This is a genomic window from Sphingorhabdus sp. (genome assembly GCF_046154385.1).
Lineage (GTDB): Bacteria > Pseudomonadota > Alphaproteobacteria > Sphingomonadales > Sphingomonadaceae > Sphingorhabdus_B.
Genome location: NZ_JBJXFW010000048.1, coordinates 1 through 57671, shown reverse-complemented (window position 1 = coordinate 57671; position 57671 = coordinate 1). Strand labels below are relative to the sequence as shown.

The window sequence follows — 57671 nt, the reverse complement described above, 5'->3', positions numbered from 1 at the left end:
CAGCGCATCGGCACCATATTGGTCAATCAAGCCCAGCGGATCGACGGTATTACCCTTCGACTTCGACATCTTGCTGCCGTCGGCGGCGCGGACGAGGCCGTGGAGATAGAGCGTCTTCCAAGGCACTGATTCTTCCAGTGGTCGGCGTCCGCCTTCGCCCATGAAGTGGATGCCCTGCATCGCCATCCGCGCATCCCAGAAAAACAGGATGTCAAAGCCGGAGACGAGAACGTCATTGGGGTAATGGCGCGACAACAAATCCTCCCCGGTACGGGGAGGGGGACCAGCCGCAGGCTGGTGGAGGGGGTTTTCCGCATCGAGCGACGCCTTTGGTTGCGCCCCCCCTCCGTCAGCCGTTCCGGCTGCCACCTCCCCGTTTCGGGGAGGATTTTCCTCAGGCCAGCCCAAGGTGCCGAACGGCCAGAGCGCGGAGGAGAACCATGTGTCGAGCACGTCGGGGTCGCGGGTCAGGGCCACGCCTTCACCCGCAAGCGCCTGTGCCCCTGCTTCATCTTCGGCGACATAGCATTTGCCGTCGCCGTCAAACCATGCCGGTATCTGATGCCCCCACCAAAGCTGGCGCGAGACGCACCATGGCTGGATATTCTCCATCCAGTTGAAATAGGTTTTTTCCCATGATTTGGGGACGATATCGATGGCCCCGCTGCGCACCGCCTCGATGGCGGGCTTGGCGAGTGTTTCGGCGTCGACATACCATTGATCGGTCAGCCAGGGTTCTATTACCTGCGCGCTGCGGTCGCCAAAGGGGGTCTGGATGATGCGGTCTTCGATCCGTTCGAGCAGGCCAGCCGCCTCGATCGCTTCGACCACTTTCTTGCGGGCGTCGAACCGGTCCATGCCGAGATAATCGGCGGGGATCAGTCCGTCGGCGGTCTGCACAACCTTTGCTTCCGCATCGAGCATGTTGAGCATTTCGCTCGCCTTGAATCCGGCGCGCTTGCCAACTTCGAAATCGTTGAAATCATGTCCCGGGGTAATCTTCACCGCGCCGGAACCCAGTTCAGGGTCGGCATGTTCATCGGTGACAATCGGGATCAGGCGGCCGGTAATGGGCAGCCTTACATTCTTGCCGACCAGATGCGCGTAGCGTTCATCTGACGGGTTCACGGCGACCGCCATATCGGCCAGCATTGTTTCGGGGCGCGTGGTGGCGACCGAGATAAAGCCGCTGCCGTCCTCGAGCGGATATTTGAAGTGCCAGAATTTGCCGTTGATCTCGCGCGTCTCGACCTCAAGGTCGGAGATCGCCGTTTTTAGACCGGGGTCCCAGTTGACCAGCCGCTTGTCGCGGTAGAGCAGGCCCTGATTATAGAGGTCGACAAACACCTTGATGACGGCCTTGCTGAAGCCTTCGTCCATGGTGAAGCGTTCATTTTCCCAGTCCATCGAACAGCCGAGGCGGCGCAGCTGGCCGGTTATCTCGCCGCCGCTTTCCTCTTTCCATTCCCAGACCTTGGCGACAAATTCGTCGCGGGTGAAATCGGTGCGTTTTTGCTGCTTTTGCGCCATCTGGCGTTCAACCACCATCTGGGTGGCGATGCCGGCATGGTCGGTGCCCACGACCCACAAGGCATCCTTGCCCTGCAGACGGGCGTGGCGGATCAAGATATCCTGCAAGGTGTTGTCGAGCGCATGGCCGATATGCAGGCTGCCCGTCACATTGGGTGGCGGGTTGACGATCGTATAGGGTTCCGCATTCGGGCGTTCAGGGCGGAACGCGCCGGTCGATTCCCAATGGGCATACCATTTCGCCTCAATCGCGGCGGGGTCAAATGTCTTGTCGATAGTCATGCCGCTGCCTTTGCCAGCGCAGGCGCGATTGGGCAAGGTTTTCAAACAGGCGGCGTGACAGTCCCGAGCCCGGGCTTATTTGCTACCCTTCAGATGCTTATCCACCCATTTGAAAACGGTCTGGTGCCACTGGATCGAATTTTTGGGTTTCAATATCCAGTGGTTCTCGTCCGGGAAGACGAGCAGTTTCGATTCCACGCCCTGCTGCTGCAAGGCGGTGAAGGCGGCGAGGCTTTGCGAATAGGGGATGCGGTAATCCTTTTCGCCATGGATCACGAGCGTCGGGGTTTTCCATTTGGCGACATGGTTGACCGGATTCCACTTCTCGGCATCGGTCCGCGTCGTCCAAGGTCCGCCATTGTCCCACTGGTCGAACCATAGTTCTTCGGTTTCATAGGCCATGGCGCGCAAGTCGAAAATACCGGCATGGTTGACGAGGCATTTGAACCGGTCGGGCCAGTTGCCCGCAATCCAGTTCATCATATAGCCGCCATAGGATCCGCCGAGCGCGCAGGCATTGGCGGTATCAAGCTGGCTGTCGATCTTGCCGACGGCGGCCATGCCCTTCTGCAGATCCTCCAGCGGCCAGCCGCCCCAATTCTTGTTGATGCTGTCCGTGAATTTCTGGCCGTATCCGGTGCTCCCGTGGAAATCGATCGTGACCACGGCATAGCCCTGTGACGCCATGACGGCGGGGTTCCAGCGGTAGGACCAATTATTGTTGAACGTCCCTTGCGGCCCGCCATGCACGAGCAGCAGCACGGGCAGCTTACCGGCCGCATTTTGCGGTTTGACGATCTGGCCGAACACCTGCTCGCCATTGGCACCGGCGAAATCGAACTTCTGGTAATTGACCGGATCAACGGCCGAAAGCGTGTCGGCATTGACATTGGTCAGCCGTGTGGTCTTGCCCTTGGCGTCCATGAGGACAAGGTCGGATGGTCCGGCGATGCTGTTGATCGCATAGACCACGCCGCCATTTTTCAACGGCACAACCTCGGCGATATTGCCGCGTTCGGTCAGGCGAGTGACCTTGCCCTTCAGGTCGACGCGGTAAAGCGGGGTTTCGAGCGTGTCCTGCGCGGTGACAAGCAGGCTCTTGCTGTCGGCGGCCCATGCGAGCGAGCCGACGGAACGGTCCCATGCGTCGGTCAGCGCGGTGACCTTACCGCTTTTCAGATCCATCAGCTTGACGACCAGCCGGTCGGCTTCATAGGTGGCGCGGGCCATTGACGTCCATGCCAGCCATTTGCCGTCGGGCGATGCGGCGGGGGTGGTGTCGGTTCCGGCATTGTCGGCGGTCAGGTTGACCACTTCCTTTGATTTCAGCGACGCGCCGTAAATATCGAGATTGGTGGATTTGGCCTCATTGGCGTCGGCCTTGCGCAACGCGAAGGCAATGCCGTTGCTGTCGGCGGCCCAACTGACCTCTTCTGCTCCGCCAAAAGGTTTGGACGGGGCATCGCCGACCAGACTGCCGTCCATGGCCTCGCCCAATGTCCCAAGCTTGCCGTCGGCACCCAGCACCACGGTGAAGATGCGGCTGTAATTGCCCGGCGTTTCCCATGCGTCCCAGTGGCGGACCATCAGCTGGTCATATTCGCGGCCCGTGCCGGGGCCTGGCTTCGACGTGTCGCCATCCTTTTCGCAGCCAAATTCCATGCAGTCCCGTGCGATATCGCCCCAGACCGCGAATTTCTTGCCATCGGGCGAAATCTTGAAACCGCTGACGTCGGTTTTGAAATTGCTCGCTTGGGCGGATGTGCCGCTGGCGAGGTCATAGCGCCAGATCTGGTCCGACCCGCCCTCGTTGCTGATGTAGAATATGCTCTTGCCGTCGGGGGCAAAGGCGGGGTCATGCTCGTTCTTGTCGGGCTTGGAAGCGAACAGCACGGGCTGCGCATTGGGGGTGCCGAGCTTGATCAGATACAGATCGGTCCTGCCCTTGTTCGCGTCCAGATCCGTTTCGCGCACCTGATAGGCAACCATATTGCCATCGGGCGACGCAGTGGCCCCTGAAAGCCGCTTCATCGTGGCGAGATCGGTCTCCGTCATCGGACGGGCGAAGGCGGGGGCGGAAAGGGCGGTGGCGCCAATGAGGGCGGCGATCAGAAGGGGTTTTTTCATGGACGCCAAGCTAGTCAACACGATGGGCGCGCGCAAGAAAATTACCTTACCCATAGCGATGCTATGTTTACATAAATGCAACTACTTTGTCTACTATATCAATTGAGTTTTAACCATTTCTCCCTATTTGGGCGGCATAACAAAAAATATAGGATGCCTTCGATTGGACGACCCGGCCAAATTCTTGGCTGTGCGGCACAGAAGAAGGAATGATACATGCAGAAACTCGCCAGCTTTATCGGCGCAATTGCGCTGAGCAGCCTGCTTTTCTCCGTCACTATGGTGTAACGGGAATATGGTTTTGAAAACAGACAGACGGGCGGGGGCTTTCCCCGCCCTTTTGTTTATGGGCAGCAGGGGAGCGCGGCGGTCGGCCTATTTGACCTGCACCCCGTCCTTTACAACATGCGCCACATTTTCAAGTACGCGGATGTCGGTCAGCGCATCGCCCTTTACGGCGACCAGATCGGCGGTGTAGCCGGGGGTGATGCTGCCCAGATGATCCTCCTTGCCCAGCAATTCCGCGGCGCGGATTGTGGCGGACTGGATGGCCTGCATCGGGGTCATGCCATAACGGACCATATAGGCGAACTGCCGTCCGTTCAGGCCGTGGGGATAAACACCGCTGTCGGTGCCATAGGCGATCTTGACGCCCATCTTCACCGCCTTGGTAAAGCCTTCGCGCTGGACATCCGTCGTCTCGCGATTCTTGCGGAGATATTCCTCGGGCCAGCGTTCTTTGGTGCCGATATCGTTGATATAGTCGCCATTATAGATATCCATGACCAGCCAGGTCCCCGCCTTCTTCGCCATGGCCAGCGCCTCGTCATCTAACAGGCTGGCATGCTCGATAGAGCGGACACCGGCGCGGATCGCGTTCTTGATGCCTATGGCACCATGCGCGTGGGCGGTGACGAAAATGTCGGTGGGCAGCACCGGCACGATCAGCATGTCGGCAGGCGCATTGCGCATCGGCCGCGCCGGTCCCTTGCCCTTGCCCGCCTCAACCACGGCGCGCAGTTGCGCTTCGGTCATTTCCGGTTCGCCGGGCTCAGTCCCCATGGCCAGCACCGCGCCGGTGGCGATGGTCTTGATAAAGTCCGCACCGTTCGCGATCAGAAATTCGGTCTTCGCCTTGGCTTCCTCCGGCGTGCTCGCCACGCCCAGCCGCATGTCGGCGGGAAGCTGTTCATTAGGAATAACGCCGTTCAACTCCCCCCCGCCCTTGGGAATGGTGATATAGGCCCCGGCAACGAACATGCGTGGCCCCGGCACAAGTCCCTTATTAATTGCGTTGCGCAAGACAACATCGGTCAGACCGCGATAAGTCCCGACATCGCGCACCGTCGTAAAGCCAGCCTCCAGCGTCAGCCGCGCATTATGCGCCCCAATCAGCGCGGTTTCCTCGCGCGATGTGTTGAGCGGCAGGGCAAGGTCGGCATTCTGCCCCGCATCGGCCAGATGCGTGTGCAGGTCCATCAGGCCGGGAAGGACCGTCAGGCCGGACCAGTCGATCCGGCGGGCATCCTTGGGCGTTGTACCGCACGGGGCGACGGATTCGATCCAGTGACGCACAATATGGATGCACTGGCCTGTACGGACAGTTCCGGCGGTCACATCGATTAGCCGTCCGGCTTCGATATAAAGTTGTTCGGCAAGGACCGGCGCAGGGCTAAGCGCCAGTGAAAGCGCCAGAAGCCGTGCGCCGCGCATCAGCCCTTTTTGGTGATGCGGTTAATCTCGCGCTCGACCATCGCTTCGACAATCGGGGGCAGGTTGGTGTCGAGCCAATCTTTCAGCATCGGCCGCAGCAGGTCACGGGTCAGGCCCTCAAGCGAGGTTTCGCCCGAGCGCACGATCTGCGGCGCAACGCCGGGTTCGGAAAGTGTTTGCAGCGCGGAGAAGCTGTGGCGCAGGCTGCGTGCCTTGCTGTCATCGAGCAGGACTTCTTCCGATTCGGCGGCCGCGTCGATTTCCGAATCCGCTGCCGTTTCGGTCAGTTCAAGAATTTCATTTTCATCGACCGTTTGCGCGTCCTTGGGCGTGCGCTTCGCCGACAGGGGGCGCGCGCGGTCATCATCTGCAATTATGCGTTTTATCGACGACAAAATCTCATCCATTGATGGCTCATTCCGGCCTTCGGCCATAGTTAAAGCTCCCCATAGCTTTGTTTTTTACTTCCTCATTTGGGTCGGAAGCGGCTCTATTTCTGCTTTTTGTGCTGGCGTGTCAACGGTGCGCGTTGATTTTGTCGTCGGGTCGGGCCGCGTGGACAGGTCGTTCCACGCATTGTCGACTTTTTCATATTCGGCAACGGGATCATACAGGACGCCACCTTCAAGGCCCAGATCGCGTGCTTCCGCACGGCCCATTGCGGCCAAAAGGGTAAAGCCGGCGACATAGGCATTGCGCCGCGCCGTCACCAATTGCACCTTGCTGTTCAGCAATTCCTGTTCGGCGTTCAAAATGTCCAATATCGTGCGGTTGCCGACGCTGTTTTCCGCTCGTGTGCCTTCCAGCGACAGTTCGTTGGCCGACACCGCCCGTTCGGACGCGACAATAACGTCATTGGCCGCTTTCCAGCTGGCATAAGACGCGCGGGTCTGGGCAATCGCTTCACGTTCGGCGGCGATTTCCAGTTCCTGTGCCTGCCCCAAACGGGCCTGTGCCTGCCGGATTTGCGCCGCAGGTTGCCCGCCCTGATACAATGGGATCGTCGCCCGCACCCCGGCCTGCGCCGTGAAAGATTTGTTGTCCGCCTGAAATCCCGGGATTCGCGAAGAAATAGAATTCAATGCGTTGCTATAGGCTGGCGATGTAAACACGCTGACGGTGGGCAGACGCGACGCATTGGCGGCCAGCCGGTCATAACCCGCGGCCTCGCGCGCCTCGCGCGCCGAAATCAGATCCGGATTATTATCCAGCGCCACGTCCACCGCATTATCGGGCGTCTCGGGCAAATTGGGCAATGGCGGCGGCGCGGCCAATTGGCCCGGTTCGCGCCCGACCAATTGGATATAGATCTCTTTGGACCGGATCAGGTTCGCCCGCGCCGATTCAAGATTGCCCGTCGCCAGCGCCAGACGGGCTTCGGATTGGGCCACATCGGTGCGGGTCAGGTCGCCGATTTCGAACCGGTCGCGAGTCGCCTCCAGATTGACGGAAAGCACGCCGACCTGCGCCCGATTGAGATCGACAATCGATTCGTCGCGGATCACGTCCATATATGCGCCAACCACGGCCGAAAAAATGGCGCTTTCGGTACCGCGCAGCCCGGCAAAGCCCGCCTCGACCCGGTTTTCGGCCGCACGCACGGCGTTGCGGATGCCGCCACCTGCATAAAGCGGTGCGGATATGGTCCCATTCACATTAAGCCCGCGCGCCTGCGTGACTGAAGAACCGCTGTCCTGCATGATATTTTCGAAATAGGTCGACTGGGCGCTGATATCGGGGCGGCCATTGGCTTTGGCAAGCGGCACGCCTTCGTTCGTGGCCTTTTGCCCTTCACGCGCGGCGGTCAGGCTGGGGTTGGTTTCATAGGCCGAAATCAACGCATCGCGCAACGTATCGGCCGATGCGGAAACGCTGAAAAACGCAGAACCAAGCAGGGATGCGATCAAAAAACGGCGAGAGGTCAAAATGTAAATTCCGGTTTGCGGGCAAAAGCGGCCAGTGGCGCGATTTCGCTGTCGATAAAGGGTTTCAGGGAAGTCCGCCCGTCATGGACGAAGCCTTTGGCCAGCCGCGTCACCGGACCTTCGGCCACACCGGTGACCAATGTCGCCCCTTCCGCCGCCAGGGCCAGCACCGCATCGGGCAGAATTTCGACCGCACCATCAATGATGATAACGTCAAACGGCGCTGCGTCCGCGGCGCTGTGTACCGCGTCAGGATCCACTAAGGTCACCGCGGCGACGTGTTGGCGCACCACGGCGGCAACATATCCGTCCTGCGCGCTGATCAGCAGAACGCGGGCGTCGGGCGCGATATCGGCCGATTGCAATAACAACGCGGTGGCCAATGGCGGGTTCAGGACGGCTCCGTCGCCCGTCGCAATGGCACGGTCATTGTAGCAAATATTGCGGTGGGACGCAGGGACATGGTCCTCGCGCGCGACGGCACCCATTGCGGCAAGGACCCACGCCTGCGTCACACCGTTGGTGCGAAGTTGCGATTCAACCATGGCACGTCGCATTTCTTCAAAACTCACAGATTCCATCGGGATTTTTCCATTACTTTCTGGGTCATGTGGCACAGCTGTGTTGCAAACACAATACAGCATAGGAATCCGTATCTAGCCAGCCAGACCGAAATCGCCAAGCGGGATTCAGACAAACGCGCGACAAGTCGATGCAAATGGCATTTTTTCCGTGTTTTGTGGCGGACAGGGCACAGATTGCCGGTTGATTTGATCCGCCCAAGCCGCTAGGGGCGCTCCTCCACCACATACAGCATCGCTGTATAAAGCATATGCTTTCCAGAGGCCCGATGGCGGAGTGGTGACGCAGAGGACTGCAAATCCTTGCACGCCGGTTCGATTCCGGCTCGGGCCTCCAATTTCCTACTATCGTTACACTGGAGCTGAAATCTCCATCACACCTGCCAACTAAAAAATCTCCGCGGGCTCTGCTAACTCCGCGCACTCTGCGTGAACCAAAAACGCGGCGCTAGAGGGTTCACGCAGAGTACGCGGAGTTCGCGGAGAAGGTGGCCATCACGTTGAGTTCTACTCCCCCGTCACACTGAACTTGTTTCAGGGTCCATCGCGCCGCACACCCTGTGCACGAATGCACACCGAACCGCACGTGGCCACTTGGCGTGCCACGATAAGGCAGGAAAGGTCTGATAAATGGACCCTGAACCAAGTTGTGCTCTGCACGCCTCGGGCTCCAGGGTGACGGCTATATTTAAAGCAGGGCTGAATCCCCCTCCCGCCTGCGGGAGGGGTTAGGGGAGGGTGCTTGTTGAAACTTTGCTTTGTGTTCCCAAAGAAACAGAATATTTCACGCAAAGACGCGAAGGTTTTTAAGAGGGCAGTCGAAAAAATCAAAGTCACTCAACCCAAATCGCGCGTGACATATTTTAGGGGCATCCGTCCTCTTGAAAATCTTTGCGCCTTTGCGTGAAACTATCCCCGGATAAGACCAAGACCAACGCCTCCATCACCCTCCCCCGGCCCCTCCCGCATGCGGGAGAGGGGATCGACCCAACAACACGCCGCCCACCTCAAAAACACCCCAAAATCATACATCCCGCGTTCAGGAATACTATAAATAGCATCACAATGTATATTGACATAGCGCCACAATGTTTGGCAACACCCTGTGGATAAATCGGAATTCCCGAATCTGTTCGCGGGATTCCGGCTTTCGCAAATGGCCCTTTGGATGGGGGCCTTGGGCAAGACAGGGAGTATTACCGATGGGCACGACCAAACATACGCTGTTGTTACGGGCATCAACGACGGCTTTGGCCTTGGGGGGAATAACCCTGTTAGCACCGCCGGTTTGGGCGGATGCGACGCCGGAGTGTAATGCCAGTACCACAGTCGGTGCGAATGGTGCGTTAGAATGTGGCGCGGGTTCGCTTGCAACTGCGCCGCTAGCTACAGTGGTAGGTGCCAATTCCCAAGCCACTGCAAATAATGCAACCGTGGTCGGGTCACAATCTGCGGCATTCGGAACAGATTCGGTCGCCATCGGTAATAGTGTCGAAGCCGCCGATGATCATACAACAGCGGTAGGTAGCGATTCTTCTGCGGCCGGCGACGATTCCACTGCAATTGGTTATCAAGCAGCCACCACCGGCGCAAATGCCTTGGCGGTTGGTGCGCAGGCCAAGACATTTGCCACCGGCGCAATTGCCATTGGCGTCGGCGCTGAGGCTGGCAAGGATGCAGACGCATTTAGTAACGACGCACTCGCCTTAAATGCTGTGGCCTTGGGCTTTGGCGCAAAAGCGCGCGCTACGGCTTCTTTGGCCTTGGGTGCCAATGCAGAAACCCTCATCACCGTAACAAATGCCGTTGCATTGGGTTCGGGCTCAATCGCGGAGGAGAATGATGTTGTTTCGGTAGGTAACGCCACTTTTAAACGCCGCATTGTTAATGTGCTGGCGGGAACGCTCGACAATGACGCGGTCAATTTCAAACAGTTGACGGATCTGGAATCTAGAGTCGACCTAGCCATTCTTAATACGAACCCGCTTCTAAAAATTAGCGGTTTGGCGACGGCAACCAATAAACCTATTGCATCAGGTGATAGTACCATCGCGCTTGGGATTTTTAGCGAAGCAAATGGCGGAGGCAATGTCGCGATTGGCGGCGTCGCAACAGCTATCTCCGGTGACGATGGTCCGATAATAAATCCTGGCGTGGCGTTGGGTGCATCTGCAACATCGCGCGGCGGCGGATCGATTAGTATCGGTGGGTTCTCCAATGCTGGCGATCCATTAGCTACTGTTGTGTCTAGCCTCATCGGTGCCACCGCAATTGGCTTTGACGCCGATGCGCTAGCCGCCGATTCCACTGCACTCGGCAAACTCGCCAAGGCCCCGACGCTGGACAGCACCGCCTTGGGCGCAGATGCTGTTGCCGGGATTGTCGTAAAAGATGCCGGTGGAAACGTGGTCCGTTCCACAACAGGCGCAACGGCGATTGGCGCGAGCGCCAATGCAGAGGGTACGGCGTCAGTTGCGCTGGGCATTTCGTCCAATACGATTGGCGATGAATCCATCGCAATTGGCGCAAATTCGCGCGCCGGTCGAGACGTTGTCGACTTATCGGGTAATCCTCTATTTGATCGCGCAACTGCCGTCGGTTTTAGCGCCGCCGCCGACGGTAAAAACTCGATTGCTCTTGGCGCATCGGCAAATGCGAGTGCAGATGAAACCATTGCCATCGGCTTGGACGCGTTTGTAGAAGGGCAAAGCGGCATTGGCATTGGTGCCGGAACCGTCGCCGAAGGGCAGGAATCGGTCGCCATCGGTAAATCGGCCAGCGCGTCGGGTGTATCCGGCACCGCCGTCGGCGAAGGCAGCGACGCCGATTTTGACGGTGCATCGGCTTTTGGCGCGGATGCAAGCGCAGGCGGTAAAAACGCCACCGCGATTGGTGTGAATGCAAATATTGCGAGTGAAAACGGAACCGCGTTGGGCGCCAATGCCAAGATCGGGCTCAGCTCTGTCGATGCAATTGCAATCGGTAATGGTGCCGAAGTTGCCAAGGGCACCGCTGCCACCGCCGTCGCCACCAACGGCGTCGCCATTGGCAAAGGCGCAAAGGTTTTTAAAGAATCCGGCGTGGCGTTGGGCGATGGCGCGACTGTTTCGGAAACAGCGACCAACGGCCTTGCCTTGGGCAAAAGCGCCAATGTCACGGGTGCGGACGCCATCGCGCTGCGCGGGTCCGCGACCGGGGGGAACGCAGTGGCCGTTGGGGTTGGCTCTAGCGCTGCGGGCGCAGATGCCCTGGCCCTTCGCGGCAATGCGGCAGCAGCCGACTCGGTTGCGATTGGCCGCCTGTCAACCACAGGCTCGGCCGCGACCAGAGGCGTTGCCGTCGGTCAAGGCGCAAATGCGGGCGGTGTGGACTCGATTGCCCTGCGCGGGAATGCGGCCGGCGGGAATAGCGTAGCGGTGGGTGTCGGGTCCAGCTCGGCAGGAAACAACTCCGTCGCGCTTGGCGATGGCGCGCAGGCGAACGAACGCAACAGTGTGGCCTTGGGCTCCGGTTCAATCGCAGACGCGCAAGACACCGTGTCGATTGGCGCGGTCGGCGCGGAACGCAAGCTGGTCAATGTGGCCGACGGTATCGTCGCCTTGGGCAGCACCGATGCCGTTACCGGTAACCAATTGTTCAGCGAAATCGATACGCTGCGGACCGACCTTACCAACCCCTTCCTTGTCGTAAACAGTCAATTCGTGTTGGCAGGTGACGAGGCCGTGGCGGGCGGCGCTGATGCCATTGCGCTCGGTAAATCGGCGAATGCCTCGGGCAACAACAGCGTCGCTTTGGGCGCTGGCTCTGTCGCTTCTGAAAAAGATACCGTTTCCGTCGGCGATGTCGGCAACGAACGCAAGATCGTAAATGTTGCCAGAGGCACTGCCGATACCGATGCGGTCAACGTTGGCCAGTTAAATGAGGTGGAAATCGCGCTGGACGACCGGATCCAAGTCACCGAAAACGAACTGCAATATCTCGCGGTGAACAGCACCGAAGATCCTGCTTCGGCAAGTAGTGAAGATGCCATCGCTGTGGGAGAAGAAACAGCCGCCAGTGGTCTTCGTGCGATTGCCATCGGTAAAACCGCGAACGCCGAAGCTGCTGCCGAAGGCGGCATCGCAATCGGCTCCGACTCTCGGGTGACCGCAACAAATGCGGTTGCTTTGGGTGCGAATTCGATTGCGGATGTCGCAAACACGGTATCGGTCGGTACCACCTTACCGGGTGGGCAACGCAAGATCGTGAATGTTGCCGCCGGTACTTTGGCCGATGGCAGCACGGATGCGGTGAACGCGGACCAGTTGGTTGATCAGATTGCGGGCGTGAACAATAGCATCACGAACATCACGGCGGATATTCGACCTTCTCCACAACCGACATCACCAATTTGCAGAAATCGGTGGCGGATTTGACCAGCGAATTTAACAATATCAACACGCAGGTTGACGGGTTGAACCGCAAGGCACGCCAAGCAGATGGCGGTATCGCCGCGGCAATGGCGCTGGGCGGTACATTGTTGATACCTGACAAAGCGGTGTCCGTTACGTTCAACCTTGCGACCTACCGCGGTGAACAAGGCTTCTCCGGCGCGTTGGTTGCGCAGGTGAAGGAAAATATCTGGATCACCGGTGGTGTTGCCGGGTCCACCGTGAAACGTTCAACCGGTGGCCGCGTAGGAATCAGCTTCGGCTGGTAACATCAAGGCGGGATAGATTTTGGAAATCAGAAGGGAGCATGGCGGCAAAAACCGTCATGCTCCCTTATCATTGAACCAATGTGCTATGCGTTCTCGAGTATCAGCCACTAAAGAAATACGGCGTGCGACATGGCAAAACTTTACCTAATTCTATCTTATTCCCATTTTTCCTTTTGACGAAAAACCGGCGTAATCCATTGGGGGTCAGCCACGGTCTTGTGCGACCATTGATCTTTTATTCTGAACTTAAATCGCAATTCCGCAATTGGGTGCCGGCACGCTTCCTGTTCCGGTTCCAACGCGATTGATAAGTCGACCCGAACTATCTTGATCGCCCGCGAGTTCGTTCAGGAACTCCTCCAAATTGGTGTAGCCATCGCCGTCGGCGTCCGCATTGGCGTTGGTGATATTGTTGCGCTGTTCCCAATTGTCATCCATGCCATCGCGATCATTATCGATGTACGCGGCGCTGGATTGAAGGACAGGCCATCCGCCAACTTCGCTCGGGCTGTTAATAATCCGTCCGCTACATCCAAGAAACGTCTGTAGCACCCGACGGTCAGACGCATCGCGAGGCAAAGCCCCAGCGAACGCAGCGACATCCCTTACCGCTTGTTCAGGAGAGCTGAACAATTGAACGCTCAGATCGCCGATGGGTTGGGTCTTCACATATTTCCAGTCCAACGGGTCCATGAACATCCGGTTGTCGACATTGTGCGAACGACGGCGACCGTCGATATTCTGGTATAAATAGAATTCGGCTTGGCCCGGATTAGTGGAATATTGTTCGTCATAATTGCCGCCGAAAATTGCGGCACCCCGAATCGAACTTGGGCCCATCGAAACCCAATTTCCAACGATGTTGGCTTGACGCATCAGGCCGCTTGTGCTCAGCGCCCCTTTTTGCTTCATCGAGAAATATTGATGGGCTTTTTCCCGCATATTGTAAGAAATCAAGTTCACAAAGTCGGCACGTGTTCCAACACCGGCATTGGGCATACGATCGGTCGCGTGCGCCATAAACACATGGTGTGCGGTTATATTGCTACCTTCAAGAAACATTCCCTTTGAATGCTCGCCCGCTTGGTGCGTAGATTTGCTCAAACCCTCATAAACCATCGACCATTGGATGGTGATATTTGATGCAGTTTTGGTCGTGTTAAACGGCTCGTCCGTCGCCCATGACAATGAAACATGGTCAAGAATCGTATATGGTGCCCGGCTATCGACGGTAATGCCATCGGTGGTGTCTTGTTTGGTGCCATTGGTCGGGCCAGGACGCACGCGGATGTGACGGATAATGTTATGCGGTGCGCTAAAGAACAATGGCGATCCGGTCAGGTTATTGGGGTGGTTTTTGATGGCAATTCCGTCACCCGGTGCAGTTTGCCCCGCAACGGTGAGATAGCCGGATGTTGGCTTGATCTGGGTCATCAATTCTATGGTGCCGCTCACGCGGAAAACGCACGTTCGCGGGCCTGTATCCATCATGCAGGCGCGTAACGAGCCGGTACCTGAATCGGCCAGAGTTGTTACCTGAATAACGCGTCCTCCGCGGCCGCCCAACGACGCTGCACCGAATCCTTCGGCTGTCGGAAAAGATCTTTGCTGCCCGGCGGGCAATTTTGATGGATTATAGATTGAGGAATAATTTGCATGATTAGCCGAAGGCAAAAAAGCGAGTGAACCTGTTGCCAACAATGCTCCAAGAATTTTCTTCATCAAAACCTCCGCTGTATTTCCAAATCAAAACACAAAAATTGTGTGAAATGCGAAATGAACGGAGCAGGTAAAAATTTCACAGAGCAAACGCGGTTAAGTCAAAAATCGGTTTAATATTCGGATAGTGGGGTGTTCTGTCGGTGATTCAGCGGTTTATATAGTTAAAATAGGCTTTCCCATATTTGCCGGTATCAGAAGAAAATCTGATTATTTGATAATATTTTCGGTGCATTTAGGTCGGGGCCTTTTAAAATCACATGCGAGGTCAGAGGCAATTTTGACGCTTCGCAACTGATTTTTATAGGTCCTGACCCTAGCTGGCGCAGATCTTTTGATATAATGCGAGGTGATTGGCGCAGGTCGTTTCGATAGAAAAAGACTTGGATCGCATGATCGCTGACGCCGAACATTGGCCGTAAAATTCGGTATCGCCGAGCAGCTTCGAGATTGCTTCCGCCAGGCTTTCGGGATCGTCCAACGGGCAGAGAAGACCATTTTCCAAATGCCCTACCAGCTCGGTATTACCGGCAACTTTCGTGGCTATGATGGGAAGACCGCTCGCCATAGCTTCGAGTAACGCGACCGGCATACCTTCATAACGCGAGGTGTTGAGGTAGAGATCGGATGACTGCATCAATTGCGCGATATCGGACCGCTCGCCAAGAAAATGCACATGATCCGCAACACCGCGTTCCTGCGCCAACGTCCGCATATTTTCCAGATCGACACCGTTACCGGCGATCTGGAATTTAGGCATGGCATTGCCGCCCGCTTTGTTTTTCAGCGCCACCGCCACTTCGACCAGAAGATCATAATGCTTCTGTGCCGATATTGCTCCGACACTCAGAATCTGTGGGCTGGCACCCACGACGGCCCGGGGGGCCGAAGCCGAAAAACTCTTGCTTGCGGCATTGGGGATATATGCGATGGGACGCTTCACATGTTGCGCAAAAAGGGTTTCGGTTTCTTTACTGATGGCAACATAGGCTGATGCAATTTGGTCGAAAAGCCGGAACATGGCGACCGGGAAGCTCAGCTTGCTATTGTGATGGGTCAACACCACCGGTGCTTTGCCTGGATGGGCCAACATCATCAACAGGGCGCGTGCGGTATGCGCGTGAATGACGTCGGGTTTCAAATCACGAACGAGGTGCCGCATCTTGCGCCAACCATTTAAAGGGTTTCGCGAGGTGCCCAGTTGGAGCGAGATATGCTCCCCGCCCTCGTCGATGATCCTTTGTCGCAGGACGGCCTCCATCTCCGGTGAATTGCCGACACTATGTGCATCGACCAGGCTGACGACCGTGCTGCGATGGCCGTTCGCAACATATTCCTTGCTGAGGTTGACGACGAGCATTTCGGCGCCGCCGGACGTCAGGCTGGTCAGGATCGATACGATATGCATAGGGGAGCCGCCGGATTTCAGTCGAGTGCAATGCCGCTGCGTTGCATCAGGCTTTTGGCTTCCGCGACCATTGTCTCGCGGCATATCTGGATGATCCGTTCGGCCTCGCTGTCGCTTAAAGTATCGGAAAAGCCGCCGACTTTGCCTTTTCGGACGCGGAGGCTGTCCTCATCTGACCGGTCATAGTCATGGCCGGGAATTCCGGTTTTCTTTTCGGTCTTTTGCATTTTGCTGAACCGCGCCTGTTCGATGGCCTTGGCCAGCGCCACCTCATCAACCGGTTGGCCCAGAAATTCCAGAATGGACCGAACAGTTGCGTCTGTATTGCTGCTCATGTCTTCGTAGCTGATAACCAGCGAGCGTCCGTCTGCCATACCGGCTGCCCAGCCATTATGATATCGCACGATGGCCGGAACGCCATAAGTCTCGTCTTCAATAAATTCGGCGATGCTGCCTTCGAAACGGTGCTTGTGCTTGGTTTCGTGGAAATAAGCCGAAACGCACAAGTCGCGCGGATCGCGAACCAAAATGATCACGGGACGACCGGAAAACAGCTGGCCGGTAAACTGGCGATGGCTGACCGCGATCAAGGGGAGGGGTATGTCTTTTGTGCGCCCGACAAACACTGGCAGGCCGCGCTCGGCATCGCGGTCAAAATTGGGGAGCACGCGAAAGGTCGAGTGCAGATCAGGCTCGAAACCCAAATTGGCGACTTGCGCGAAATAGCTGGACAATAAGTAACGTAACCATGTCCGTCCGCTTTTGGGGTAGGATACCAGAAAGGCATCGACCGATGGTGCTGCCCGTTCGAGCAGCATCAGGTTACGTATCCTCCGGACACGGCGATATACATTCTTCACAAATTCCGGGGCCATCTGCATTTCTCCTGAACCCTTTACTGGCGCTGTGCGGTTGCAAGAGCGCCGCGAATTGTATTTTCCCACAGATCGCCGATCGCTTCGGGTGCAAAACGATCTGCGGCCGATTCTGCTTGTGACCCAAGACGTTGGCGCAAGGCATCGTCGCCCATCAATTGCGACAAGGCGGCGGCCATAGCGTCAACATTGGCTTCCTCGATCAAAAGCCCGTCAAGGTCGTGGGTGATCATATCGGCGGGACCAAAGGGGCAATCGAACGATACACAGGGCAATCCCGCCGCCATCGCCTCTCCCAGCACGAGCCCCCAGCCTTCGAAACGGGAACTGAGGACAAAGGCGTCAGCTTCTTCGATCCACTGTCCGGGCGCCGAGCTGACGCCGGGCATCTGCACGCTATCGCCAACACCATTTTGGGCAATCAGTTCTTCCAGCATTTTGCGGTCGGGACCTTCACCCCAGATACGCAGGCACCAGCCATCATGTTGGCCCGCAATTTTGGCCCACGCCTGTATAAGCAAATCAAACCCTTTCTGGTCGACCAGACGGCCAACGGCGGTCATCACCTTGCGTTCGTTGGTGAATTTCGGTTTGAAATCCTGATAATCGGCCATGTTAGGGATGACCCAACTGCGTGGCCGCATTATTGGGGGAAAGCATTCCAGTGCGCCGCGTGTCATTGTAATCAAGCCAAAGGCGCGGGCATATGCGTACCGGCGCAAAATCTGCCAGACGATGCCCGGCTTTTGGCGAAGCGGGTTATTGCGCTCTGAAACGATGACGGGAATATTGAGGCCAGTGGCCGCCAATACCGCAATGACATTGGACCGTGTGAGCAAGCTGACCACCAAATCGGGGCGCTGTTCCTTGAATATGGCGCGCAGCCGGTTCACCCGTCGCACAATGTCCGAAAGAACGCCCAAAGGTCCGCGTTTGCCGATCGGAACATCGAGATAATCGATGCGGATCCGTTCGTCCGTTTTGTAATATGGTGTGCTGCCGCTCATTTCGAACGACATAATGCTGACATCAAAACCGGACTGCGCCAAACGGTTGGCAACAAAGCTGACCACATGTTCGGAACCGCCTGCTGTAAGGCCGGGCAGAATGAATTTGATCCGTGCCGGACGGGGCGTGGTGATCGTCATTCTTTCGTCGCTTTCGCGGTCTGTCCAATTTGGCGCCACATTGCGATATCCATGGCAATGGCGGTCAAAGCGGCAAAGGCAATATGGGCAAAGTTGGCGCCCAGCGCGCCATAGGTCGGCATTGTTATCCATGCAGTGACGAAGAATAATATCGTCGATGCAATCGCTACCCACAGCACAAAACCCGGCCGGTTCATCGACAGCAACGCCGACCGCGAAGGGGCGGCGTGCATGATCAGGACAACCGCGAGCAATTGTGCGACCAGCAAAGGATAAGCTTGCGCGAATTCCGGACCGAATACGAACTTCATCATCCAGTCACCCACGAGCCAGAACGCCCCCAGAAATGCGACGCCTACCGCGCCCAGAACGAGCTGAACCCGTTTGATGGTCGAACTAAAGGCGGCAACATCCTTTTGCGCCCACATGCGCGCCATGTCGGGATAGACGACGGCTTGCATCATAGCGCCGACTTGTTGCGCCACTTTGGCAATCCGTTTGGCGATGTGGTAAAAACCCGCCCAAGCCGTGCCGGCAAAGGCGCTTACCAACAGCGTGTCGGCTTCTTGCGTCAATGTCCGCAAGGTTCCAGAAATATTGGTAGACCATGCAAAGGACATGAAGCCCGGGAACTTTTGTTTCAAACCAAATGGATTGGCGCGAAAGGGGCTCGGGATGCCTTGTTTGCGGATAACGCGCAAACCCAACCACAGAAACAGGAGGGAATCCAGCGCCTGACACACTGTCCAGACAATCACAAATTCGAGTAATGAAAAGCCGAGAACCAATCCCACCCCGGCCATAGCCAGTCGCAGCACAGACGACAGCATCTGAACATAAGCGAGCGTCCGGAACTGCCCATCGAACCTCAATGCCGCTGTTGGAACGCCGCGGATATTCATGGCTATTGCAACGGCATAGATAGCCAAAAGCGGCATATGTTCGGGTTCGAGGCCAATTACCGTCATTAACGCATAGCCGACTATCATTGTCAGGACAGCCGCCAACAATGCCGTTCCGATGTCCAGGAACAGACCATATAGGTAAAGTTCGGACATTTTCTTCTTGTCGGCGGCAATGTCTTCGGATGCGGCAAAGCGGATCAGCGGCTGCCACGATTCAAAGCGCAAGAGTCGCTCGCTTAACCGGCCGACTGTCAACACAAGTGCTAATACACCATATGCCGCGGGACCAAGAGTCCGCGCCGCAATCATGGTGCTAATCAGCATCAGGATCGCATTGCCCGCACTGCCCGAAACAAGATGAAGGATGCTTTTCAGCCAGCCCTTTTCAAAACCTTTTTTGCGCCATGCCGGGGTGACTTCGGCTGTAACGCCGTCTGCGGCGGATTTCGGAACGGTCATGCCTGCGGCCCCCTTAATGCAAGGGCAGTTGGTGTTCCATCGACTTCGAATATGTCGTCATATTCCCCGGAAGTTTCCGGCATGAAATATATCTGCACATTGCGCGCAAAGCTTGCCGCCAGTGCCAACATCATCGGTGTAATCCAAAGGCGGTTGTACATATGCGGAATCGATGTCGAAAAAATTAGCAAGATAACCAAAATGGCAAGCGCCATCGCGCCGTCTTCGCGGTGGATATTAAACGCGCGAATCCCCATCATGCCCAGTATCCCGAACATGAGAACAAGTCCGGTAAAGGATATGATCCCGCCTTCGGTCAACAACAGCATCCAGAATTGGTGAACCGGCATGCCGTGAATGCTTTCCACCCTGAAACGGTCTACACCCAGGCCGACGAACAACGTATCCTTGCTCATTTCCCACGCTTCCACAATCAGGGCGGAGCGATGGGTAAAGGTGCCGGCCTGTGATAAATCACCGGTCAGAACAGCGCCTAATACGCGTTCGCTGAACGCTTCGGGCAGGGGCAAGCCAAGGGCAATATAGGCGACTGCGCATATCATCAACGGGATGCCGACTTTCATAAAGCGGCCAAGGTTGGACGACACGAAATAAATGCAAGTTGCAATCCCCGTCGACGCAAACGCGGTAAAGCTGGCGGTTGTGAGCAAGGCCCACAACAAAACAGCGCCGACGCAAATCGCAAAAAAGTTGCGGATCAGTCCGTGGTGTTGGGCATTAAATAGCGCGATAATCGAAAATGCAATAACCGCGCCGTTCAGATTTGCATCGGACACAAGGCCACCTAAACGACCATTTCCCGCGACGACACTTGGCCCAAGCATCTCGTTCGACTGATCAAAGCTGAAAAAGCTAGCCAGCGACAGCGCGACAATTTGCGAGGCGGCAACACCCAGAACGAAATAGAGCAGGCATTTACGAATCCAGACGCGATCCTCGCTCATGAACACCATCGGCAAAAGCAGGAAACCGAAAATATACTGACCCGCGATATTTGCCCAGCGAAGCGGGTCGCCGTTGAAGACCGATCCGATCAACAAACCACCGAGCATCATGGCAAGTGCCGCGCACCAATGCGCGGTCATGACGTTCAACGCCATCATGTTCAGGCTTTGCCGGACCAGAAACAGCCCGAAGCAGACAAGGAACAGAAAATCCGATGCGGTGAAATTGAAATCACCGACCCTTAAGACATGCCATGAAAGCAGAAAACAGGCGGCACCAAGACATAACTGCCGTAAACGTTCAATCCGTTCCAGCGGTGGTGCAAATCCCATAACATTCTGGCCATGAGGATTTGCTTGGCTTGCGTCCTGCGTCATGGTCGTTGCTCGGGCGAAATGGGGTCGGGTCGGGACATCATCTGTCGATCTGCCGGATCAACATAAACGCTTCGGCGGCTTTCAGGTACATAGAAGCGCCGCGCATAGTCGCGAGCGCCCGGATCGCTTCGATTGACCGTTCGTCCGGGAATATCTTTACCTGGCTTTCAAAGCATCGAAATGCGTCAAGTTTCAAATCGAGCGTATCGGAGATGTCGATGAACACATTTGGCATGAATGCCGGTGTAATGCCTGGCGCATACCAATTGGTTTCGGACAATGTTTCATAGGCATAAATCCGCTTTGGCGCATATTCATCGCGCGGACGCGCGGCGACCATTGCCGCAAGAAACGTCAATTGATGATCGGTATGGATGTCGCCGACGAAGGGAACAAATAATGTGTCGGGGCGAACGTCCTGAACGAGCTTGGCCAAAGTGCCATTGAGTTGCGTCGCTGGAACCGTATCAAGCGCAGCGGCAGGCAGATTTAGGTAGATCGTCTCTGCAACACCAATCATAGCATGCGAAGCCTTCGCCTCGGCAAAGACATTTTCCACAAATTCTTCCGAAAATTGCGGAGCCACACCACGCGTTACGATGGCGACAACGACCTCTGCCCCCGACTTTATCAGCCGAGCCATCGTGCCGCCGCAGCCCAAAATCTCGTCATCGGGATGCGGCGCGATTACAAGCACCTTCCCCATGTAATTCAGGTCACCCATGTTTGCCTCCCCAGATGCCGTGCATAGCAGGGCGCCCTTCGCCTTCCCATGACCAATTGGTAATTCGTATCTGACCCGCACCGGTTTGCACAAGCAGACCCTCGGCATCATCGGCCAGCAACTGTCCGGGGGACGCGTGAAACGCCAGCGCTGGTTCGACCGGATGCGCTTCCCAGATCGTCAGGCGCGCATCTTTGACGGTTGTAAATGCGCCGGGATAAGGCTTGCCAGAGGCGCGAATGAGGCGGTCAACTTGCCGGGCCGATTGGCGCCAGTCGATCAGGCCATCAGCCGGTGTCCGGCGGACCGCATATGTGGCACAGCTTTCGTCCTGAACCCGAAATTCGGGGTTGCCCTGCGCGAGCCGCTCAAGAGCATTTTTGACCATCTTATCCAGTGCAACCATATGCTTGTCATATAAGGTCTGCGCCGTTTCACGTGGCGCGATATGGAAATAGCTTTGTTCGAGCAACGGGCCGTCGTCGACACCGTCCGCCATTTTGAACAGCGATCCGGCGCTGATTTTTTCATCCAGCACTATAGTCCAGGCAATCGCGGCCCGGCCGCGCAGGCGGGGTAAAGCCGCCGGGTGATAACCAATAATCTTTTCAGGTGTAATCGCCAGAAACTCGGGCCCGCAAATTTGGGACCAGCCTATCACAAAAATATAATCGGGCTGTGCCGCACGAACCGCCGCGATTGTATCGGGGTGGTTGGTTTGGGTCGTATGGAACAGGCCCGCCCCGATTTTTTCGGCATCGGCTTGCAAATCGACATAATCCGAATGCCGTGCGGATTTCTCTGGCGGCAAAGTTACAACCAGTGACAAATCCCACCCCGATCCGGCAAAGGCCCGAATGGCAACGGCGGTGCTTTCAACGGCACCAACAATGACTGCGCGCAACGTCATGCTTGCTTGGCCACAAAAGGCGCGGCTGACGTAGCATGGGTATTCGAACTGTGTTGCAGGCCCATATGGCCTGTCAGAATATCGTTGACCTTGGCAACGTCATACACCGCTTCAGCGATCGCACGCGATTTCGCGCCCATTTCTTCGGCCTGTCCGGGGTTTTGGATGAATGATCGCATCGCATTTGCCAGAGCTATCGAATCTTGTCGCGGAATAATGAGTCCGTTTACACCCGCTTCGATCGGATCACGGCAACCCGGCATATCGGTGGTGATCACGGCCCGTCCGGTTGCCAACGCTTCTAAAATCGTGCGCGGTAGTCCCTCGCGGTAATAAGATGGCAGGACAAATACCGAAGACTGAGCCAGATAGGGACGAACATCGGTGGTTTCACCCAAAAAGGTGACGGGATAATCGGATTGAAGGCGGGGTATGTCGTCTTGGCTGATCCCTGTTGGATTAGAATCTTCGGCCCGGCCGAGGATGCTGAACCGTGCAGCTGGGTAATCGGCCGTCAATTTCCGTGCGGCCTCCAGAAATTCATAGACACCCTTGTCGCGCATTAGCCGCCCAACCATGAGGAAATGCGGGGCGCCAGCCGGAAGAGGTTGCTGCACAAAATATGTGGTATCGACACCTGATCCTGGCACTTGAATGACTTTCTGGGTCTGGTCGACAATGCCAGCCGCGATCATATCTTCATGGTCGTCGCGGTTGAACACGAAAATTTTGACCGCTCGCCTGACGCCCTCTCGATAGAGGCGCAGGAAGATCGACCTTTTTAAGCCGGGTTTTGATCCGTCGGGGCTGAACAAATAGCCTAGGCCCGACATTAAGGCATAAAACGGCACATTACCCGTCAGCCGCGCAGCGATCCCGCCATAGATAATCGGCTTTTGGGTGTAGGCCAATATCAGCCCCGGCCGTTCCGTCAAAATCAGCTTGATATACCCCAAAAGGGTACGAATATCTTCCATCGGTTTCATGCCGGTCCGGTTCATGGATATGGTTCTGAATTCGATGTTTCGCTCGCGTAACCATGCCGCAACCACCGGATCATCATCGGGCGCGACGGCGACAACATCGTGTCCAGCTTCCTTCATTCGGCACAATAACGCGCCACGGAAATTCACGAGCGAATAGGCAAGACTAGAAAAAACAAGGATTTTCATGCTTGCTCTACCTCCAAAAAATGTCGTTCACGCCGTTTTGGCATCTCTGTGTTGCGCCTTATGTCGAAATCGTATCAGTCGCGTTAATACAGGGTCCAGATGGGCCATCGAACGGCATTAGGCAATTTAGCAATAGGTATTCATCCTTTTGTCCCGACATGGGGGTGCTCTTGCAGCCCGCGCGTTGCGATTTAGTAGACTCCTATCCCCCATTAGGGCCGACATCGCTCTCCTAGGCCGAATTTTGACCCTTTCGTCTAATGTCAGCAAGAGAATGCGACGTGTTAACATTCCTGTCGTAGATAGGCCGGGAAATGACGGAATCAGTTTTCATCACCGGCCACGTCAAATGTGGAATCGCCGCCAAGCCAAACGCTTGCCAGGCATGCCTCCGGCTTGTGATGCACGGAAATGGGAGCAAGCAATGATCCAAGGCTTGGCACGAAAAATAGACCTGTTCATCCACAGCCGCGGAAACCAGCGGGATTTGAACTCGCTATGGCGGTTTCCATATTGGAAACGTGTGGTCCGGACGGCTGCTGTATGGACATTGGACACGCTTGCGATTTTTGCATCCTTTGTAGTTCTTTTGGCGCTTACCAGGGGATGGGCTGAATCGGCGACTTTGCTGACTTTATATGACGGTGCAATCATCGCGGGCGTTGCTTCGACCTTTTTGTTTCTGACCGGAATGTACAAGCGCAGTTGGCGTTTTGTGTCATTTGCCGACAGCATCTCGATGCTGATTACAAGTTTCATCGGACTTGCGATCGGCTGGGCGGCTATCGCCTATTTCTCTCCATTGTCATCCTATCTGTTCAATTTCGTGACCTTTGCATTTTTGCATTACAGTCTGGCCAGCATGGCGATGCAGCTGATGCGCGCCGGTCGCCGTGCCGCCCGGTCCTATTTACGCCGGAAGCAAAATGCGGCTTCGATCTATTCCAACGACAATGTGGCGAAAACAGCGTTGTTGATAGGCGATCCGGAATGGGCGTTATCCGTGCTGGATATGTTCGGACCGCGTAACTCGTCGGCTATCAATGTCATTGGCTTGTTGCTGCCGTCAGATGATCGCACCATTTCCCAATTGGCCAATGTGCCTGTGCTTGGTGGTCTCGAATCTTTCAACCAGACAGTTTCGTTTCTCACTGAACAGGGGGAAAAGCCAAATCTTGCGATTGTTTGTGATGACGGTTTCAACATCAGCGTGCGCGACATCTCCACATTGAGCAAGTCGGCAAAGCAGCACAATATCGAAGTGCTAAAACTGAGCGATCCAGCCAGCCAGTTGCTGAACCGTCAGCCAACCCGCGATCCCAGCAACTTTCCACTCTCGGAACTGCTGGGCCGCAGCGAGCGCACCATCGAACGCAGCATCATCCAGCGTCAGGTTGCAGGGCAATGTGTTCTTGTAACCGGTGCAGGTGGAACCATCGGAGGCGAGTTGGTCATGCAGCTCGCGAGCTATGGCCCTTCGCGGATCGTGCTGCTCGATCATGCCGAATTTCAGCTGTACAACATCGAAATGCGTTTGAGCGAAGGCTATCCCGATCTCGAAATCTTCCCTGAGCTCTGCAACATTCGTGATGAAGATGAAGTGCGCCGCGTTTTCGCAAAGCATTTGCCTTCGGTGGTCTATCACGCAGCGGCGCTGAAACATGTGCCAATGGTTGAGGCCAATCCGCTGGGCGGTATCCACACCAATATCATTGGCACCCGCAATGTCGCCAATGCGGTGACCGAATATGCGGTACGCGCCATGGTTCAGGTTTCGACCGACAAGGCGGTTAATCCCGTGGGTATGATGGGCGCAACCAAGCGCGTCGGCGAATTATATTGCCAGTCGCTCGATCTGTGCGGCGTCGACGACACATCCGCGCCCCGTTTCATGACCGTCCGGTTTGGTAATGTGCTGGGTTCCAGCGGATCGATTGTGCCCTTGTTCAAGCGCCAATTGCTCGAAGGTCGTCCTTTGACGGTCACCCATCCTGACATCGAACGGTTCTTTATGACTGTGGGTGAAGCGGTGCAGTTGATTCTGGAAAGCAGCGCCCGTTCGCTTGAGGACAATTCCACCCGCGGCAATATTTTTGTGCTTGATATGGGCGACCCTGTAAAGATCGTCGACCTTGCCAAGCGGATGGCCAAGATGCACGGTTTGGAGCCGGATGTGGATGTTCCCATCCAGTTTGTCGGCCTGCGTCCGGGTGAAAAATTGTTCGAAGAATTGTTCGACACCTGTGAACGCCGTGTGGATTCGAAAATCCCCAATTTGTTCGAAGCTTGTTCGCGCCCCATTCCGCTACCTTTGATTGGCCGCGCGATCGACGAACTTGATCTGGCGGTGAAGCAAGGCAAGCTGGAAGAAGCCTGCCGGTTGACCCATTCGTTGGTGAAACTTCCAAGCAGCGACATCGATCTTTCGACGATGTTCGTTAATAATTCTCTGCCAAAGCGGGGCCACCATCTGCAGCTGGTGCAGGGTCTGTAAACGAAAAGAAAGTTGGCAAATCATGAACAAGCAAACAACGCCGACCTCCGCCGAGATCCGTGATTATCCGGTGCCGATCGCGTCTTCGTGGCCAACCCATGGCCGAGATGAAATCCTTGCGGTCACTCAGGTTCTGCAAAGCGGCCGGGTCAATGCGCTGGTCCATGGCGAACAAAATCGCGGCTTTGAAAAGGAATTCGCCGCCTATATTGGTATGCCGCACGCCATTGCCGTCAGCAACGGAACCGTGTCGCTCGAAATGGCTTTGCGGGCATTCGGGGTTGGCGTTGGCGACGAAGTGATCATTCCCGCACGCAGCTTTTTTGCCACCGCGAGTGCTGTCGTGTCCGTAGGCGCCAGCCCGGTTTTTGCCGATATCCTGATCGAAACACAAAATATCGATCCCGATTCAGTTGCGCGCATGATTTCGGCGAAAACGAAGGCGGTTATTTGCGTCCACCTCGCTGGACTGCCATGTGATATGTGTGCTTTGACCCAGTTGTGCAAAGACAACAGCCTCTTTCTGATCGAAGATTGCGCTCAGGCGCATGGCGCTGTTTACGATGGGAAAATGGTTGGGTCTTTCGGAGATGCGTCGTCTTTTTCATTTTGCACAGACAAGATAATGTCGACCGGCGGCGAAGGTGGCATGATCTTGTTCGCTGACAAATCAGCCTGGTCCAAAGCATGGGCAATAAAAGATCACGGTAAAGTTCCACCCGAAGAAATGCCACAAAATATAGCGCCTCCCGGTGAGTTTCGCTATGTACACCAAAGCTTTGGCACCAATTTCCGTATGACTGAAATGCAGGCTGCCATCGGTCGGGTACAGCTTAAAAAGCTGCCAAAATGGCTGGCGCAGCGTCGTGCGAATGCAAATTGCCTGAGCGAGGCCGTTGCCGACATTCCGGGCGTTATCGTTGATACATATGACGGGCATATTGTATCCGCGCGGTATAAATATTTCATCCGGATTGATGAAAGCAAATTGCCGGGCAATAAAACACGTGCGGATATTATCGCCGGCCTGCTGGCTTTGGGCATCCAGTGCGGCAGTGGTTCCTGCCCGGATATGAGCAAAGAAATCGCGTTTCAGGGCCGCGAGCCGCGACGCGACGGACATCTTGAAAATGCCCACAGACTGGGTGCGAGCACGATTATGTTTCCCGTCGACCATCTGTTCAACGAAGATGACATGCTCGTCATTGCCGGTGCCTTGAAAAAGGTTGTGATGGCATGACACAGACCTATTCTGGACAGGCCGACTGGCATCCCTCTTTCATCATCATCGGCGCGGTAAAGGCGGCGACGACTTGGGCGCTGGAACAACTGCAAGTCAATCCGGCGCTGTACATGCCCGACCCCGAACCACATTATTTCAGCAGCGAATTTGAACAGGGCGAAGATTATTACCGCGCCTTTTTTGAGGCACATGCCGGTTCGGAACGCATGTTGGGTGAAAAATCGGCTGACTATCTTGCCCACCCGCAAGCCGCGCAACGAATTGCTGCGATGTTGCCGCACGCTCGTCTGGTCGTGCAGTTTCGCAATCCTATCGAGCGCGCTTATTCCGATTACAAAATGTTGTTCCGCCGCGGAACGGTGAAAGAAGGTCCCGAGGCCTATCTCACCTCGCTCGACAATCCCGAGCCACGATTTCTGAATGACGGTCTTTATGCGCAGCATTTGCGCCGCTGGTTGGATCATTTCCCTGCAGAACAGATTTACTCTTTTCTATATGATGACGTAAAAGCCCAGTCAAAGGCGACCATCGAGGCGATTTCCAAGCATATCGGTGTAGATCCGGTCTTCGACATCGACCAGTCGGGTAAGAAAGCGAACAACGCGTCGGAACGTTTTTTGCCCTTACCCGTCCGCAAGATACTGGCCCCGCTTAAAAGCACAATCGCACCATTGCGTGGGTCGGCATTGTTCGAATCAACACGAAATATGTTTGCGCGGGAAATTGTATATCCCCCATTGTCGTCAGATTTAAGGTTGCGGTTGCGCGATTTTTATGCCGATGATATTTCAGAACTTGGACGAATGCTCGGAAGAGATGTGTCAGGTTGGCTGGACACTAAAGAATCTGGCGCGAAACAAAATAATGGTCGGGAAAATCACAAAAAAGTCGCCTGATCACTTGAACTGGTTAACTAGGGTGCACCGAATATTTTCGGTCGCAAATGAAAATGGGGAGAAGGCAGAAATGCTGAAAATGCTCAAATGTCTGCTAGCGGCGGCTGTTATTGCTGGATCATCTATGGTCGCTGGCTGCATGCCGGCAACCAGCGGACTTTACGCAATACCGGCAACGGATGCAGCTGAATTCCGGCTCGAACCAGGCGACAAGATCAAGGTTCAGATTCCTGATCTCGTAGGGGGTGATGGCGAATATACGGTGGACCAAAGCGGTATAATTTCGCTTCCGTTGGTCGAAGAGGTAAAAATTTCCGGCCTGACTTTGCGCGAGGCCGAACGGGCCGTCGAAAAGTCACTGCTCGACAAACGCATATTGGTGCGTCCCAACGTCACTATGCAGGCCGCTTCTTTGCGGCCGATCTATATTCTGGGCGAAGTCGGCAAGCCCGGCCAGTATGAATATAGAGAGGGTCTGACCGTATTTTCGATCATTTCGCTTGCCGGTGGTTACACCTATCGCGCCGACACCATGTCGATGATCATTACCCGGACAGTGAATGGCCGCAAGGTGACCGGTAAGGCTTCGGAAAATACCATAGTAATGCCCGGCGACCAGATCCGGATTGTAGAGAAGTGGTTTTGATTTCGATGCGACATTCTCTATGCGCGGCCTGCACGGTTGCCGGTCTTTTTGTATCGACGATCGCACAGGCCGAACCGGTCAGTAAAACCGCACCGCTTGTGTCCGACCAGCTACCGGATTTCGAGCCCAAAGGGTTTGAACTTGGCGGCTTTCGTCTTTTGCCGGATTTCGAGTATATTCTTTACGCCGATGACAATGTCTATTCCGTGCGCGACGGAAAATCTCTTTTGCCGGACGGAACGTTAAGTGGCGGAACGCAAGCCGACGCTGCGTTCATCATCATTGGCGGCGTTGAAGCCAAAGGACGCGTTGGCAATATCGATATTGCCGCCAATGCGCGAACACGGATCCGGCGCTATGATAAGCTCACCACAGAAAACTCCGAAGGGGCCGAGACTTCGGTTACGCTAGGTTGGCAGCCTCGGTCGGGTCAGAAATTCGGCTTGTCAGGTGGATGGCGCAGGGTTGTCGAAGAACGTGGCGATCCTGAAGGTTTGAACGTAACGTCGACCGGACCAAGGCTGGCGAATATTTTCGAAACCGAAGCGAAATTCAGCCAGGAAGGCGGCAAAATGCTGGTCGGCACTGATGTTGTTGTCCGGAAATTTGACTTTCTGGGTGCGACAAATGACCGCCGCGATTTTGCGTCGCAGTTTGTATCGCTGACATTGGGCCGCAGCATCGGTGGCAAATTATACGGAATTGCTACCGCCTTTGTAACTAACCGTGATTTTCGTTTGCCGGCAAGCAATGGTGCTGTTCAGGATGAGACCACTGTGGGTGCTCGTATCGGCGTTGCCACCAAAGATCGTGGTTTGATTGAGGGCCGCGCGTCGATTGGGATGTTCAGGCTTAATCCAGCCGATCCGACCGAAAAAGGCCGCAGCGGAATTTCCGCCGATGTGTCGCTCACCGTTCGGCCGCAGCGACGCACGGCAATATCGTTGAATGTATTTTCCGGTGACGTCGCCACGTTTCGTTTGGGTGCCATCGCACGTTCGGATACAACTGCCTCGTTAAATATCCAGCAGGAAATCAGGCACAATCTCTATGCTACTGCAGGCGTGTCCTATCTTCGCGCGGCATTTGTTGGTTCTACCGATTTGGAAAAGGCAATCAGCCCCCGCATTGAAGTGGAGTGGCTTGCCAGCAAGCGCCTCTCTATCGCCGGGTATCTTGGCCATACGGATCGGACGAGTAATATTCCCGAAGAAGTTTTTGACCGCACGCGTGGAGGGATCTCCCTGCGATTGCGGTTCTGACCTTATGGGTCATCCCTCATTTGGATAGATTGCAATAGATCTGCGATATTCGCGCGACATGCGTCGCTTCGGAAAAGCGCGCTTTAGCGCTTTTCCGCGCGCGCGCGGTCATCGCGGCCGCGGCGTCGCTGTCGTTTAAAGTATCGAGTGCAATTGTGGCCATCGCCCGTGCATCGTCGGGTATTACAAGCTTTCCCAAACCGTCAAGAATCGCCTCTGGGTTTCCGCCCGAATCTGCCGCGATCACGGGGGTTTCGACGAGCATGGCTTCGACAAGAGTCCGACCCAACGGTTCGTGAACCGCGGTAACAAGCAGCAGATCGACCGCTGCTATCCAGTCCACACCAGGTGAACGGTACCCCATCATATGGACTGACCCCGCCACATCGGGATCATTCATTCGCGCGCGCATCGCCGTTTCAAGTTCGGGATAGGTTGTCTCGCCGAACATAACCCCGATCACGGGGCGATCTTGCATTTTCCGCATTTCAGCCACCGCGTTGATGAATTCCAGCGGCCGCTTGCGATCAATGAAGCTGCCAAAATAGCCGCAGATTATTGTGTTTTGCGGAGCATCCAGTTCGGTCAACAATCGTTGACGCATTGCTTTGCGATCGGCTTGAACGTCAATATCGAAAGGGCTGAAAACGACTTGTGCTTCTTTTGCCACTTTGCCAGGGCGCATACCAGACAAGGAAAACCGTGACACCGCGACCACTTGGTCGGCAACCCAAGGCGCAAGATAGCGCAATCCCTTGGCAAAAGGATCGGCACGGTGGTGCCAAAGCAATTTGCAGCCTGCACGTTTTGCCACAAGCGCCCATGTTGCATGAGTCCGCCCATCATTGCTGTGAACAATTCGAGCGTCAATTTGCCGCAACAGTGCTGCCCGGCGGCCCAAGCCCGAAAATGTTGATGCAAAATTGGAAAGACTGAATTCGCGCCCCACAGCGAAGCTTTCTTGTGGCGGCGCGGGGTCCGCGCATTGTTCGAACGCCGCAAAATGCTCCGCCAGTCGACCGGACGGATTTTCCAATATGATAACGGGCTTGTAATGCGCGGGGTCAAGTCCTTCGAGCAAACCCCGAAGCGAATGATGGCTGCCGCCTAGACTATCGCCCGCCATCGGATAGGCAATTGTAACAGGTTTATTATGCATAAAAGATATTCAGGCTAAAATCGTTCAACGCAGCAGTGCTTGATGCAGCGCGTCAAGAAAACTGTCCAAATTAGTTATACCATCCTTGTTTGAATCCACCCAAGGGTCCGATACTCCTACTTTGGCGCCGTGCTTGGCCTCCCATCGATCATCCATACCATCACGGTCACTATCGGGATAGGGTGTTCCGGCCAATATGGCTGGAATAGACCCGGGTAAATCGACAATCCGCCCAGTTCCATTTGTAACATCGGTCACGACCTCAACATCGATGGCATCGCGAGGCCACGCTCCGGATTTGGCCAATACGACGGAATATGCGTTTGAGGCTGATAGTGGAGTTATCGTCAGCGGGCATGACGGATTGTTTCGTTGCGCGACGGCAACCGATGGGTCGATATGCGTGAAACTGCCAAAAAACTGGTTATCTTGGATATAGATTGCTGACGATCCGGTGCTGCCAACGGTTTGGCGAATGATGCCCACTGCGCCATCGGTCGTGTCTTCGCCCGACTTGAAACTGTTGCCGACCAGGGAAACGGGTGTGCCGCCATAGGTTTCCCAAATCTCGGCAAATTCAGAAACGGCGTTATAAAAGACGTTGTTCACAACCTCGACGCAGGACGCGGGCTTGAAGTTTATGTCGGGGTTCCGGTCACCATTGTGCGCGCAGATATTGCCGACAAAGCTGAATTTTTGTGGCTTCTTTGGATCGCTGCCCAATAAAGCGCATTTGTCGTGGCGCGGTATTCCATATGAGAAAATGGAATTGCTGATGGTGATGAAATCATTGCTGCCATAACCGTTGATAATCTCGTCACGGGCCCAACTGGCGCTCACCTGGTCTATGACAACATATCTACTGTTTTCTATGGTTATTGAATCTTCTGACTCCTTTTCTCCGCCGATCCGGTCGTTGCGGACGCGGACGTGGCGGACAATCACATCATTGGTGTTTTTGATGACCAATGGCGTGCGCGATTCCGCACTGCCATCGTGCGCGAGGGTAACGCCCCCGCCCGGCGCGGTTTGACCCGCTATTGTTAGGAATGGATTGCGGATGACAGGAGGCGCGCCGCTAAAACGAAACACACCGCCAATACGAAACACACATGTGCGCGGGCCGATGGCTTCAAGGCACGCCCGCAGCGATCCCGCCACTCTGTCTGTAACGGTGGTTACCTGAACAATCTTACCCTGAAAGCCGCCGATGGTCGCGGCGCCATGACCGATGGCACCGGGGAAAGCTTTGGAACGTGCAGATGGCTGCGTTGTGCCTTTGGTCTGGCCATCCACGGGTGAGCAGGACGAAAAAGCAATGCTGGTAGAAAGCAAGAGGCCCAATCCCGTAAATAGCCCGTTTCGCGCAAAAGGAGACATCAGCATATCCTCGTAAAATCCCTTAAATTCATATTGCACCTATTGGGTTCAGAATTGAATAGGGCAAAGGGCTTACCCCTAATGTCCAAAAGAAATAAATCAGTGCTTTATCACGATAATGACGGTTGATTTGCGGCTATGATACTTGCCAATTTTGTGGAAAGTCTTATGCCGCGGATAATGATTTTTTATCGAGCCAACTATCTATATCTCGTTAAATTCCTGTTGTTTACAGGTATTACTTTGGCTGCGCCTAATCGTTTGTTAGCTCAAGTGTATGAAATTGGTACACATAGTAATACTATGTTAAAGCCAACTTTAACTCAACCGATAACGGGCAATGAACGTTCCCGAATCGAAGACAAAGACGATGCGGCCTATTCACCTTTGGTGATGCGAAAAATAATGCCGCCGAACTGGAAAATAATTGTCACGACGATATCTGAGCAGCACGCCATAGATCCTGTGTTGTTCGAGGCTCTGATCTGGCAAGAAAGCCGCTGGAACCCTTCGGCCCGGTCGCCCAAGGGGGCAATTGGCCTCACTCAATTGATGCCGGGCACGGCCCATCAGCTGGGTGTTAATCCCTTTGATATCGTCGCCAATCTTGACGGCGGTGCGCGATATCTGAAATCCATGCTGATCAAGTTTAATGGCGACACCCGCCTGGCTTTGGCAGCTTATAATTCCGGCCCCGCGCGTGTTGTTCAATATCAGGGTGTGCCGCCTTTTGCGGAAACCCGCCAATATGTGGATGCGATATATCAGCGTGTGGCATGGGGCGGTGCTTTGGAGGAATGAAGATATGAAAAACCTGCTTAAACGAATGGCAATATTGTGGCCGATGGCGTTGTTGTCGTCGCCCGCTTTCGCGCAGCAAGATCCCGCCGGTAGCGGCCCGATTGTCCGGGCAGCCCAATGGTTGCAAGGAACCTTGCTGGGCAATGTCGCGACCGCGGCGGCCGTCGTTGCGGTTGCTGCCGTCGGCTTTTTGATGCTGACCGGACGGATGAACTGGCGCTACGGAATGACCGTTGTGTTGGGCTGTTTCATCCTGTTCGGTGCGGTCGCCATTGTGTCGGGCATCCAATCCGCAGCGGGCGCAGGTTGAACAGTGGCGCTCAGCAAGGCCCCCATTTTTACCTCGCTAACGCGACCGCATATGTTTGCGGGTGTCACCTATAGCTTTTTTGTCATCAATGGAGTGATTTCAACCGAAGCGTTTTTGATTACCCGCAGTTTCTGGGCTTTGGGCGTGGCGCTGATTGTGCATGTTATCGGGTATCTGGCGTGCCTTCGGGAGCCCCGGTTTTTTGATTTATGGATTACAAAAGTATCGCGAACACCACGCGTTAGAAATTGGAAACGCTGGGGTTGCAACAGTTACGCACCGTGAAATGGAATAAATGATGGCTTGGCGGGGTCCCGCAGCATGGGGAAAATATGAACAGCGTGCCGGGGATCGTTTGCCCTATCGCCGGCATGTTGATGACGTGACGCTGCAATTGCGTGACGGCAGCCTGATGCGTGTCCTGCACCTGAATGGACTTCCCTTTGAAACCGAAGATGCAGACCATCTGAACCACACCCAGGCCGTGCGTGAAACAATTTTACGCAGTACGCTCGACGCTCGTTTCATTGTCTATCACCATGTTATCCGGCGGCGCGTATCGGCCGAAATGCCCTCGCATTATTCGGGTGCATTTGCCGCGCATTTGCAGGAAAAATGGACCTATCGGCTGGCCAAAAGAACATTGTTCGCCAACGAACTTTTTCTGACGGTATTGCGCCGTCCGCCAAGGGGCAAGGTAGGCCTGCTCGAACGGTTGCGTCGCCGGTTCAATCGCAATCATCAAGATGCCATTTTCCAGGAAGAATTAAGGGACCTCGATAGTGCTGTAATCGGGTTGAGCGCGGCATTGCAGCAATATGGCGTGCGCGATCTGGGCTGTTATGAGGGCGAAGGCGGCACCTGTTCCGAACCGCTCGAATTTTTGGCGGCGCTATACAATGGTGAAATGCGGTCGGTGTTGAAACCCGATGACGATGTCGATCTGGGAAATCACATACCTTATAAGCGGGTGAGTTTCGGGCTCGACACCATTGAGTATCGCGGTGCTGGTGGTTCCGAATTTGCCGCGATGATTTCGGTCAAGGATTATCCTGGCGAAACGCGGGTTGGCATATTGGACGATGTGTTGCGCCTTCCGCATGAATTCGCCCTGACAGAAAGTTTTGCGCCCGTAGACCGGCAAGTCGCCAAGGAACGCATCGATTTGTCGTTGCGGCGGTTAAAGGCAACCGACGAAGATGTTGCTGGTGAACGCAGGGAAATGCTGGCGGCCAAAGATCAGTTGATTGGTGGTCAAATCGGTTTTGGAATGCATCATTTGTCGTTGTCGGTCCGCGCCGATGACATACCTTCTCTTGACAAGGCAGCCGCTAAAGCTGTCGCCGCGCTTGCGGATTTCGGATCGATCGGCGTGCGCGAGGATGTCAATCTGGAACCTTCCTTTTGGGCGCAGTTTCCGGGGAATGAAATGTTCATCGCACGCGGTGCGATGATCTCGACCAGCAACGCGGCAAGCTTCATATCGATGCACGGCTTTCCAATGGGCCAACCCAAAGGCAATCATTGGGGCGACGCGATCACGATATTCGAAACGACCAGTGCAACGCCCTATTTCTTCAATTTCCATGAAGGCGATTTGGGCCATTTCAGCCTTATCGGGCCTTCGGGGTCGGGCAAGACTGTCGTAATGAATTTCCTCACGGCACAGGCGCAAAAGTTGGAGCCGCGCACGATATTGTTCGACAAGGATCGCGGCGCGGAGATTTTCTTGCGCTCGCTGGGTGGAAATTATGTGGAATTGCGCCCCGGCGTCGCGACCGGGTTTAACCCGTTATTGTTACCCGACAGTCCGCTGAACAGGGCGTTTTTGCGCGACTGGCTGGCTTGTTTGCTTACACCGGAACGCGGGGGGCTTTCGCCCGCCGATGAAACGGTAATTGCCGCAGCTGTCGATGCAAATTTTGAACAGGGGCTGCATCTTCGGACCTTGCGCCATTTGGGCGATCTATTGGGCGGGACTAGGCGCCCTGAAGAAGGCGATTTGCAATCGCGCCTTCGGCCCTGGCTCGATCATAGCGATCGCGGGTGGGTGTTCGACAATAGCGATGACGGGCTGGACCTTTCAAACAGGATTATCGGGTTTGATATGACCGCGCTGCTGGATCAACCTGCGATCCGCACAGCTGTCATGATGTATCTTTTCCACCGCGTCGATGAACGGCTTGATGGCAGCCCGGCGATGATCATGATTGATGAAGGTTGGAAAGTTCTGGACGATCCCGTTTTTGCCGCCCGCCTTCGCGACTGGCTCAAGACATTGCGAAAACGCAACGCCATCGTCGGATTTGGCACGCAAAGCGCTCGTGATGCATTGGACAGCAAGGTGTCTTCTGCCATTGTCGAGCAAACCGCGACGCAGATTTTCATGCCCAACAGCCGGGCAAAAGCCGAAGATTATTGTGGTGGATTCGGGTTGAGTGATCATGAACTTTCGCTCATTCGCACTTTGCCTGTGCACAGCCGTTGCTTTTTAATCCGCAAGCCCAATCACAGCGTCGTCGTCCGGCTGGATCTGGGACAAATGCCCGACATGTTGACGATTTTGTCCGGCCGGGAATCGAGCGTGCGTGCCTTGGACAGTTTGCGCCTGAGCCACGGCGACAAACCGGAAAACTGGTATGAATATCTGACCAAAACACCATGGCCGGGTGATCCGAATATCTTGCTGGATTTGACGGAATTCGCCCAATGAGCCAATTCTGCCAACCGACCGGCCTGAAAGAAAAAGGCATTACCGCAGGGTTGCAGTATATCGACTGCAACAGCGAGCGTATTATTGAATATGCATTCAACCGCTTCTTCGGACCCGGCGGCGCATTGGGTTGGGCGCTGACGATCATTTTGACGATCTATGTCGCGCTTATCGCCTTTCGGTTGCTGAGTGGCCGTGGCCGTCTGTCGGGGCTTCCGCCCAAAATTCTCGGCCTTGGATTGATACTAACATTTGCGACAAGCTGGATCGGCTATCAGAGCTTTGTACTTAATATCGCCCTGGGGGCTCCGGAAGAACTTGCCAAGATACTGCTGAATACCAAGGGCAGTGCAACATACATGTTCTCGCGGCAACTCGACATCATGTTTCAGGCAATAGCCCAGGTGGCATTGCAGTCCCGCGGTGCAGGCGCCGGGCCGGAGGCTGCGACGGGTGTCATGTCTGCCGAGGGTGATTTGCTTTGGCTCGGCGCGTTGATGCTGCTGCTCGGCACCGTCGGGGTGCTCATTGTTTCGCGCATGGCACTGGCCCTGATGTTGGCTTTGGGGCCGGTTTTCATTATTCTTGCTCTGTTTTCCGGAACCCGTGGCTTGTTTGTCGGCTGGATGAAATCGGTTGTGATGCTGGCCGTGACGCCCCTGTTCGCTGTGCTTTTGGGAGGAGGTACGCTTACGCTTATCCGGCCACTGGTGGTTGAACTGGCAAAGCTGAATGGCGAAATTGACATGCGGATTGCCGTGAACATCTTTTTGGCCGCCTCCGTTCACATTGCCCTCATGTTGATGGCGATAAAGCTGTCGACGACTTTGGTGTCAGGATGGCGGTTGCCTTGGGCCGAGCCAGACGGCAATGGTTCGGTGACAGACAACGGCAATTCGGCTGCAAATGCCGCGGCATTGAGCGCTTCGGCATCCGCTTTGGTTGCCGCAAGTGCGCCACAGTCCTCGTCAGACTCGGGGCCTGACCAGCGCACCCAGTCAATTTTGCGCGCGGTGGATCAAGGCATGATGGCGTCTGCATCTTCGGATTCTGCGGAACGTTCGGGCTTCACCAGAAGTTTTGCGATGAATAGTGGTGACAACATTGGAAATGCAGGAAATGCGAGACGTGAAACCAACGATGTTACGCAGGCACTGGGTCGCAAATATCGCCCCGCCACCATTGGCGCCGTGCGATTGAAGCGCGAGGGAGCGGATTGAAAATGATGCGATTCTCTCATTGTATCGCGGTGCTGGCTCTGGTGTTTACAAGCCAACCATCGATCGCGCAGCAGTCGAACGACAGCCGTGTTGTCGAGCGGCATTATTCTGCGGCAACAGTCTATCGGATAGCCGGTGTCATGGGCATCCAGACCGCCGTGCTGTTCGGGGAAGAGGAGCGGATTGAAAACATCGCAATCGGGGATGGCTCGAACTGGCAAGTCACACCGAACAAGCGATCCAATATCCTTTTCATCAAGCCGATCGCGACCAAAAAAGTCACCAATCTGACGATTGTGACGGACCGGCGGACATATTTGTTCGAGTTGAATTCGGTCGATCAAAAGGCGGTACCAATTTACACATTGCGGTTCATTTATCCACCTGATCCAGTGGAGCCCGAATTTCCCGACCTGACCGCTATTCCGCCCGAGGCGATTAGCGACACTCCGGCCGTTGCGCCGTCAAATCTCAAGGTCAGCTGGTCCAAAAGCGGTAAAGCCAATTTGTGGCCAAGCGAGATTTTTGACGATGGCACGTTGACCTATTTGCGTTGGCCCAAAACGGTGTCACCGCCGGCTATATATTCTATCAGCGTCGATGGCACCGAAAGCCTGGTCAACCAGCTCGCCCAAAATGATTATTTTGTGATCGATTTCGTACCGAGCGCGATCATGCTAAGGCTTGGCAAAGCGAAGGCCAGGTTGGACAGAATTACGCTGGCTGACGCGAATATGACTAAACTGGAGTCGGGGAATTGAAGACGATCACGAAAGGCATCCATGATGAACGTGATCCACGGACAATGCTGGATGGCGAAAGTCTGGAAGAGGCTTCGACCAACAGATTTCCTGTCGTTGCCAGCCAAAAGCGCGGCAAAGACGGTTTTGCCATTTGGGGCGGAATGTTCGGCGCAGTCGCGTTGGGCGCATTGACCTTATATTTGATGACCGAAGCACGGCAAACAGCAAGTCCGCAGCCAAAGCAAGAAGAGGAAATGCCGGCGATTGCCGATCTGCAGCCGCCATCGGTCCCACAAAATGCCGTCACTCTGGTCGATCCGTTGGGCAATTCGGTGATGGGCGTACAACCCGGAACCGGGGTGCCCGGCCAAGGGATACCGCCCGTTACGCCCCCACCGGTATCAGTGGTGGAGTCGCCGTCGGCATTGACGTCGAACTATGAACCGCGAACGACTGACCCGCGCTCGCCCGCGCTTATTCTGGATGAATATGCAGACCGGCTGCAACGCCGTAATGCGAGCCGTCAGGGGTCATCGGGTGATGTGCCGACAACACCTATCGGGCTCAACAACGATGAACTGTTTGGTTTGAGGGCGGGTGAAGAAGGCAGCAGCAGCGCCACACCAATGGCAAACCCCGCGGCAACCATTGTGGCAGGCACGCTGATACCCGCTGTTCTCGAAACCGCGATCAATTCCGACCTGCCAGGTTACACGAGGGCCTTTGTCAGCCAGGATGTTCGCAGCTTTGACAATAAGACTGTGTTATTGCCGCGCGGTTCGCGCCTGATCGGCCAGTATAAAAGCGGTGTCGCGGCCGGACAGACCCGGGCTTATGTGATATGGACCCGCGCGATACGCCCGGACGGTGTTTCGATAGACCTCGGGTCCCCCGGAACCGATGGTGCTGGTGAAACGGGCCTTCCGGGTAAAGTGAACAGCCATTTCTTCCAACGTTTCGGCGCCGCAATTTTACTGTCCGTCGTCGGCGCATTGGGTTCGCGATCAAACGATGGCGTTGTCATCGCGTCCGGCACGAGCGCGGCATCTGTGGCGGCGCAGAGCAATGCCAACATTCCCCCCACGATTCGGGTTACCCAAGGGCAGGCGGTCAAGATTTTCGTTGCACGCGATCTTGATTTTTCGACTGCCTTGGATGCCAGTCTTTGACGATGAAGCCGGAACACGCATTTGGCCGCGCGCCCGAGAAGGTCGCCGAATCTTACCTCGAGGCGTATTTCGCGCCGCTTCAGCCTTGGCTTAACCAGGATGATGTAACTGAGGTTCTGATCAACCGGCCGGGCGAAATATGGATCGAACGCGCAGGCCCGGGCAAGATGGAGCGGTTTCTGGTGCCGCAGATTGACAGCAGGTTGATCGAACGGCTGGCGACGCAGATTGCGCGGGTTAATAATCAGGGCGTGAACCGGGAAAATCCATTACTGTCAGCGGTGCTGGAAGACGGCGCCCGTGTTCAGGTCATTGCACCGTCGGCAACGCGGGGCGACTGGATAATCGCGATACGACGGCACAAGATCAAGGCAATGCCGCTTTCTGCGTTTTCAAATCAATTGGCACCCGCCAGCGAACCAGCGATTACACTGGCCAAAAGCGACCCCATTGCCTTTTTGCAGCAAGCTATACACGCACGAAAAACCATTTTGATCAGCGGCGGAACATCGACCGGCAAAACGAGTTTTCTGAATGCGTTGCTGGCTGAGGTCCCCATGTCTGAACGTATTGTGCTGGTTGAAGATACGCCGGAAATACGGCTGTCGCACCCCAATTCGGTTGGCTTGGTGGCGATGAAAGGCGATATGGGCGTTGCCCGCATCAATACGAATGACCTGTTGCAGGCGGCGCTGCGGCTTCGGCCTGACCGCATTGTTCTGGGCGAATTGCGCGGATCTGAATCCGTAAGTTTCTTGCGTGCCATCAATACAGGGCATCCAGGCAGCTTTTCGACCATCCACGCCAATTCTCCCAGAGGAGCAATTGAACAACTGGCCCTGATGGTGATGCAATCCGGTATCGGATTAAGCCGTCAGGATGTTATCGAATATGCACGGTTCGTCATCGACATTGTAGTGCAACTGGAACGTCAAGAAGGAAAAAGGGGCATCAGTTCAATAGTTGTTACCCGTGACCTTGAACTGTAACAATTGGCGACTTTTTGGTAAAACTGAACCTAACCAATTGAATGCTATCAGCTAAGCCCTGTTCTTTAAAAAATTCGGGAAAAACCTCGTTAATCCGCCGTTCATGAGGATTTTCGGCTGACCGATAAAATACAACGTGTGGCCGATCCACAGTTTCTTTAGCGATATGTTAACCATAGTTGCGTACACCTTATTAGGTAGCTTCGAATACTCGATGCTCAGAAATAAATAACGGCACGGGTTTCAATCAATATGGCCAGAGGTCGCAATTCGATGCAAAAACGCGGGCGCATTGTCGTCGGTTCCACTACACTTGTCTTTGCCTTAGCCCTTTCGGGCTGTGGCGGCGGCGGTTCAGGCGGCAGTACAGGCGGAACGCCTCCGTCAAGCTCGCCACCTCCGCCCCCTGTCGTGGTTGTGCCGCCTCCTCCTTCTCCGCCGCCGGTTGTAACACCTCCGCCATCGCCTCCACCTACGACGACGCCTCCCCCGTCGCCGCCACCTCCGCCTGCGCCTCCCCCGTCGCCACCACCTCCACCTCCACCTCCACCGCCGGTTCCGCCTCCGCCCCCGCCCCCGCCACCGGTTCCGCCTCCACCCCCACCGCCACCTCCGACGGCCGGGATCTTTAGCCCTTCGAAACTGCCTGATGGCCGTCAGAGAGCTTTCCCGACCGCGCAAGGTTTTGGTGCCGCCGCTACAGGCGGTCGCGGTGGACGTGTTATTCCGGTGACGACATTGGCCGATTCAGGCTCGGGTTCGTTGCGCGAATGCATGATGGCATCTGGAACGCGAACCTGTACTTTCCGTGTCGCCGGTACGATTGTTTTGCAGTCGCAGATCAAGCCAACATCGGGCAATTTGACCATCGCAGGGCAAACTGCCCCTGGCGGCGGCATTGCCATTCGTAATGATCCATCAAATCTGACTGGATCACCTGTTTTCCTGGTACAGCCCAATAACATCATTCGGCATGTCCGCATTCGGCCGGGCGAAACAAGTGGTGTAAAGCAAAGCTCGACAGACGGTATTACGATCGACGCGGGTGCCCAGAACACCATATTGGATCACGTATCGCTGTCTTGGGCGACCGACGAGCCGTTTAATTCGACCAAAGCAGCGGCCAACATCACAGTTCAATGGTCTTTGGTATATGAAGGCCTGAGCAAATCAACGCACACATCGGGCGAACACGCCAAGGGGATGTTTGTAGAAGGTAGCAATATAACGGTGCACCACACCTTTATTGCACACGCCACAGATCGTATGCCCAATGCAGGCGTCGGCAGTCGGGTCGATTTCGTCAATCTTGTAACATATAATATGCGTGAACGCGGGCATCAGTATTTCTCGATGCTTCAAAAGCAGGGCAGTACGACGAGTGGTCTGACCCGTCAGGCAAATGTGGTGAGCAATTGGGTCTCGATGGGCCCCGATTCATCGCGAGGCACACCGATCTATGGTGGCAATTATGACGAGCAATTTTCAACCAATCCCGGTTTCGCTCAGTTTTTCCTTTCGGGAAATATTGACGGTCGCCGTGTGTCGACTTCTGTTGATGACCGCTTGTTTCTGGATCCTGCTGACTGGCGCTATGTTTTGAGCCAACCCATAGGAACCCTGTCGGTTGAGCTCTTCTCCTCGGCTGCACAGGGCGTAAGGGATATTATGACCTTCGCCGGGGCGTTCCCGCGGGATAGTTCGGACCAGCGCGTGCTGGTTGATTTCCTGAATTGCCGCGGTGCGATTATTGACAGCCCGAGCCAGGTGGGCGGTTGGCCCTCTCTCGCCGGCGGGACGGCTTATGCTGACTCTGACGGTGATGGCATGGACGATGTTTGGGAAGCCGCACGCGGCGTTAGCTCGGGTACAGCCGATGCGGACGGTGACGGTTACACAAATCTGGAGGAATTCCTGAACGAATTAGCTGGTGATCAAGATGCCACGGGAAATATGATAAACCGCGTGGGCATGGGTGGCGGGTCTGTACCCGCCGTCAATTGCTCTATCGCTGTCTAGGGTTCTGACCCTGGGGTCAGAACCTGCGACAGCTTGGGGGCTAGGGGATAATATTGCAATTGACGGCAGGCACGGCGCCGCTCCCAGCGCCTACCCGGTTGATGAAATTGCCAGCGGAGTCCTGGTCGCCCGCAAGTTCATTCAAAAACTCTTCTAAATTGGTATAGCCATCGCCATCGGCATCTGCGGTAGCGCTGCTGATATTCCGGATGCGTTCCCAATTGTCATCCATGCCATCCTTGTCCGCATCGGGATAGGCAACGCCGGTGGCAAGTGCCGGCCAACCACCGACTTGCGAAGGGCTGTTGATAATGGCACCGCCGCAAGAGAGGAATCCTTGTAACGCCCTGGCATCGGCTGCATCCCGAGGGAATGCACCTGCAAAGGCCGTTACATCCCGGACAGCCTGTTCGGCAGGGCTAAATATCTGGACGCTTAAATTGCCGATGGGCTGCGTGGTGATATATTTCCAGTCGGCCGGGTCGAAGAACATTTTCTCGTTATTTGCAGGCGTCCGGCGTCGGCCGTCGATATTTTGATAAAGGTAGAATTTGGCAAAGCCGGGATTGGTTGAATATTGCTCGTCATAGTCGCCACCATAGATCGCAGCGCCGCGTATTGAATTTGGTCCCATCGAAACCCAATTCCCGATAACATTCGCCTCACGCGGCAAGCTGGTTGTGGTGGCACTCTGTTTTTGCTTCATCGAGAAATATTGATGTGCCTTTTCCCGCATATTGTATGAAATCAGGTTGACGAAATCGACACGGCTGCCGACCCCAGCATTTGGCATACGATCCGTCGCATGGGCCATAAACACATGGTGTGCGGTGATGTTGTTGCCTTCAAGGAACATGCCTTTTGCGTGCTCGCCCGAAACATGGGTCGATTTACTAAGCCCTTCATACACCAATGACCATTGAATGGTTATGTTGGACGCTGCCTTTGTTGTGTTGAATGGCTCGTCTGTTGCCCAAGACAGCGACACATGATCAAAAATAGTGTTCACTGCACCGCTATCCACAGTGATGGCATCGGTTGAGCCTTGCTTGGTCCCGCTTGTTGGCCCGGGGCGGACGCGAAGGTGCCGGATGATATTATGCGGCTGGTTGAAAAATAGCGGTGATCCGGTCAGGTTCGACGGGTGGTTTTTGATAGCAACACCGCCGCCGGGAGCGGTTTGTCCGGCAATCGTCAGGTATCCAGACGTTGGCTTTATTTGCGAAAGCAATTCTATTGTTCCCGATACACGGAATACGCAGGTACGTGGGCCTGCGGCCATCATGCAATCACGCAGCGAGCCAACGCCTGAGTCCGCCAAAGTAGTGACCTGAATAACCCGCCCGCCGCGACCGCCGACCGACGCTGCGCCAAATCCCTCCGCGGTAGGAAAAGACCGTTGAGGCCCGGCAGGCAGCTTCGATGGGTTATATGTTGCTGGCGTGCCGGCCTGTAACATGACCGGAACAGCAATGAGTGCACTGGTCGTGCAGAGAATTCCTGCGAGCCTCTTCATCGTGGCGGACGAAAGCGTCGTTTTCAATTGGCCGGAAAGTTCAGTGAGTGAATGCGATGCATCGGATTTCGATAATTTATCAATATAAAACATCAACTTGCTCCATTTGAGTATCTCCCAATAGAATTTCATCGGCAGACACAAAGTTTAATGAATTTCGTCGGTGCTTTTAATATAGTAATACTATGTTTGTAAAGATAGTAACGCAATGTATTGTGCTACATGAACTAGAGCCATGATTTAATTAAATTTAAATGGATTTTTCTATTGCGGATACTGCCCATATTCCCGTTTCAGGAGAGGCTTTCTGTATTTTGACACTTTTGTGTCGATATAGGTGAAATAAGGGACTATATCTCAAGTTATAATTTCTGGTTCTCTCAAGATTTCAGCAATATAGACCGAAGTGCATATTGATTTCTGCTACGGAAAGTGGAAATCTAAACTTGGTTAACGTGCGAATCACCAAACCGAATCACACTTTGAAAGTGATCCCGATTAGGCAATTTCGTCCATTTACGTTTAATTATATGACTGTCTCATTATGGTACGACACTGATGATTTCGTACAAAGAATTGAAATATTCTTATAATAATCAGACACTTAAATGGTTATTTCGCACATGCAAAAAAATGCAAAATTTGCCCCAAAATGGGCTTTTGGGAGTCGACAGCCCGACTGAAGTTAGATAAATTTAAGGAACTCTCAAAAGTAAAAGTTTTCGTGGGTCGCAAACGTGATAGCTTCTGGACAAGGTACGTTTGATGATCGATACAGTTTTATCAGCCGTTGTAGTGGGCAAGAATTCTCTAGCTCGTGAAGGCCTCCGCCGCATTCTCGCCGAAGAAAATTTTTCGGTACAGGCATCTGTCGAAAGTGGAACATCTTTCCTGCTCACAAATGCCAATGATGAATCGCCCAATCTTTTCATTCTCGACAACAGCACGACAGACCATCTCGAAAGCGAATTGGAAGCACTGAACACCAGCTTTCCGAAATCGCGTACAGTTGTGCTGTCGGATCAGTTCGATCTCGATGAAGTCGTTGATGCCTTTAAGTTCGGCGTCGATGGATACATCGTCAAAGAGATCAGCTGTGAAGCACTTATGAAGTCGTTGCGATTGGTCGCAATGGGGGAAAAGGTCATGCCGAGCCAGCTTGCAAAACATCTTTCCGGGATGGAAGAACGCTCGCAAGCGCCGCAATTGGCCCGTAATCCTGATGTTTCACGCATATTGTCGGACCGTGAAATCACCACGTTGCGCTATCTTCTGGTTGGTCATGCCAACAAGGTCATCGCCCGCAGGCTTGAAATTAGCGAAGCAACTGTAAAGGTCTATGTGAAGGCGATTTTGCGCAAATTGCGTGTCAGCAATCGCACGCAAGCTGCGATCTGGGCCTTCAACAATGGCGTTCAAGTTGTCGCAGATGATGTCAAGGAACTGGACGACGAAATGGGCTTCGATGACGTTCAGGTTGCTGCCGAATAGGCGCTTCTGACGCGAGGGAGAATTTAGTGAAAGGCCGGGGCATCGAAAAGGTGCTCCGGCTTTTTTTGGTTTAGGAAATTGCTATACAGGACGACGCTTGCGTTTTTCGCCCGAGACCATCACGCTTATAGTCGACACGATGATAGCAAGATCTGTCTGCCAGTTGCCGTTTTCAATGTACCACAAATCAAGGTCGATTTTTTCATCGAGTGACAACAGAGTGTTGCCGCTAACCTGCGCCCATCCGGTAAGACCCGGATGGACAGAGCCGCGGCGAACACCGCGCTCACCAAGGCCAGCGATAGTTTCGGGAAGCAAGGGTCGCGGACCGACAATTGCAATGTCACCGGTTACGACATTCCATAAACTTGGCAGCTCATCAAGCCGTGATTTTCTCAAAAATGTACCGATCCCGGTAACCCGATCAGCATCGTCGAGCAATTGGCCGTCGGCACCTCGCAAATCTCGCATTGTCCGGAATTTCACAAGTGTAAAAGGCGCGCCGCCCAATCCGGCCCGTGACTGTCGGAACAACACACCCTTGCCTTGGAGCAATCGCAACAGCAGCGCGATCACCAGATTAACCGGGATCAGAGCTATCAGCGCCACCACTGCCAATAGGCGCCGCGTGAAATCAACAATGAGTTTCACGGCACAACCTCATGTGAACGCGCTTTTTGTGCGATGCGCTGCAGAACATCCGCCAATGGTTTTGGCATGAATCCAAAATTCTGCAGCCGGTCACTGTTGATTGCCGGGAAGCCTATGTCGGGCGGACGGTTGGCATGAACCATCTGGATTGCATCTGGCGGGCAGTTTAGGAAATCGGCCAGCTTCATGACGATATCAATTAGCTCCGTTCTCTTGCCCGAAGACAGATTATATACACCGTTCAAGCGCGTTTCGACCGCCAGCAGCAGACCAAGGCACACATCTTCACAGTCGATAAAATCAGCGCCGAAGGCGGCCCCATCGTGAATTTTTACCGGATTACCCCGCGCGAGGTCGCGCGCGAGCTTGTCCACGATGCTTTGCCCATCACCGATGACCGAAGAAATGCGCAATATGGCGTGATCGATCTCGTTTTCCTGGCACATGCTTGCCGCCAGCCATTCTTGTGCCGCTTTTGATGCGAGATAAAGTATGCGTGATTGCGGACCGAAAGCGGAATCTTCAAATGCTTCAATCAAGTCGGTTCTGTAAACATTGGCAGCCCCCGCCAACACAAACCGCTTTATGTTTGCCATAACCATCGCGTCGATCAGGCGTTGCGTGCCAAGAACATTGGTTGTCCAAAGACTGGAGTCACCTTCGGCCCCTGCGACTTTGCTGGAACTGATCGCGGCCAAGTGAACAAGCTGGTCGACGCCCTCCAATTGTTGAGCGATGCGATCGACCGTGTCGGTCAACTGGAACGGCCGCACGGTTACCTTGCCCGTATGTGTAAAGCTAGAGTCGCGCTGCAACGCCACTACGTCAAATCCACCGTCTTCCAGCAGTCCGACCAGGCGGCTTCCCATTGCGCCGCTTGCACCGGTAACGGCGACTTTCTGCGCTGTCACGATTGCCCCACTGCTGCGATTTGGTCGGAGCCGAGGAACTGTTCTTCCAAAAACCGTATGACGGTACCGTGACGGATAACGGGCGGGGTAATTTCCTCACCCAGGATCAATTTGCGCAGGCAGAGATCAACTTCGTTGAAGCCAAACAGTGCCCGCATGGGTGTCGTGCCGGAGAAACGGGCGTTGATTTCAAAAAGGCGGGGGACGCCATGCGCATCCACCCGAAACTGGAAATTGGTCGGGCCATGCGGTTTCAAGGCGTCCGCAAGTTCATGCACATATTTCTCGTAATCCGGAAAATTGCCCGAATAGGCCCTGTAGGTGTTTCCGTCTCGCAAGTCTCGGCGCAGGACAATCGAGGCCTGAACGCGATCATCAAAAAACAGCACACCGGCGGTATATTCCTGATCATCGGCGCCTGCCATTTGCTGAACCACTAGGTCATGCCGACCCTTGATAGTATCGTCCAACTCGGTCTGATTATTGACTTTGGAAACTCCGACAGCGCGCGCACCGCGCCGGGGTTTGACGATCAGTGGAAAGCCAATCTCCTCCACCAATTGGCGCAATGCGTCGGCATCCTCTGCTTTAACCGATTTCGGGTTGGATAGCTTATGCTGTTCCAGAAACTGTGCAGTTTGATATTTATCGTCGGCGATTTCGATCACGTTTTCGGGGCTAACCAGAATATGGGTTTTGAATCGCTGTTCCCACTCGGCGCGCTTTTTGGAGAATATGGCCAGTTCGACGTCCGTACCTACAAGAACCGCATCGGGCCGTTCCACATCAAGTATCGCCTCAATCCGGTTTTCATATTCATCGTCGGTAGCCATCGGTATCAGGTGCGAACTGTCCGACCAATGCAGCCCCGCCGACAGGGGGTTAGGATCAAGCGCAACGATATGGCTCGGCAAAGTTGCCGACCGAAGCGATTTTATAATTCCCTGACCCAAAACGGCGCCGGCACCTGTAACTACAATTTTCATGATTCAAAAAATCCACATAATCTGTTTTTGGTGCCCGGCGAAAGATCGGGATGTCGCTGAATTTTGGCGCAATGCGCCGGTGCGTCGAAGGCAATATTATGCCTGACAAGTGTCAATTTTTCGTTGAGATATTCAAGCATGGCCCATTGCGGCACCCGGTCTTCGGACGCTCTGGGTTGTCCGACCGAACCTACGACATGAATTTCGGCGAAACTATCGACAAAGTGCCGACTGCGGTGCAAATGGCCGAACACGCCGTATCGGAATCCCCGTTGCGCGCAGACCGATGCAGCCCGCGCCATTTCGGTATCCCCCGACATATAAGTCCAGTCGCCATAGCCAAACGGATTGGCATGGGCCAAGAGCAAAGGGCCATAGTGCCATTCTTCCAGCATCGGCAAATCGTTCGGCCAATGCTTACCTAATTGCGACCATGTCCAGGTAACAGATTCCCCGATCCAGTCTGGCAATCGGTCAAAGTAGGAATTCTCTCCGTTTTCCAGATCAACATAGAGCTGGTCGTGATTGCCGCCGATGAGCAGCGCACCCTCTTGAGAAATTGCGTTTGCCGCCAACTCTGCGCATGGCCGCGGATCAATGCCATATGTGAACAGATCACCCAGCAATATCAGCTGGTCAAAACCTGCCGCCTTTGCATCGGCTAACGCCTGTTCAAAAGGCGCATATGCCGAATGGATGTCGCTAATGACAGCTATACGCAAGACCTTGACCTTATTTTCTATACAACGGGCCATGTGGCCCTGGATTTACAGGAACAGGTTTAATCCAGATATGATTTTTTGCCGAAGAACCGGTTGAACCATGTGGGCATTTTCGACCGTGTCCGACCTATGTCGGAGTAATAGCTCGCTGATTCCCAATAATATTGGATTGCATCGCCATAACGGCCACGGGCATGTTCTTCATAATTGACCTGGTCGAAAATAACGCCGGCGACGCGGTTGGTTCCCAGCATTTCCATCGTGGCATTCATCTGGTCAATCGTGGTCTTGCCCCAACGCGCCACAACGACAGTATGGTCGGCAAAGCTGCACATTGTCCGGGCATCTTTCACCGCGAGTGTCGCTGGTGCGTTGATGACGATGAAATCGAACTTGTTACGCAAATCCGCCAACAGGATTTGCAGGGCGCGCGATCCGAGTAAGCGAGCGGGTTCTGCCACAGGCTTCGTCGCGCTGATGAGGGCGATACGGCTGGTGTCGACAGCCGTTTCGGTGTCGATCTGGTCCAGATCGCTGTCGGCGGGTAACATCGGCGGCGCAATTTTCGCAAAATCGACATGACCTTTCAGGATTTCGATCAAATCGGGCGTATCAGCGCGCTTCATTTGCTGGATCAAGCCGGTCTTGCGAAGGTCAAGGTCGATAACCGCGACGCGTTTGCCGACCGCCATTGCGGCGGCGGCCAGTGTAACAGACACCACCGACTTGCCGTCGCCGGGTAAAGGTGATGTAATCAGAACCGTCTGGCACTGGTTAGGGGTGCTGAGAGCATTGACATCGAAATAGGCCGCACGGGCGACTTCCGAAAACAGGGATTGGGGGTCTTGCAAAACCGGGCTTTCCTCAATCTTGTTTCCGAAGTCAGCATTGATGAAGGGCAGCATTCCAAAGGTCGGCAAGCCAAAGAATTTACGGATTTGAGCCGAATTACGCAGCTTGTTGTCGAACAAGTCGATGGCGAATGCGACAAGAAACGCCAACACTGCTGAAGCCAAAAGCGCCATTGTGGTGATTTTGAAAGGTTGCGGCGATACCGGATCGTCATTCACCGATGCCGGTGAAACGACTGTTGTGTTCACACCCTCTAGCGGGTTTTTGGCGCGAATTTCCGAAACACGCTCGGTAAGCTGGTTGTAAGCCTTAACCGCCTGTTCGGCCTGACGGGAAAGTGTTTCCAGTTCAACAACGTTTCTGATGTTGTTGTAGGCCTTGCCGGTAAGTGCGTTCAATTGCGCCTTTAACTGGCCCGCACGTGCCGCATCGCCGGACGCATCGCTGCGCGCGATCTGGGCCATGCGTGCACTTTCTGCACTTGCCACTGCCGCCGCGTCAGATGCCGCGCGGCTGCGTTCGCGGACAAGGTCTTGACGGACGCGACCAAGCGCAGCGGAAAGCGTAATGATTTCCGGGTGGCTGTTGCCGAAAGTTTCAGATTTGCTGGCGAGCTGGGAAGTAAGGTCTGCTTCCTGCTTTTCAAGCGCCATCGTAGATGCATTGGTTGCACCAGCTGTGCTCCGCATACCGGCGGCTGCCGCCACACCCGCGCTTCGTGAAGAGGATCCAGCGCTCAAAGCTGAAGCCGAAATGGCTTCGCTTTGGATCCGGTTAACCTGATTAAGGTCTTCATTACCGGCTGCCCCTGAAAGCATGCCGTTGGCAATTCTGAAATCGGAAACTGCTTTGGCGGTATCTTCAGCACGTTTCGCCGTTTCTTCCTGCTTTTTTGTCAAAGACGCCAGCAATTCGTTGCTGCGTTCTTCAGATTTTTTGATACGGATTGATTGCACCGAAAGTGGATACTGGTTTGCAATCAATGTGGCCATTTCTGCCGATCGGGATTCCACGGTAATTTCAACCAGATCCGAACCTTCCTGCGAAGTGATCTCCGACATCTGCATCAGCGTGCTCGCGGCCTGCCGGATTTTCTGTTTCTTGCCGCCAACGGCCTCTTTTCCCATATCCTTTTTGAAATCAATGCGATCATATAGTTCCAGATCGCGCACAACTTTTTCGGCAGCGGCGCGTGAACGGTGCAGTTTGACTTCGTTTGCAATACGCTGATTGTTCTTTGCCATGATGTCAGCTTGGTTGACGCCGACCGAGTCAATCAATTCGACTTGCATCGAGACGGTGGAATTATAGAGCGTTGGGCGGGTAATCTGCCAGACAAATGCACTGAGCGTGATCGTTGCAATGATGCTCAACACCAATTTTTTATGGCGGAGCAAGACATTGGTAAACTCTCCGATGCCAGAGCTTTCCATTGTGGTAAAATTCTGCGGAGCCGGGCTCATCGGGCGACCCTGCAAATAACCGACCTGTCCGGTATGGTTCGAGCTGATGATAGCATTGGACATTAGATTACCCTCTTTATTTCAATATATTGCGTCTTTCCGGTTGCGGAAAACGGCTAAATTCAGCTGTACGCCTTACGCGAACGATATAGCGCCCTTGGTGGTCGCGGCGCGATTGATATTGGGGGGATAGGCCGTCTTTATTGGACTACCCCCTTTGCGCCAACTCTGATCATCTACTTAGCTCTGATTAACATACATATAGCATCCTGATAGAAGATCGCTGACCTGATGCTGTAAACTGTCGCCGACCCAATGCGCCGGAATTGGGTGAACAGGCGATCAATTAACTTTGTTAAATGAAAATTCACATAAAAATGGATAAAGAATTGTTTAGATTTGAGGAGTTAATTACGCTCATTATATATAGTGTTGCTATGGTTTAGAGTAATCTCTTAAAGACTATCAGTCTTTATTAAGATAGATTTTTGATTTTCGGAGCGTTTAGTCATGAGACATTTTTATTTTGGAACAGCGATAGCCGCTTGTTCCGTTATTGCTATAAGTCCGGCGTCGGCTGACCGTGCTGGCGATCCTATAACTGATAGCTATATTTGTGTATTCAAGGGTAATGCTGTTGCCAAAGCCGACGTGGGAGGAAAAGCTGACCGTGCCGTGCGTGATGGTGGCGGAAAACTGAAACATGTTTATCGCGATGCAGTCCGCGGCTTTGCCGCCGAGATGAGCAAGACTGGCATCGACGGCCTAAAGGCTCGCAACAGCGAAATCGCATTTTGTGAGGCGGATCGCGTAGTTACCGTGACGCCGCGCGATGAAAATGGAAATGTCGTTTATGCGTTGGTAGAAGGTAAAGCGCGCAAAGGCGGACCCGACGGCGTCAAGCCAACCCCGCCACCTTCGCCAACACCTCCACCACCGCCACCTCCACCTCCACCACCTCCTACCTCGGCAGCACAACAAACTCCGTGGGGCATCACCCGTGTCGGTGGGGGTACCAATGGTAATTATGCGACAGCGTGGGTTATCGATTCCGGCATACATCTGGCGCACCCCGATCTCAATGTAGACCGGGTCCGCAGCCGCAGCTTCATTGCCGGATTGACCCCCGATGACCAAAATGGCCACGGCACCCATGTGGCGGGCACGATTGCTGCGCTGAATAACAATATCGGCGTAGTGGGCGTTGCACCCGGTGCCCAAGTGGTTGCGGTTCGCGTGCTTAATAAAAAAGGCAGCGGATCAACGTCGGGCGTTATTGCTGGTGTGGATTATGTGTCACAAAATGCAGCAGCCGGCGATGTTGCCAATATGAGCCTTGGCGGTGGTATCAGCCAGGCACTGGATAATGCTGTTGCTGCGGCTGCTGCCAAGGGCATACGTTTTGCTTTGGCTGCAGGAAATGAAAGTGCCAATGCAACGAGCAGCTCACCCGGCCGGGTGAACGGACCGAATATATATACTGTATCTGCATTCGGGACGGGTGACGTGTTCGCCTCTTTCTCGAATTTCGGTAACCCGCCTGTGGATTTCTCCGAGCCCGGCGTTGGCATCCGGTCCACATGGCTGGCCGGTGGATATAACACGATCAGCGGAACATCGATGGCAACCCCGCATCTGGCAGGACTTCTGTTACTTGGCCCGGTTCGCAGTGGCGGATCGGTGATCGGCGACAGGGATGGGACAGCGGATATTATCGGCGTCAGATAACTGCTGGATAAGGTCATTAAGACCCAATGATGCTCAGGTCTTTCTAGCCCCAATTTACAAAAATCCCCGCGCATACTGAAATGCGCGGGGATTTTTTATACCTGTGGAAACCTATTTGATACTCTTTTGGTGCTATGTGGTTATCCCTTTTAGCCGCTTGCTGTTTGCGCCCTCGCGAAATAATGAGGCCGCGAACAAAAGCTATTGCCAGGAAAATTCTGTATGAAAATTGCAATGATAGGATCAGGTTATGTCGGGCTCGTTTCTGGCGCGTGCTTTGCCGACTTTGGCCATGATGTTGTGTGCGTCGATAAAGATGCACGCAAGATCGATCAACTCAACGCCAATATCATGCCGATTTTTGAACCGGGCCTCGATACTTTGGTTAAGACCAATGTCGATGCCAAACGACTTTCTTTTTCGACGGACCTAAAGGCATCTTTGAAAGGTTGCGAGGCGGTATTTATAGCCGTGGGTACGCCCTCGCGACGCGGCGATGGCCATGCCGACCTTAGCTATGTTTACGCCGCCGCCGAAGAACTGGCGGGCGCCATCGACCCTAAAACCGTTGTCGTGACCAAATCGACCGTTCCGGTTGGTACAGGTGATGAAGTCGAACGCATTATCCGTGAAGCCAATCCATCGCTCGATTTTGCCGTTGTATCCAACCCCGAATTTCTGCGCGAAGGCGCAGCCATTGGCGACTTCAAACGACCTGACCGTATTGTTGTAGGTAGTGATGTCGAATGGGCGCGCGAAACGATGCGCGCGATCTATCGTCCATTATTCCTGAATGAATCGCCGATCTTGTTCACTAGCCGCCGGTCTTCGGAACTTATCAAATATGCCGCCAACGCGTTTCTGGCGACAAAAATCACGTTCATCAATGAAATGGCCGACCTTTGCGAAAAACTGGGTGCCAATGTTCAGGATGTGTCACGCGGAATTGGGCTTGATAATCGTATCGGGTCGAAATTTTTGCATGCCGGTCCGGGATATGGCGGCAGTTGCTTTCCAAAGGATACGCTTGCTCTGCTCAAAACCGCTCAGGATAATGATAGTCCGGTCCGCATTGTCGAAGCCGTCGTTCAAGCGAACGATCTTCGCAAGCGGGCCATGGGTCGCAAGATTATCGCTGCCCTGGGCGGGGATGCGCGAGGCAAGAAAGTCGCGCTGCTCGGTTTGACGTTCAAACCGAACACCGACGACATGCGGGATGCACCTTCAATTGCGATTGTGCAAACTTTGCTGGACGCCGGTGCACAGGTCCATGCGCATGATCCGGAAGGAATGGAGGAAGCAGCCAAGATCCTTCCCGGCGTAGTGATGACCGAAAGTGCCTATGCCGCCGCGGATGGAGCCGACGCAGTTGCGCTGGTGACCGAATGGGACGCTTATCGAGCGCTCGATCTGAAAAAGCTGCGGTCTGCTATGAACGGAAGTGCGATGGTAGATTTGCGCAACATCTATCGTGCTGCGGAAATCGAAGAGGCTGGTTTCAGCTATAGCAGCATCGGCCGTTAAGCATCATGTGGCGTCCGGGCTAAACTGCCTGCGACGCCCCATTTTTATCGGATTGGCGGAACCGGTCAAAGATTGCAGCAATGCAACGCGCATAAGGTCGACCGCTGTCCTCGATATAAAGGGTGTCGCCGCGCCATTTGGTCAGCCCGCGATCTTCAAAGGGCTTCAGCGCCTGGCGGGTTTGGCTATCTGGACCGATTTCGACATGGCCTTCGCACAGTAGGCGTTCAATCCAATGGCTATGCTTTATGTCTAAAGCATCCGGCATGAAACCTCGGGCCGTTGGCAATGAACCGGCGTTCACGCGCGCGCGGTAGGTCCCGATATTTTTCTCGTTTTGCACCAGCAACCCGGGCAACATGCTGATTGAACTGGCTCCAAAGCCCAAGAGGGTGTCGTTAGCATCTTCGGTGAAGCCCTGAAAATTGCGTCTGACGCCGCCCGATTTTGCGGCTGAAGCCAAAGGATCTTCGGGCAATGCGAAATGATCGAAACCGATCGGGACGTAACCAGCTGCAACCAGAAGGTCGAAGCCCATAGCGGATTGCCGGAACCGCAAATTTGCATCCGGCAGAGCGCCGCCATCTATGCGTCTTTGGCGTGCTATCATATTGGGTAAATGGGCATAACCAAACAAAGCGACGCGTGTCGGACGAAGCGTTATGGCGAGTTCGATACTATCCGCCAGGTCATCCAATGATTGATTGGGAAGCCCATACATCAGGTCAAAATTGATCGCCGCAATCCCCCGCATCCGCAAGGCCGAGACGCAATTTTCAATCAGTGACAGCGGCTGGATCCGGCCGATGGAGGCTTGTACATGGGGTGCAAAAGTCTGAACACCCAGACTTACGCGGGTCACGTTTGAAGCTGCCAAAACCAAGGCCCATTCGGGTGTAAATCCCCTCGGGTCGATCTCGATCGATATATCCGGTTGACCGGCGGCAAAGACGGTAATCATCCGGTCAAGCAACCTTACAAATTCGACTGTGGAGAGCGCATTTGGGCTGCCGCCGCCAAAAGCGATTCGCCGCAAGCATCCCCTGCCACCAATCCGTTTGGCAACCAGAGCCAGTTCTGCCTCCAGCGCTTCCAGATACGCCGTCATCCGCTGCGCCTTTGATGCGGCTCCCGTGTTGCATCCACAATACCAGCAAATTGAGCTGCAAAATGGGATGTGGACATACACTGAAAGTGGCGTGCCCGGCGCGACTGCTTCCAATGCATCGGAATAAGCTTCGGCCCCGACGCCGTCATGAAACTCCGCGGCCGTCGGGTAACTGGTGTATCTGGGCACAGGCCGGGACAATAATTCTGGATAATAAGGCCACATGGCATCCGTTTAATCGAACACGGGTACATCACCTTGATCTGTGTCAAAGACAGGGCATTTCTGCGGTGCAATATGGCTTTATTGACAACAAGGTCAGTAAAAGGAACCGACATGAAATCTCTCCCTCTGAAGCTTGCATTATGGGTGAGCGCCGCCATGTGCAGCAGCGGTATTGCCCATGCCGAAGCAGGCGATACTTTTGTCCGGGTGCGCGCCATCATTGTTGCCCCGAATGAGAGTTCCGGCGACATATTGCCGGCCTTTCCAACCGAAGAGGTCGCGGTGAACAACAGCATTATGCCGGAAATTGATATCACCCACATGGTCACAAACAATGTCGGGCTGGAACTGATTGCGGCGACAACCAAGCATAATGCATCCGGTACCACAGGGACCACCGGCGGCATTGGCAAGCTGGCGTCGACGTGGGTATTGCCGCCTACGTTGACGGTGCAATATCATTTCACACCCGAAGCCAATGTGCGGCCTTATGTCGGGGCAGGGGTCAATTATACGATCTTCTATTCCGAAAAGGCGTCTACCGGATTGGAAACGGCCGTTGGCCAGACCGACGTCAATTTGAAAAACAGCTTTGGTTGGGCCGCGCAAGCGGGGGTCGACATTGATTTGAACGAGAAGTTATTTTTGAACTTTGACGTCAAATATATCGATATGGATACCACGGCACGCTTGGCGACCACCGCCATTGGAACACAGCGGGTGAAAATCAATCTTAATCCGTTCATTGTAGGGGTTGGCTTGGGTTTCCGTTTTTGAGAGTCAGCGGAATTCACCATGCATTGGGCGGCGTCTCCGGGGGGAGGCGCCGCTTTCATTTTATCAGCAGCAATCGTCTTCGTTCGTGCCATCTGTCTTTTTCTTACGTTCGCTGGCGGCGTGACACCCTTTTTGGCAGCAGCCGTGATTTCCTCCTTCGCCGGGCAGCGGTTGTTTGAACGGAATTGACACGCGAATATCCCCTTTACCGCAAACTCCTACCATGATCGATTTACCCTGTGCCGGCACTGGCGGCAGGGTCAAAATCAGGATTGCGAACAGGCCGACAACTCGCCTCATTCGTTGTCTTCATCCTCGATCAAAATGCGCATAGCGGCGCCATCGGCGTCGTCAAACTGGCCATTTTTGATCGACCAGAAAAACCCCGCAAGGCCCAGCAGACCGAGTCCTAATGCAACGGGGATCAGGAAGGCGAGCCCTGTCATCGGCCGCTGGCCGCATTTTTGAGGCGAAGGGCATTTGCAACTACCAAAAGCGAGGAACCCGACATCGCCGCTGCCGCAATCAAAGGCGTAACTGTCCCGGCTATGGCAAGCGGGACGGCAAGAATATTATAGCCAATCGCCAAAATGAAATTCTGCCGTACAATCTTTTGCGTTTTTCGAGCAGCGCGGATTGCCGTGGCGACGGGGCTGAGGGCGTCCCCCATGAACACCACATCAGCGGCATTCTGGCCTGCATCGCTGGCGGAAGCGGGCGCGATAGAAGCGTAGCCAGCGGCAAGCGCAGGGCCGTCATTCAAGCCGTCACCCACCATCAAGACTTTGTGCCCGGCCGCTGTTTGCCGTGCGATTGCATCCAGCTTGTCCTGAGGTTGCATGGATGTCTGCGCTGTCATTGCCAAAGCCCGTGCAATCGGGGCCACCGATTCCGCGCGGTCGCCTGAAAGAATCGATGAGGCAATGCCCAGCCGGTTCAACGCCTGCAACGTGGCCGCCGCCTCTGGCCGCAACTGGTCGGACAGATGCACGACAAAGGCATCACGGGCATCAACCTGCAACACTGTCGCCAGGCCGTCGTGTGACATGTTATGATCGGTCCGGCCAAGCGATACAGCCTGCCCATCTACTGTTGCAAAAATTCCCGTACCTGCAACTTCGCGAATCTGCGTGGCGGAGGCGGCTTTCACGCC

General features: G+C 54.6%; 47 protein-coding genes and 1 tRNA gene (1 of these 48 running past the window's edge). 21 read left to right on the top strand and 27 right to left on the bottom strand.

Annotated features, from left to right (window positions below; all coding sequences use genetic code 11):
- From ACKVOS_RS10265 to ACKVOS_RS10240, 6 genes are all read right to left on the bottom strand, one after another.
- Positions 1–1812: the 5' portion of a valine--tRNA ligase gene (locus ACKVOS_RS10265; protein ID WP_409211920.1), read on the bottom strand. 999 nt of this gene lie to the left of the window's left edge; the window shows 1812 of its 2811 coding nt (coding positions 1–1812); it begins with the start codon at positions 1810–1812; its stop codon lies off the left edge, out of view.
- A gap of 75 nt (positions 1813–1887) precedes the next feature.
- Entirely contained in the window at positions 1888–3939 is a 2052-nt protein-coding gene (locus ACKVOS_RS10260; RefSeq protein WP_409211919.1) for an alpha/beta fold hydrolase, read from the bottom strand.
- Positions 3940–4314: 375 nt separating this feature from the next.
- Positions 4315–5652 (bottom strand): amidohydrolase family protein, encoded by a 1338-nt coding sequence (locus ACKVOS_RS10255; RefSeq protein WP_409211918.1) that lies wholly within the window; start codon positions 5650–5652, stop codon positions 4315–4317.
- Positions 5652–6086, bottom strand: a complete 435-nt coding sequence (locus ACKVOS_RS10250) for a DUF2497 domain-containing protein (RefSeq protein ID WP_409211917.1) — start codon at positions 6084–6086, stop codon at positions 5652–5654. The genes ACKVOS_RS10255 and ACKVOS_RS10250 overlap by 1 nt, the downstream gene beginning before the upstream one ends.
- Before the next feature lie 27 nt (positions 6087–6113).
- Entirely contained in the window at positions 6114–7559 is a 1446-nt protein-coding gene (locus tag ACKVOS_RS10245) for a TolC family outer membrane protein (protein ID WP_409211916.1), read from the bottom strand.
- A 14-nt stretch (positions 7560–7573) separates the two neighbouring features.
- Positions 7574–8158, bottom strand: a complete 585-nt coding sequence (locus tag ACKVOS_RS10240) for a protein-L-isoaspartate O-methyltransferase family protein (RefSeq protein ID WP_409211915.1) — start codon at positions 8156–8158, stop codon at positions 7574–7576.
- 263 nt (positions 8159–8421) lie between these two features.
- On the opposite strand from ACKVOS_RS10240, the gene ACKVOS_RS10235 reads away from it, so the two are divergent.
- The 3 genes from ACKVOS_RS10235 (at position 8422) to ACKVOS_RS10225 (ending at position 12857) form a co-directional block, all read left to right on the top strand.
- Positions 8422–8495 (top strand) — tRNA-Cys (locus tag ACKVOS_RS10235).
- 865 nt (positions 8496–9360) lie between these two features.
- Complete coding sequence (locus ACKVOS_RS10230) at positions 9361–12573, top strand: hypothetical protein (RefSeq protein WP_409211914.1); 3213 nt, start codon at positions 9361–9363, stop codon at positions 12571–12573.
- On the top strand, positions 12561–12857 hold the full coding sequence (locus ACKVOS_RS10225; protein WP_409211913.1) for a YadA-like family protein: 297 nt from the start codon (positions 12561–12563) through the stop codon (positions 12855–12857). The genes ACKVOS_RS10230 and ACKVOS_RS10225 overlap by 13 nt, the downstream gene beginning before the upstream one ends.
- A gap of 246 nt (positions 12858–13103) precedes the next feature.
- On the opposite strand, the gene ACKVOS_RS10220 is transcribed toward ACKVOS_RS10225, so the two are convergent.
- The 9 genes from ACKVOS_RS10220 to ACKVOS_RS10180 form a co-directional block, all read right to left on the bottom strand.
- On the bottom strand, positions 13104–14579 hold the full coding sequence (locus ACKVOS_RS10220) for a hypothetical protein (protein ID WP_409211912.1): 1476 nt from the start codon (positions 14577–14579) through the stop codon (positions 13104–13106).
- A gap of 313 nt (positions 14580–14892) precedes the next feature.
- Positions 14893–15984 carry a glycosyltransferase family 4 protein gene (locus ACKVOS_RS10215; protein ID WP_409211911.1) on the bottom strand — a complete coding sequence of 364 codons (1092 nt, stop codon included), beginning with the start codon at positions 15982–15984 and terminating at the stop codon, positions 14893–14895.
- A 17-nt stretch (positions 15985–16001) separates the two neighbouring features.
- Entirely contained in the window at positions 16002–16865 is an 864-nt protein-coding gene (locus tag ACKVOS_RS10210; RefSeq protein ID WP_409211910.1) for a sulfotransferase domain-containing protein, read from the bottom strand.
- 14 nt (positions 16866–16879) lie between these two features.
- Complete coding sequence (locus tag ACKVOS_RS10205; protein WP_409211909.1) at positions 16880–18007, bottom strand: glycosyltransferase family 4 protein; 1128 nt, start codon at positions 18005–18007, stop codon at positions 16880–16882.
- Positions 18004–19371, bottom strand: coding sequence for a lipopolysaccharide biosynthesis protein (locus ACKVOS_RS10200; RefSeq protein WP_409211908.1), 1368 nt, complete (start codon positions 19369–19371; stop codon positions 18004–18006). The genes ACKVOS_RS10205 and ACKVOS_RS10200 overlap by 4 nt, the downstream gene beginning before the upstream one ends.
- Positions 19368–20714 carry an O-antigen ligase family protein gene (locus ACKVOS_RS10195; RefSeq protein WP_409211907.1) on the bottom strand — a complete coding sequence of 449 codons (1347 nt, stop codon included), beginning with the start codon at positions 20712–20714 and terminating at the stop codon, positions 19368–19370. Before ACKVOS_RS10195 ends, ACKVOS_RS10200 begins: the two co-directional genes overlap by 4 nt.
- Positions 20715–20751: 37 nt before the next feature.
- On the bottom strand, positions 20752–21438 hold the full coding sequence (locus ACKVOS_RS10190; RefSeq protein ID WP_409211906.1) for a PIG-L deacetylase family protein: 687 nt from the start codon (positions 21436–21438) through the stop codon (positions 20752–20754).
- A complete protein-coding gene (locus tag ACKVOS_RS10185; RefSeq protein ID WP_409211905.1) occupies positions 21431–22348 on the bottom strand; it encodes a methionyl-tRNA formyltransferase in 918 nt (305 codons plus the stop codon). Before ACKVOS_RS10185 ends, ACKVOS_RS10190 begins: the two co-directional genes overlap by 8 nt.
- The gene (locus ACKVOS_RS10180; RefSeq protein WP_409211904.1) at positions 22345–23520 is read right to left on the bottom strand and encodes a glycosyltransferase family 4 protein; all 1176 of its coding nucleotides are present in this window, start codon (positions 23518–23520) and stop codon (positions 22345–22347) included. The genes ACKVOS_RS10185 and ACKVOS_RS10180 overlap by 4 nt, the downstream gene beginning before the upstream one ends.
- Before the next feature lie 424 nt (positions 23521–23944).
- Here ACKVOS_RS10180 and ACKVOS_RS10175 point away from each other — a divergent pair, with 424 nt between their 5' ends.
- The 5 genes from ACKVOS_RS10175 to ACKVOS_RS10155 all read left to right on the top strand — a co-directional run bounded on the left by ACKVOS_RS10175 (position 23945) and on the right by ACKVOS_RS10155 (position 30061).
- Positions 23945–26014 (top strand): UDP-N-acetylglucosamine 4,6-dehydratase family protein, encoded by a 2070-nt coding sequence (locus ACKVOS_RS10175; protein ID WP_409211903.1) that lies wholly within the window; start codon positions 23945–23947, stop codon positions 26012–26014.
- 22 nt (positions 26015–26036) lie between these two features.
- Positions 26037–27254: a DegT/DnrJ/EryC1/StrS family aminotransferase gene (locus ACKVOS_RS10170; RefSeq protein ID WP_409211902.1), complete on the top strand. Its 1218-nt coding sequence runs from the start codon at positions 26037–26039 to the stop codon at positions 27252–27254.
- The gene (locus ACKVOS_RS10165; RefSeq protein ID WP_409211901.1) at positions 27251–28153 is read left to right on the top strand and encodes a sulfotransferase family protein; all 903 of its coding nucleotides are present in this window, start codon (positions 27251–27253) and stop codon (positions 28151–28153) included. The genes ACKVOS_RS10170 and ACKVOS_RS10165 overlap by 4 nt, the downstream gene beginning before the upstream one ends.
- 70 nt (positions 28154–28223) lie before the next feature.
- Positions 28224–28799 (top strand): polysaccharide biosynthesis/export family protein, encoded by a 576-nt coding sequence (locus ACKVOS_RS10160; protein ID WP_409211900.1) that lies wholly within the window; start codon positions 28224–28226, stop codon positions 28797–28799.
- Between the two features lie 5 nt (positions 28800–28804).
- The gene (locus tag ACKVOS_RS10155) at positions 28805–30061 is read left to right on the top strand and encodes an outer membrane beta-barrel protein (RefSeq protein ID WP_409211899.1); all 1257 of its coding nucleotides are present in this window, start codon (positions 28805–28807) and stop codon (positions 30059–30061) included.
- 16 nt (positions 30062–30077) lie between these two features.
- Here ACKVOS_RS10155 and ACKVOS_RS10150 read toward each other — a convergent pair whose 3' ends face one another.
- A complete protein-coding gene (locus ACKVOS_RS10150; protein ID WP_409211898.1) occupies positions 30078–31220 on the bottom strand; it encodes a glycosyltransferase family 4 protein in 1143 nt (380 codons plus the stop codon).
- 24 nt (positions 31221–31244) lie between these two features.
- Complete coding sequence (locus tag ACKVOS_RS10145; RefSeq protein WP_409211897.1) at positions 31245–32600, bottom strand: polysaccharide lyase family 1 protein; 1356 nt, start codon at positions 32598–32600, stop codon at positions 31245–31247.
- Between the two features lie 180 nt (positions 32601–32780).
- On the opposite strand from ACKVOS_RS10145, the gene ACKVOS_RS10140 reads away from it, so the two are divergent.
- From ACKVOS_RS10140 to ACKVOS_RS10100, 9 genes are all read left to right on the top strand, one after another.
- A complete protein-coding gene (locus tag ACKVOS_RS10140; protein WP_409211896.1) occupies positions 32781–33401 on the top strand; it encodes a lytic transglycosylase domain-containing protein in 621 nt (206 codons plus the stop codon).
- Between the two features lie 4 nt (positions 33402–33405).
- On the top strand, positions 33406–33711 hold the full coding sequence (locus ACKVOS_RS10135; protein WP_409211895.1) for a TrbC/VirB2 family protein: 306 nt from the start codon (positions 33406–33408) through the stop codon (positions 33709–33711).
- A gap of 3 nt (positions 33712–33714) precedes the next feature.
- On the top strand, positions 33715–33996 hold the full coding sequence (locus tag ACKVOS_RS10130; protein ID WP_409211894.1) for a type IV secretion system protein VirB3: 282 nt from the start codon (positions 33715–33717) through the stop codon (positions 33994–33996).
- Between the two features lie 10 nt (positions 33997–34006).
- On the top strand, positions 34007–36424 hold the full coding sequence (locus ACKVOS_RS10125) for a VirB4 family type IV secretion/conjugal transfer ATPase (protein WP_409211893.1): 2418 nt from the start codon (positions 34007–34009) through the stop codon (positions 36422–36424).
- Positions 36421–37644, top strand: a complete 1224-nt coding sequence (locus ACKVOS_RS10120; protein ID WP_409211892.1) for a type IV secretion system protein — start codon at positions 36421–36423, stop codon at positions 37642–37644. Before ACKVOS_RS10125 ends, ACKVOS_RS10120 begins: the two co-directional genes overlap by 4 nt.
- Positions 37645–37646: 2 nt before the next feature.
- Positions 37647–38405 carry a TrbG/VirB9 family P-type conjugative transfer protein gene (locus ACKVOS_RS10115; protein WP_409211891.1) on the top strand — a complete coding sequence of 253 codons (759 nt, stop codon included), beginning with the start codon at positions 37647–37649 and terminating at the stop codon, positions 38403–38405.
- A complete protein-coding gene (locus ACKVOS_RS10110; RefSeq protein ID WP_409211890.1) occupies positions 38402–39556 on the top strand; it encodes a TrbI/VirB10 family protein in 1155 nt (384 codons plus the stop codon). The genes ACKVOS_RS10115 and ACKVOS_RS10110 overlap by 4 nt, the downstream gene beginning before the upstream one ends.
- A gap of 2 nt (positions 39557–39558) precedes the next feature.
- Positions 39559–40545: a P-type DNA transfer ATPase VirB11 gene (gene virB11 / locus ACKVOS_RS10105; protein WP_409211889.1), complete on the top strand. Its 987-nt coding sequence runs from the start codon at positions 39559–39561 to the stop codon at positions 40543–40545.
- Positions 40546–41319: 774 nt separating this feature from the next.
- Positions 41320–42564: a hypothetical protein gene (locus tag ACKVOS_RS10100; RefSeq protein ID WP_409211888.1), complete on the top strand. Its 1245-nt coding sequence runs from the start codon at positions 41320–41322 to the stop codon at positions 42562–42564.
- Between the two features lie 40 nt (positions 42565–42604).
- Here ACKVOS_RS10100 and ACKVOS_RS10095 read toward each other — a convergent pair whose 3' ends face one another.
- Positions 42605–44173: a hypothetical protein gene (locus ACKVOS_RS10095; RefSeq protein ID WP_409211887.1), complete on the bottom strand. Its 1569-nt coding sequence runs from the start codon at positions 44171–44173 to the stop codon at positions 42605–42607.
- Positions 44174–44845: 672 nt separating this feature from the next.
- On the opposite strand from ACKVOS_RS10095, the gene ACKVOS_RS10090 reads away from it, so the two are divergent.
- On the top strand, positions 44846–45571 hold the full coding sequence (locus tag ACKVOS_RS10090) for a LuxR C-terminal-related transcriptional regulator (RefSeq protein WP_409211886.1): 726 nt from the start codon (positions 44846–44848) through the stop codon (positions 45569–45571).
- Between the two features lie 81 nt (positions 45572–45652).
- Here the strand turns inward: ACKVOS_RS10090 and ACKVOS_RS10085 are convergent, their stop codons facing one another.
- The 5 genes from ACKVOS_RS10085 to ACKVOS_RS10065 are packed head-to-tail and all read right to left on the bottom strand — an operon-like array spanning position 45653 to position 51219.
- Positions 45653–46222 carry a sugar transferase gene (locus tag ACKVOS_RS10085; RefSeq protein WP_409211885.1) on the bottom strand — a complete coding sequence of 190 codons (570 nt, stop codon included), beginning with the start codon at positions 46220–46222 and terminating at the stop codon, positions 45653–45655.
- Positions 46219–47133 (bottom strand): NAD-dependent epimerase/dehydratase family protein, encoded by a 915-nt coding sequence (locus ACKVOS_RS10080; protein ID WP_409211884.1) that lies wholly within the window; start codon positions 47131–47133, stop codon positions 46219–46221. The genes ACKVOS_RS10085 and ACKVOS_RS10080 overlap by 4 nt, the downstream gene beginning before the upstream one ends.
- Positions 47130–48119 (bottom strand): ATP-grasp domain-containing protein, encoded by a 990-nt coding sequence (locus ACKVOS_RS10075; protein ID WP_409211883.1) that lies wholly within the window; start codon positions 48117–48119, stop codon positions 47130–47132. The genes ACKVOS_RS10080 and ACKVOS_RS10075 overlap by 4 nt, the downstream gene beginning before the upstream one ends.
- Positions 48116–48874 carry a metallophosphoesterase family protein gene (locus ACKVOS_RS10070; RefSeq protein WP_409211882.1) on the bottom strand — a complete coding sequence of 253 codons (759 nt, stop codon included), beginning with the start codon at positions 48872–48874 and terminating at the stop codon, positions 48116–48118. The genes ACKVOS_RS10075 and ACKVOS_RS10070 overlap by 4 nt, the downstream gene beginning before the upstream one ends.
- A gap of 26 nt (positions 48875–48900) precedes the next feature.
- A complete protein-coding gene (locus ACKVOS_RS10065) occupies positions 48901–51219 on the bottom strand; it encodes a GumC family protein (protein WP_409211881.1) in 2319 nt (772 codons plus the stop codon).
- 447 nt (positions 51220–51666) lie between these two features.
- Here ACKVOS_RS10065 and ACKVOS_RS10060 point away from each other — a divergent pair, with 447 nt between their 5' ends.
- Both ACKVOS_RS10060 and ACKVOS_RS10055 read left to right on the top strand, forming a co-directional pair.
- Positions 51667–52884 carry a S8 family serine peptidase gene (locus ACKVOS_RS10060; RefSeq protein WP_409211880.1) on the top strand — a complete coding sequence of 406 codons (1218 nt, stop codon included), beginning with the start codon at positions 51667–51669 and terminating at the stop codon, positions 52882–52884.
- Positions 52885–53106: 222 nt separating this feature from the next.
- The gene (locus ACKVOS_RS10055) at positions 53107–54408 is read left to right on the top strand and encodes a UDP-glucose dehydrogenase family protein (RefSeq protein WP_409211879.1); all 1302 of its coding nucleotides are present in this window, start codon (positions 53107–53109) and stop codon (positions 54406–54408) included.
- Positions 54409–54427: 19 nt separating this feature from the next.
- On the opposite strand, the gene hemN is transcribed toward ACKVOS_RS10055, so the two are convergent.
- The gene (gene hemN / locus ACKVOS_RS10050) at positions 54428–55705 is read right to left on the bottom strand and encodes an oxygen-independent coproporphyrinogen III oxidase (protein WP_409211878.1); all 1278 of its coding nucleotides are present in this window, start codon (positions 55703–55705) and stop codon (positions 54428–54430) included.
- 147 nt (positions 55706–55852) lie between these two features.
- Here hemN and ACKVOS_RS10045 point away from each other — a divergent pair, with 147 nt between their 5' ends.
- On the top strand, positions 55853–56518 hold the full coding sequence (locus ACKVOS_RS10045) for an OmpW/AlkL family protein (RefSeq protein ID WP_409211877.1): 666 nt from the start codon (positions 55853–55855) through the stop codon (positions 56516–56518).
- Between the two features lie 63 nt (positions 56519–56581).
- Here the strand turns inward: ACKVOS_RS10045 and ACKVOS_RS10040 are convergent, their stop codons facing one another.
- From ACKVOS_RS10040 to ACKVOS_RS10030, 3 genes are all read right to left on the bottom strand, one after another.
- A complete protein-coding gene (locus tag ACKVOS_RS10040) occupies positions 56582–56818 on the bottom strand; it encodes a hypothetical protein (protein ID WP_409211876.1) in 237 nt (78 codons plus the stop codon).
- Positions 56815–56964, bottom strand: a complete 150-nt coding sequence (gene ccoS / locus ACKVOS_RS10035; protein ID WP_409211875.1) for a cbb3-type cytochrome oxidase assembly protein CcoS — start codon at positions 56962–56964, stop codon at positions 56815–56817. The genes ACKVOS_RS10040 and ccoS overlap by 4 nt, the downstream gene beginning before the upstream one ends.
- Positions 56961–57671: HAD-IC family P-type ATPase (locus ACKVOS_RS10030; RefSeq protein WP_409211874.1), on the bottom strand; the 711-nt coding region annotated here is incomplete at its 5' end. The genes ACKVOS_RS10030 and ccoS, both read right to left, overlap by 4 nt.

Bases quoted from the DNA above. Each gene is read 5' to 3' on its own strand.
- ACKVOS_RS10260 (WP_409211919.1), bottom strand. From the start codon at position 3,939: ATGAAAAAACCCCTTCTGATCGCCGCCCTCATTGGCGCCACCGCCCTT.
- ACKVOS_RS10255 (WP_409211918.1), bottom strand. From the start codon at position 5,652: ATGCGCGGCGCACGGCTTCTGGCGCTTTCACTGGCGCTTAGCCCTGCG.
- ACKVOS_RS10250 (WP_409211917.1), bottom strand. From the start codon at position 6,086: ATGGCCGAAGGCCGGAATGAGCCATCAATGGATGAGATTTTGTCGTCG.
- ACKVOS_RS10240 (WP_409211915.1), bottom strand. From the start codon at position 8,158: ATGGAATCTGTGAGTTTTGAAGAAATGCGACGTGCCATGGTTGAATCG.
- ACKVOS_RS10230 (WP_409211914.1), top strand. From the start codon at position 9,361: ATGGGCACGACCAAACATACGCTGTTGTTACGGGCATCAACGACGGCT.
- ACKVOS_RS10220 (WP_409211912.1), bottom strand. From the start codon at position 14,579: ATGAAGAAAATTCTTGGAGCATTGTTGGCAACAGGTTCACTCGCTTTT.
- ACKVOS_RS10215 (WP_409211911.1), bottom strand. From the start codon at position 15,984: ATGCATATCGTATCGATCCTGACCAGCCTGACGTCCGGCGGCGCCGAA.
- ACKVOS_RS10210 (WP_409211910.1), bottom strand. From the start codon at position 16,865: ATGCAGATGGCCCCGGAATTTGTGAAGAATGTATATCGCCGTGTCCGG.
- ACKVOS_RS10205 (WP_409211909.1), bottom strand. From the start codon at position 18,007: ATGACGATCACCACGCCCCGTCCGGCACGGATCAAATTCATTCTGCCC.
- ACKVOS_RS10200 (WP_409211908.1), bottom strand. From the start codon at position 19,371: ATGACCGTTCCGAAATCCGCCGCAGACGGCGTTACAGCCGAAGTCACC.
- ACKVOS_RS10195 (WP_409211907.1), bottom strand. From the start codon at position 20,714: ATGACGCAGGACGCAAGCCAAGCAAATCCTCATGGCCAGAATGTTATG.
- ACKVOS_RS10190 (WP_409211906.1), bottom strand. From the start codon at position 21,438: ATGGGTGACCTGAATTACATGGGGAAGGTGCTTGTAATCGCGCCGCAT.
- ACKVOS_RS10185 (WP_409211905.1), bottom strand. From the start codon at position 22,348: ATGACGTTGCGCGCAGTCATTGTTGGTGCCGTTGAAAGCACCGCCGTT.
- ACKVOS_RS10180 (WP_409211904.1), bottom strand. From the start codon at position 23,520: ATGAAAATCCTTGTTTTTTCTAGTCTTGCCTATTCGCTCGTGAATTTC.
- ACKVOS_RS10175 (WP_409211903.1), top strand. From the start codon at position 23,945: ATGATCCAAGGCTTGGCACGAAAAATAGACCTGTTCATCCACAGCCGC.
- ACKVOS_RS10170 (WP_409211902.1), top strand. From the start codon at position 26,037: ATGAACAAGCAAACAACGCCGACCTCCGCCGAGATCCGTGATTATCCG.
- ACKVOS_RS10165 (WP_409211901.1), top strand. From the start codon at position 27,251: ATGACACAGACCTATTCTGGACAGGCCGACTGGCATCCCTCTTTCATC.
- ACKVOS_RS10160 (WP_409211900.1), top strand. From the start codon at position 28,224: ATGCTGAAAATGCTCAAATGTCTGCTAGCGGCGGCTGTTATTGCTGGA.
- ACKVOS_RS10155 (WP_409211899.1), top strand. From the start codon at position 28,805: ATGCGACATTCTCTATGCGCGGCCTGCACGGTTGCCGGTCTTTTTGTA.
- ACKVOS_RS10150 (WP_409211898.1), bottom strand. From the start codon at position 31,220: ATGCATAATAAACCTGTTACAATTGCCTATCCGATGGCGGGCGATAGT.
- ACKVOS_RS10145 (WP_409211897.1), bottom strand. From the start codon at position 32,600: ATGTCTCCTTTTGCGCGAAACGGGCTATTTACGGGATTGGGCCTCTTG.
- ACKVOS_RS10140 (WP_409211896.1), top strand. From the start codon at position 32,781: ATGATTTTTTATCGAGCCAACTATCTATATCTCGTTAAATTCCTGTTG.
- ACKVOS_RS10135 (WP_409211895.1), top strand. From the start codon at position 33,406: ATGAAAAACCTGCTTAAACGAATGGCAATATTGTGGCCGATGGCGTTG.
- ACKVOS_RS10125 (WP_409211893.1), top strand. From the start codon at position 34,007: ATGATGGCTTGGCGGGGTCCCGCAGCATGGGGAAAATATGAACAGCGT.
- ACKVOS_RS10120 (WP_409211892.1), top strand. From the start codon at position 36,421: ATGAGCCAATTCTGCCAACCGACCGGCCTGAAAGAAAAAGGCATTACC.
- ACKVOS_RS10115 (WP_409211891.1), top strand. From the start codon at position 37,647: ATGATGCGATTCTCTCATTGTATCGCGGTGCTGGCTCTGGTGTTTACA.
- virB11 (WP_409211889.1), top strand. From the start codon at position 39,559: ATGAAGCCGGAACACGCATTTGGCCGCGCGCCCGAGAAGGTCGCCGAA.
- ACKVOS_RS10100 (WP_409211888.1), top strand. From the start codon at position 41,320: ATGATGGCATCTGGAACGCGAACCTGTACTTTCCGTGTCGCCGGTACG.
- ACKVOS_RS10095 (WP_409211887.1), bottom strand. From the start codon at position 44,173: ATGTTTTATATTGATAAATTATCGAAATCCGATGCATCGCATTCACTC.
- ACKVOS_RS10090 (WP_409211886.1), top strand. From the start codon at position 44,846: ATGATCGATACAGTTTTATCAGCCGTTGTAGTGGGCAAGAATTCTCTA.
- ACKVOS_RS10075 (WP_409211883.1), bottom strand. From the start codon at position 48,119: ATGAAAATTGTAGTTACAGGTGCCGGCGCCGTTTTGGGTCAGGGAATT.
- ACKVOS_RS10070 (WP_409211882.1), bottom strand. From the start codon at position 48,874: ATGGCCCGTTGTATAGAAAATAAGGTCAAGGTCTTGCGTATAGCTGTC.
- ACKVOS_RS10065 (WP_409211881.1), bottom strand. From the start codon at position 51,219: ATGTCCAATGCTATCATCAGCTCGAACCATACCGGACAGGTCGGTTAT.
- ACKVOS_RS10060 (WP_409211880.1), top strand. From the start codon at position 51,667: ATGAGACATTTTTATTTTGGAACAGCGATAGCCGCTTGTTCCGTTATT.
- ACKVOS_RS10055 (WP_409211879.1), top strand. From the start codon at position 53,107: ATGAAAATTGCAATGATAGGATCAGGTTATGTCGGGCTCGTTTCTGGC.
- ACKVOS_RS10045 (WP_409211877.1), top strand. From the start codon at position 55,853: ATGAAATCTCTCCCTCTGAAGCTTGCATTATGGGTGAGCGCCGCCATG.
- ACKVOS_RS10040 (WP_409211876.1), bottom strand. From the start codon at position 56,818: ATGAGGCGAGTTGTCGGCCTGTTCGCAATCCTGATTTTGACCCTGCCG.
- ccoS (WP_409211875.1), bottom strand. From the start codon at position 56,964: ATGACAGGGCTCGCCTTCCTGATCCCCGTTGCATTAGGACTCGGTCTG.